The organism is Aquimarina sp. MMG015 (assembly GCF_018100855.1).
In the GTDB taxonomy this organism is placed as follows: domain Bacteria; phylum Bacteroidota; class Bacteroidia; order Flavobacteriales; family Flavobacteriaceae; genus Aquimarina; species Aquimarina latercula.
This window is the reverse complement of the sequence record NZ_JAGJEB010000002.1, coordinates 403,701-461,371: the sequence shown is the minus strand read 5'-3', so window position 1 is coordinate 461,371 and position 57,671 is coordinate 403,701. Positions and strand designations below refer to the sequence as shown.

General features: G+C 31.1%; 56 protein-coding genes (1 of these 56 only partly in view). 37 read left to right on the top strand and 19 right to left on the bottom strand.

Annotation, left to right across the window (positions count from 1 at the left end; genetic code table 11):
• Positions 1 to 100: 100 nt before the first annotated feature.
• From J8L88_RS05370 to J8L88_RS05355, 4 genes are all read right to left on the bottom strand, one after another.
• Positions 101 to 982: a GIN domain-containing protein gene (locus J8L88_RS05370; protein WP_211060166.1), complete on the bottom strand. Its 882-nt coding sequence runs from the start codon at positions 980 to 982 to the stop codon at positions 101 to 103.
• Between the two features lie 11 nt (positions 983 to 993).
• Positions 994 to 1,518 carry a DoxX family protein gene (locus tag J8L88_RS05365; RefSeq protein WP_211060165.1) on the bottom strand — a complete coding sequence of 175 codons (525 nt, stop codon included), beginning with the start codon at positions 1,516 to 1,518 and terminating at the stop codon, positions 994 to 996.
• Positions 1,519 to 1,653: 135 nt separating this feature from the next.
• Positions 1,654 to 3,357, bottom strand: coding sequence for an alpha-amylase family glycosyl hydrolase (locus J8L88_RS05360; protein WP_211060164.1), 1,704 nt, complete (start codon positions 3,355 to 3,357; stop codon positions 1,654 to 1,656).
• Positions 3,358 to 3,513: 156 nt separating this feature from the next.
• Complete coding sequence (locus J8L88_RS05355; protein WP_247666420.1) at positions 3,514 to 4,701, bottom strand: AraC family transcriptional regulator; 1,188 nt, start codon at positions 4,699 to 4,701, stop codon at positions 3,514 to 3,516.
• Between the two features lie 86 nt (positions 4,702 to 4,787).
• Here J8L88_RS05355 and menA point away from each other — a divergent pair, with 86 nt between their 5' ends.
• The 7 genes from menA (at position 4,788) to J8L88_RS05320 (ending at position 13,204) form a co-directional block, all read left to right on the top strand.
• A complete protein-coding gene (gene menA, locus J8L88_RS05350) occupies positions 4,788 to 5,684 on the top strand; it encodes a 1,4-dihydroxy-2-naphthoate octaprenyltransferase (protein WP_211060163.1) in 897 nt (298 codons plus the stop codon).
• Positions 5,685 to 5,714: 30 nt separating this feature from the next.
• Entirely contained in the window at positions 5,715 to 6,395 is a 681-nt protein-coding gene (locus J8L88_RS05345) for a metal-dependent hydrolase (protein ID WP_027391353.1), read from the top strand.
• On the top strand, positions 6,395 to 7,435 hold the full coding sequence (locus J8L88_RS05340; RefSeq protein ID WP_211060162.1) for an o-succinylbenzoate synthase: 1,041 nt from the start codon (positions 6,395 to 6,397) through the stop codon (positions 7,433 to 7,435). Before J8L88_RS05345 ends, J8L88_RS05340 begins: the two co-directional genes overlap by 1 nt.
• 11 nt (positions 7,436 to 7,446) lie before the next feature.
• On the top strand, positions 7,447 to 8,352 hold the full coding sequence (locus tag J8L88_RS05335; RefSeq protein ID WP_211060161.1) for a CPBP family intramembrane glutamic endopeptidase: 906 nt from the start codon (positions 7,447 to 7,449) through the stop codon (positions 8,350 to 8,352).
• A 66-nt stretch (positions 8,353 to 8,418) separates the two neighbouring features.
• On the top strand, positions 8,419 to 9,534 hold the full coding sequence (locus J8L88_RS05330) for an AMP-binding protein (protein WP_027391356.1): 1,116 nt from the start codon (positions 8,419 to 8,421) through the stop codon (positions 9,532 to 9,534).
• 105 nt (positions 9,535 to 9,639) lie between these two features.
• Complete coding sequence (locus J8L88_RS05325) at positions 9,640 to 11,784, top strand: VWA domain-containing protein (protein ID WP_211060160.1); 2,145 nt, start codon at positions 9,640 to 9,642, stop codon at positions 11,782 to 11,784.
• Positions 11,785 to 11,881: 97 nt separating this feature from the next.
• Positions 11,882 to 13,204 (top strand): M24 family metallopeptidase, encoded by a 1,323-nt coding sequence (locus J8L88_RS05320; protein WP_027391358.1) that lies wholly within the window; start codon positions 11,882 to 11,884, stop codon positions 13,202 to 13,204.
• 52 nt (positions 13,205 to 13,256) lie between these two features.
• On the opposite strand, the gene J8L88_RS05315 is transcribed toward J8L88_RS05320, so the two are convergent.
• From J8L88_RS05315 to J8L88_RS05285, 7 genes are all read right to left on the bottom strand, one after another.
• Positions 13,257 to 14,054, bottom strand: coding sequence for a hypothetical protein (locus tag J8L88_RS05315; protein WP_211060159.1), 798 nt, complete (start codon positions 14,052 to 14,054; stop codon positions 13,257 to 13,259).
• Positions 14,055 to 14,247: 193 nt separating this feature from the next.
• Positions 14,248 to 14,430, bottom strand: coding sequence for a hypothetical protein (locus J8L88_RS05310; protein WP_027391360.1), 183 nt, complete (start codon positions 14,428 to 14,430; stop codon positions 14,248 to 14,250).
• A gap of 130 nt (positions 14,431 to 14,560) precedes the next feature.
• Entirely contained in the window at positions 14,561 to 14,761 is a 201-nt protein-coding gene (locus J8L88_RS05305) for a hypothetical protein (protein WP_211060158.1), read from the bottom strand.
• Between the two features lie 196 nt (positions 14,762 to 14,957).
• Complete coding sequence (locus J8L88_RS05300) at positions 14,958 to 15,581, bottom strand: hypothetical protein (RefSeq protein WP_211060157.1); 624 nt, start codon at positions 15,579 to 15,581, stop codon at positions 14,958 to 14,960.
• 216 nt (positions 15,582 to 15,797) lie between these two features.
• Positions 15,798 to 16,952: a hypothetical protein gene (locus J8L88_RS05295; protein WP_211060156.1), complete on the bottom strand. Its 1,155-nt coding sequence runs from the start codon at positions 16,950 to 16,952 to the stop codon at positions 15,798 to 15,800.
• Between the two features lie 113 nt (positions 16,953 to 17,065).
• Entirely contained in the window at positions 17,066 to 18,808 is a 1,743-nt protein-coding gene (locus tag J8L88_RS05290; protein ID WP_211060155.1) for an AraC family transcriptional regulator, read from the bottom strand.
• Between the two features lie 135 nt (positions 18,809 to 18,943).
• The gene (locus tag J8L88_RS05285) at positions 18,944 to 20,572 is read right to left on the bottom strand and encodes an acyl-CoA carboxylase subunit beta (protein ID WP_211060154.1); all 1,629 of its coding nucleotides are present in this window, start codon (positions 20,570 to 20,572) and stop codon (positions 18,944 to 18,946) included.
• Between the two features lie 266 nt (positions 20,573 to 20,838).
• Between J8L88_RS05285 and J8L88_RS05280 the strand changes: the two genes are divergently transcribed.
• From J8L88_RS05280 to J8L88_RS05250, 7 genes are all read left to right on the top strand, one after another.
• Positions 20,839 to 22,245 carry a DNA/RNA non-specific endonuclease gene (locus J8L88_RS05280; protein WP_211060153.1) on the top strand — a complete coding sequence of 469 codons (1,407 nt, stop codon included), beginning with the start codon at positions 20,839 to 20,841 and terminating at the stop codon, positions 22,243 to 22,245.
• Between the two features lie 208 nt (positions 22,246 to 22,453).
• A complete protein-coding gene (locus J8L88_RS05275; protein WP_027391367.1) occupies positions 22,454 to 22,636 on the top strand; it encodes a CAL67264 family membrane protein in 183 nt (60 codons plus the stop codon).
• Between the two features lie 57 nt (positions 22,637 to 22,693).
• Positions 22,694 to 24,385, top strand: coding sequence for an energy-dependent translational throttle protein EttA (gene ettA, locus J8L88_RS05270; protein WP_027391368.1), 1,692 nt, complete (start codon positions 22,694 to 22,696; stop codon positions 24,383 to 24,385).
• 25 nt (positions 24,386 to 24,410) lie between these two features.
• Complete coding sequence (locus tag J8L88_RS05265) at positions 24,411 to 24,989, top strand: hypothetical protein (RefSeq protein WP_027391369.1); 579 nt, start codon at positions 24,411 to 24,413, stop codon at positions 24,987 to 24,989.
• Positions 24,983 to 25,672, top strand: a complete 690-nt coding sequence (locus J8L88_RS05260; RefSeq protein WP_027391370.1) for an HAD family hydrolase — start codon at positions 24,983 to 24,985, stop codon at positions 25,670 to 25,672. Before J8L88_RS05265 ends, J8L88_RS05260 begins: the two co-directional genes overlap by 7 nt.
• Entirely contained in the window at positions 25,672 to 26,307 is a 636-nt protein-coding gene (locus J8L88_RS05255; protein WP_118386288.1) for a chloramphenicol acetyltransferase, read from the top strand. Before J8L88_RS05260 ends, J8L88_RS05255 begins: the two co-directional genes overlap by 1 nt.
• 44 nt (positions 26,308 to 26,351) lie before the next feature.
• Positions 26,352 to 27,257, top strand: coding sequence for a DUF6268 family outer membrane beta-barrel protein (locus tag J8L88_RS05250; protein ID WP_211060152.1), 906 nt, complete (start codon positions 26,352 to 26,354; stop codon positions 27,255 to 27,257).
• Positions 27,258 to 27,341: 84 nt separating this feature from the next.
• Here J8L88_RS05250 and J8L88_RS05245 read toward each other — a convergent pair whose 3' ends face one another.
• Together J8L88_RS05245 and J8L88_RS05240 are read right to left on the bottom strand one after the other, a co-directional pair.
• Positions 27,342 to 27,932, bottom strand: coding sequence for a hypothetical protein (locus J8L88_RS05245; protein WP_118386286.1), 591 nt, complete (start codon positions 27,930 to 27,932; stop codon positions 27,342 to 27,344).
• Positions 27,933 to 28,106: 174 nt separating this feature from the next.
• Positions 28,107 to 28,700 carry a pseudouridine synthase gene (locus J8L88_RS05240; protein ID WP_211060151.1) on the bottom strand — a complete coding sequence of 198 codons (594 nt, stop codon included), beginning with the start codon at positions 28,698 to 28,700 and terminating at the stop codon, positions 28,107 to 28,109.
• A 156-nt stretch (positions 28,701 to 28,856) separates the two neighbouring features.
• Here J8L88_RS05240 and J8L88_RS05235 point away from each other — a divergent pair, with 156 nt between their 5' ends.
• Complete coding sequence (locus J8L88_RS05235; protein ID WP_211060150.1) at positions 28,857 to 29,648, top strand: hypothetical protein; 792 nt, start codon at positions 28,857 to 28,859, stop codon at positions 29,646 to 29,648.
• A gap of 237 nt (positions 29,649 to 29,885) precedes the next feature.
• A complete protein-coding gene (locus tag J8L88_RS05230) occupies positions 29,886 to 30,335 on the top strand; it encodes a cold-shock protein (RefSeq protein ID WP_211060149.1) in 450 nt (149 codons plus the stop codon).
• A gap of 79 nt (positions 30,336 to 30,414) precedes the next feature.
• Here the strand turns inward: J8L88_RS05230 and J8L88_RS05225 are convergent, their stop codons facing one another.
• Complete coding sequence (locus tag J8L88_RS05225; protein ID WP_027391377.1) at positions 30,415 to 31,209, bottom strand: MBL fold metallo-hydrolase; 795 nt, start codon at positions 31,207 to 31,209, stop codon at positions 30,415 to 30,417.
• A gap of 69 nt (positions 31,210 to 31,278) precedes the next feature.
• A complete protein-coding gene (locus J8L88_RS05220) occupies positions 31,279 to 32,034 on the bottom strand; it encodes a TSUP family transporter (protein ID WP_027391378.1) in 756 nt (251 codons plus the stop codon).
• Between the two features lie 130 nt (positions 32,035 to 32,164).
• Here J8L88_RS05220 and J8L88_RS05215 point away from each other — a divergent pair, with 130 nt between their 5' ends.
• Complete coding sequence (locus tag J8L88_RS05215) at positions 32,165 to 33,898, top strand: SulP family inorganic anion transporter (RefSeq protein WP_247666419.1); 1,734 nt, start codon at positions 32,165 to 32,167, stop codon at positions 33,896 to 33,898.
• 6 nt (positions 33,899 to 33,904) lie between these two features.
• Here the strand turns inward: J8L88_RS05215 and J8L88_RS05210 are convergent, their stop codons facing one another.
• Positions 33,905 to 34,867 (bottom strand): hypothetical protein, encoded by a 963-nt coding sequence (locus J8L88_RS05210; protein WP_118386283.1) that lies wholly within the window; start codon positions 34,865 to 34,867, stop codon positions 33,905 to 33,907.
• Between the two features lie 271 nt (positions 34,868 to 35,138).
• Between J8L88_RS05210 and J8L88_RS05205 the strand changes: the two genes are divergently transcribed.
• Complete coding sequence (locus J8L88_RS05205; protein ID WP_255420150.1) at positions 35,139 to 35,972, top strand: DMT family transporter; 834 nt, start codon at positions 35,139 to 35,141, stop codon at positions 35,970 to 35,972.
• A gap of 22 nt (positions 35,973 to 35,994) precedes the next feature.
• Here J8L88_RS05205 and J8L88_RS05200 read toward each other — a convergent pair whose 3' ends face one another.
• Entirely contained in the window at positions 35,995 to 37,608 is a 1,614-nt protein-coding gene (locus tag J8L88_RS05200; protein ID WP_211060148.1) for an FAD-binding protein, read from the bottom strand.
• 19 nt (positions 37,609 to 37,627) lie between these two features.
• Positions 37,628 to 37,951 carry a hypothetical protein gene (locus J8L88_RS05195; RefSeq protein ID WP_027391381.1) on the bottom strand — a complete coding sequence of 108 codons (324 nt, stop codon included), beginning with the start codon at positions 37,949 to 37,951 and terminating at the stop codon, positions 37,628 to 37,630.
• A 290-nt stretch (positions 37,952 to 38,241) separates the two neighbouring features.
• On the opposite strand from J8L88_RS05195, the gene J8L88_RS05190 reads away from it, so the two are divergent.
• From J8L88_RS05190 to J8L88_RS05140, 11 genes are all read left to right on the top strand, one after another.
• Complete coding sequence (locus J8L88_RS05190) at positions 38,242 to 38,571, top strand: helix-turn-helix transcriptional regulator (protein ID WP_027391382.1); 330 nt, start codon at positions 38,242 to 38,244, stop codon at positions 38,569 to 38,571.
• Entirely contained in the window at positions 38,565 to 39,851 is a 1,287-nt protein-coding gene (locus tag J8L88_RS05185) for a type II toxin-antitoxin system HipA family toxin (RefSeq protein WP_118386279.1), read from the top strand. The genes J8L88_RS05190 and J8L88_RS05185 overlap by 7 nt, the downstream gene beginning before the upstream one ends.
• Positions 39,852 to 40,448, top strand: a complete 597-nt coding sequence (locus tag J8L88_RS05180; protein WP_118386278.1) for a hypothetical protein — start codon at positions 39,852 to 39,854, stop codon at positions 40,446 to 40,448. It begins immediately after the preceding gene.
• Positions 40,449 to 41,048: 600 nt separating this feature from the next.
• The gene (locus J8L88_RS05175) at positions 41,049 to 41,717 is read left to right on the top strand and encodes a DUF2293 domain-containing protein (protein WP_118386277.1); all 669 of its coding nucleotides are present in this window, start codon (positions 41,049 to 41,051) and stop codon (positions 41,715 to 41,717) included.
• 43 nt (positions 41,718 to 41,760) lie between these two features.
• Positions 41,761 to 41,931, top strand: a complete 171-nt coding sequence (locus J8L88_RS05170) for a hypothetical protein (RefSeq protein ID WP_162897346.1) — start codon at positions 41,761 to 41,763, stop codon at positions 41,929 to 41,931.
• Positions 41,924 to 42,310 carry a YchJ family protein gene (locus tag J8L88_RS05165; protein WP_118386276.1) on the top strand — a complete coding sequence of 129 codons (387 nt, stop codon included), beginning with the start codon at positions 41,924 to 41,926 and terminating at the stop codon, positions 42,308 to 42,310. The genes J8L88_RS05170 and J8L88_RS05165 overlap by 8 nt, the downstream gene beginning before the upstream one ends.
• A gap of 357 nt (positions 42,311 to 42,667) precedes the next feature.
• Entirely contained in the window at positions 42,668 to 42,883 is a 216-nt protein-coding gene (locus J8L88_RS05160) for a hypothetical protein (RefSeq protein ID WP_118386275.1), read from the top strand.
• A 152-nt stretch (positions 42,884 to 43,035) separates the two neighbouring features.
• Positions 43,036 to 44,259, top strand: coding sequence for a radical SAM protein (locus J8L88_RS05155; protein ID WP_118386274.1), 1,224 nt, complete (start codon positions 43,036 to 43,038; stop codon positions 44,257 to 44,259).
• An 86-nt stretch (positions 44,260 to 44,345) separates the two neighbouring features.
• A complete protein-coding gene (locus J8L88_RS05150; protein WP_118386273.1) occupies positions 44,346 to 44,654 on the top strand; it encodes a hypothetical protein in 309 nt (102 codons plus the stop codon).
• A gap of 100 nt (positions 44,655 to 44,754) precedes the next feature.
• A complete protein-coding gene (locus J8L88_RS05145) occupies positions 44,755 to 45,558 on the top strand; it encodes an OmpA family protein (RefSeq protein ID WP_211060147.1) in 804 nt (267 codons plus the stop codon).
• A 77-nt stretch (positions 45,559 to 45,635) separates the two neighbouring features.
• Entirely contained in the window at positions 45,636 to 46,205 is a 570-nt protein-coding gene (locus J8L88_RS05140; RefSeq protein ID WP_118386271.1) for a hypothetical protein, read from the top strand.
• Between the two features lie 2 nt (positions 46,206 to 46,207).
• Here the strand turns inward: J8L88_RS05140 and J8L88_RS05135 are convergent, their stop codons facing one another.
• The gene (locus J8L88_RS05135) at positions 46,208 to 47,080 is read right to left on the bottom strand and encodes a pirin family protein (protein WP_027391393.1); all 873 of its coding nucleotides are present in this window, start codon (positions 47,078 to 47,080) and stop codon (positions 46,208 to 46,210) included.
• 161 nt (positions 47,081 to 47,241) lie between these two features.
• Between J8L88_RS05135 and J8L88_RS05130 the strand changes: the two genes are divergently transcribed.
• From J8L88_RS05130 to J8L88_RS05095, 8 genes are all read left to right on the top strand, one after another.
• Entirely contained in the window at positions 47,242 to 48,561 is a 1,320-nt protein-coding gene (locus J8L88_RS05130) for a cation:proton antiporter (RefSeq protein WP_027391394.1), read from the top strand.
• Between the two features lie 9 nt (positions 48,562 to 48,570).
• Positions 48,571 to 49,251, top strand: a complete 681-nt coding sequence (locus tag J8L88_RS05125; protein ID WP_118386270.1) for a YafY family protein — start codon at positions 48,571 to 48,573, stop codon at positions 49,249 to 49,251.
• 136 nt (positions 49,252 to 49,387) lie between these two features.
• The gene (locus tag J8L88_RS05120) at positions 49,388 to 49,702 is read left to right on the top strand and encodes a hypothetical protein (RefSeq protein ID WP_118386269.1); all 315 of its coding nucleotides are present in this window, start codon (positions 49,388 to 49,390) and stop codon (positions 49,700 to 49,702) included.
• Positions 49,703 to 49,725: 23 nt separating this feature from the next.
• Positions 49,726 to 50,565, top strand: a complete 840-nt coding sequence (locus tag J8L88_RS05115; RefSeq protein WP_240337545.1) for a DNA alkylation repair protein — start codon at positions 49,726 to 49,728, stop codon at positions 50,563 to 50,565.
• 219 nt (positions 50,566 to 50,784) lie between these two features.
• Complete coding sequence (locus J8L88_RS05110; RefSeq protein ID WP_118386268.1) at positions 50,785 to 52,206, top strand: glycogen synthase; 1,422 nt, start codon at positions 50,785 to 50,787, stop codon at positions 52,204 to 52,206.
• Positions 52,199 to 53,470, top strand: a complete 1,272-nt coding sequence (locus J8L88_RS05105; protein ID WP_027391398.1) for a glucose-1-phosphate adenylyltransferase — start codon at positions 52,199 to 52,201, stop codon at positions 53,468 to 53,470. Before J8L88_RS05110 ends, J8L88_RS05105 begins: the two co-directional genes overlap by 8 nt.
• A gap of 86 nt (positions 53,471 to 53,556) precedes the next feature.
• Positions 53,557 to 55,467, top strand: a complete 1,911-nt coding sequence (gene glgB, locus J8L88_RS05100; protein WP_118386267.1) for a 1,4-alpha-glucan branching protein GlgB — start codon at positions 53,557 to 53,559, stop codon at positions 55,465 to 55,467.
• Between the two features lie 201 nt (positions 55,468 to 55,668).
• Positions 55,669 to 57,671 carry the 5' portion of a glycoside hydrolase family 31 protein gene (locus tag J8L88_RS05095; protein ID WP_027391400.1) on the top strand. Its footprint extends 403 nt past the window's final position, so only the first 2,003 of its 2,406 coding nucleotides appear in the window; it begins with the start codon at positions 55,669 to 55,671; the stop codon falls past the right edge of the window.

Genomic DNA, 57,671 nt, shown 5'->3' with positions numbered 1-57,671 from the left:
AAAAGTATTCCAATTACAATTTTTCCCTTACTTTTTTTGTTTTCCCCAACACTTACCTCCTTGAATACAGGAGGTAAGTTCTTCTTGGGGTATTTCGTAATTAAAACAGTGTTACAATTTTATCTTTATCTTCTTTTTTTATTGTTATTAATAATTTTCTTTTTCCAAGCTTATTCACCTTATATACTTTAGTTCCAGTTGTCCAATTTTCTTTTCTTATTGCTTGCGGCATCATGGGAAATCCATAACTAAATTTAGATCCATCAGGTTTCGGTCCTATTACTAAAAAATGATTTCTGCTTAGAGAGTTGTTTTTGATTTTGAACTTAATATATTCCGTAAGATTGTTTTTTGTTTTATTATTTCTATTTCTAGTTTTTTTCGCGTCTCCTTTAACCTTTTTGGGTGTATTCAGGATTTTTAGTTTAGCATCTTTAGATAGTTTGGCATCGATTTCATTGAGTACCCGAACATTTGCAGAACCCCAACTCCATATATCTATTCTAGCATTTTCTGCAGTTAAATTTGACGCATCTATCGAAGCAACTTCTGCTGCAATACGTAATTCCTTTGTTTTTCCTTCTAAAACTATTTTACCTATGGGCGCAACAACCTGAATATAATCATTGTCTAGGTTAATAATTTTTGTAGAATCGTGAGTTCCACTTTCTACTTTTTTTATGTTAGGTGCTCCAATGATAATCTTTACATTTTTAGAGGGTTGTATCCATTCTTTTTGATCTAAGTATAAGGTTCCACCTACTACTTCTTTATCAATGTATTCGAAAAGGTTCGTATCGGTGGTGATAATAAGGGTCTCTTTTTTAGAATTGTCTATGATTACTTGTGCGTAAAAATTAATTTTTACAGACTCTATATTTTTTACATTAAAGGTTTTGGTTTCTATTTTTTTGCTTCCTTTTATTTGTCCAATCGTTGTTAAACTGAATAATAATAGTATAGTATTTATAAATGCTTTCATGGTTTTGTGTTTTAAATTGATTTTGGAATTACATTTTCGTTTGATATTAAATGTTTCGTTTTTGATAATAAATAATCAATTCCGAACCTTCCTGAACCTAGTAGTAGATTATAGATGGAAATCCATAAGAAACCCATCGCTGGTAACATACCCCAAATCCCATTATCCCATTTTTGAAAAAATATTGCGACCAACATTGTGCACATTATGAATAAGGAAGCAATTCTAGTTTTTAAACCCAATGCAAGAAATACTCCACCAATGGCCTCGCTTGCTGCTCCCATCCAAGCAAAGAAAACTGGAAACAAAGCAAAAACGCCCCCGTATTCTGCAATATCTTTGGGGAACCAATCTACTACTTCTAGAAAACCTAAATCTGGTGAGCCTTTAGGACTCCAGGGTACTCCAAATTTACTCCCACCAAAATTTACTGCTAGAAAGTATCCACATAATATTCTCGGAAGAGCAAATAGTAAATCAAAAAACCAATACGCCATTGTTATTGGAGTTATTATCATTTTAATTACATTTTTCATGATTGAATTTGTTTTAGATGTTTGATAATCCAAATGTCTAATTTCAATACGATTCTGGCGCCCCAAAACGAAATAGGACTGCTCAAATCATAATTTGAGCCGTCCTATTTAACGTGAGTCGATATGTAATTTCGATTATTTTTTCGCCTCTAGTAATACAATTTCATAATCAGATTTTATGGTAACATTTCCATCTTTTACAGTAGCTTCTATTCCTGAATACGTATCCGTTAAAGCTGTACCATCTTTAAAAATTGAATTAACTTTTATTGTTTTTGTTCCTTTTCGTTGATTTAATCCTATTACAACTCCATCAACGTTGCCATCTTTAGTATATTTTCTCGAAAAAACATAAGGCGTTTCTTGTATCATTTTATGTTTTCCTGCACCAATAGACGGATGATCTTTTCTGAACTTACCAAGTTTTTGCCAGTGTAGTAATAATGATTTTGTTTCTTCTTTTTCCAAATCTTCCCAATTCATATTTGATCTTAAAGTAGCATCACCTTCGGTTCCTTCTATGATTAAAGATCTACCAGTTTCATCACCGTAGTAAACTTGAGAGATTCCTGGAGTTAATAATAACTTAGTAGCAGACTCAAAAGTTTTCTTTCTTTCTTTATCAAATGGGTCTCCGTCATCGTGAGAACTGATATAGTTCATAACACTTTTTCCTATAAGACCTGTTTGTAGTGCAGTACTATATTTACTATACAGTTTCTCATAATTTAGTCGTTTAGCATCGTATTTAAATTGAAAATTGATAAGATTATCAAAGCCATTTGCAAAATAATCTACTTTACGATCTCCGAAATCATAAAATCGTTTTCCATCGATACCATAGCCATATAACTCTCCTAAAACAAAAAATTCATTATTGTCAAGTACTTTGCTAGGATGATTTTTCTTCCATTCTGCAAATGCTATTTTGGCTTGTTCTGCTAGTACTCCCCAAACACCTTCTTCTACATGTTTAACTGTATCTACGCGATATCCGTCAATTCCAAGTTCCCTAACATAATCAGTTAACCATTTAATGATATAGTTTTTGGGAGATTTTTTTAAACCAGTTTTAGCAAAAAAGATTTCTAATTCATCCATTTCTGCTTCTAATCTTCCTTCTTCTTTCCATTTGTTAATTAACGCTTCGGGTAGTTTTACCTCATCATTATTTTCGGTTTTTACATCAGGAAGATTTTTTACCAATGTACATTTTACTGCTGTTTCATAATCTTTATAGGAACATTGCGGTCCTGTACGAACCCAATCATCTGACCATTTAGGGTCTTTATCTGTTACAGGACCTGTATGGTTTATAACCACATCCATCAAGATTCTAATTCCATTTTGATGTGCTACATCTACTAATTTCTTAAGATCATCATAAGTCCCAAAATTTGGATCTATAGAGGTCCAATCTTTTGCCCAGTATCCATGAAAAGCATAAGTGTTACCTGTTCCTTCATCTACACTGTCATGAATTTGCTCTACTAAAGGGTTTACCCAAAGAGCATTAATTCCAAGTTTTTCGAAGTAGCCGTCTTCAATTTTCTGAATTATTCCTTTTATATCACCACCTTCAAAACCACGAAGAACACCTGTTTCTTTTGATCGATCTAAAACCTTGTCATTAGAAACATCTCCATTTTTAAACCTGTCCGCTAATAAAAAATATACATTGGCGCCTTCCCAAACAAAGGGTATATTATCCGCTGTAACTGTTGTTGCTGTTTTCGATTCTAAATTTGCTTTTTCTTCTGAATTTGGTTTAGTTTCATTTTTGCAAGAGATAAAAATGCTAAATAAAAGTAAAATGCTAGTTGTTAATAAATGTTTCATGCGTTTGTTTTTGTGCTTCAAAACAATAATTTTCTCAATAAAGAGTACTAATTAAGTATCGAAACGGTAATAAATACTGGTTGAAGTTGCTAATCTATAAAATTGTGTATAAAAAATGCAGTTTGATTAATTGTGAAATTCATAAAAATGATATACTTATGTTTTATTTTGGGAAGCAGAATATTGTGAAGGAGATGTATTCGTTAATTTCTTGAATACTCTATTAAAGGTAGCTTTACTGTTAAATCCGCATTCGTAAGCGATTCCTAATAAGGATAATTGTTGTTGTTTACCTTCTTTAAGCATTGCTTGTACTTCTTTTACTCGATAAGAATTTACAAAATCATTAAAATTCTTATCAAAACCAGAATTAACAGTCTCAGAAACAACAGACGCTGGTATTTTTAGCATTTGTGATAACTGAGTGAGGTTAAGATCTGGATTAAGAAACGGTTTTTCCTCTTCCATAAATTCCATTATTTTTTTCTTATTTCTAATAACATCACTACTTAATTCAGATGGTGGAGTAGAAGTTGTTTCTTTTACCGATACAGAAAAATTTAAATTATTTAACTTACTAGTATCTGTAAAATATCCTTTTATACCAATATATATAATTGCTACAGCTGTAAAAAAATGATACCACCAACGTTGCGTCCAATGAAGTTCAGTAATAACGGATCCGATAACTCCCTGAAATAAACTATATAAAAAAAGAAAGGAGTAAATAAAAAGAAAGTTCCTAATCCAGTTCAATTCTAGACTATACGTGTTAGAAAAAAAATGTTGAATTTTTTTTCGGTATACATAATATAACTGAATAGTAAATGCTAGATACAGAAGCATCTGAAGGTTTTCTACAACCCCAATAAGGGGTCCAACATATTTTTCGTCCAAAAAAACTTTGAGATAACCATTCTGTGTATCCTCAAAACCTGGTTGCGCAGCATCATAAATGAAAATAGATATTTTGTATACTATATATAAACAAACAGGAATGAAATGTAAGAAGTCTTTTTTTCTAAATTTGAAATTAGAAGTAGTAATTGATTTTATGTAAAAGTATAGTAAAGGACCAATTGCCAATGATAATGCTATGAGCCAATAATTAATCTTGGTATTTCGAAATGTGTCATACCAGTCCATAAAACCAATAGTATAAGAAGTTCTATGATAGCCAGTAATAAAAATTAATAAAGAAAGTATTAAAGCGGATATATGTTTTTTTTTGAAATATCTTACCAATAAAAGAAAAGCAAAAATAAATGCTTGCAGAACCAATAGTAGCAAAGGTGTACTATATAGATTAAATGAAGGGAATTCTAACGGCAACGGAATTGACATAATGCTAATTTAAATAATTCACAGAATTATTTTTTATTTTTTATTTAATTAAAATACTGTTCCTTTGACTATCAATTAAGATTATAATGACGAAATTTAAAGCTTGGATCTCTGCCGCAAGGCTTCGTACATTACCATTGTCAGTATCAGGAATTATTGTTGGATCAGCATTAGCTGGTGGTTTTGGGGTTTCTATTATTTTTTGGTTAGCGATTGCGACTACCTTAGGATTACAAGTCCTTTCTAATTTTGCAAATGATTATGGTGATGGTGTAAAAGGTACTGATAATGAGGATAGAGTAGGACCTCAGCGAGCGCTACAAAGTGGAGCTATATCAGATAAAGAGATGTTTGTAGGTATCGTTCTCACTTCGATTATAACCTTATTTCTAGCTATATTTCTTATTTACGTGTCTTTTGGAAAGGAATATTTCTTTTATTCGATATTCTTTTTTCTTTTAGGCGTTGCAGCTATAGCGGCAGCAATAAAATATACCATGGGTGATTCTGCATATGGATATCGCGGATTGGGGGATGTTTTTGTATTTATTTTTTTTGGATTAGTTAGTGTTGTAGGGTGTTATTTCTTATTTACTAAAGACTTAAATGGATTAATTTTTCTTCCAGCTACCGCAATCGGATTATTAAGTTCAGCAGTGCTAAATCTCAATAATATGAGAGATCATGATAGTGATAAAAAATCTAAAAAGAATACTCTAGTGGTTAAATTAGGTATTGCCAAAGCTAAAATGTATCATTACTTTTTAATTCTGGGAGCGATTTTCAGTATGTTAGTTTATCTTATTTATACCTATAAGAATTATTTTAACTTACTGTTTCTAATAGTTTTGATACCCTTATTAATTCATTTGAATAAAGTTATAAAAACAAAGGATACCAAAAACTTAGATCCAGAATTAAAAAAAGTGGCACTATCCACATTTTTTCTGGCTATATTATTTAGTTTAGGGCAGATTTTATAACTTTCCATTACCATTTTAAAACCTTACACAATGAAAATTACTTTTTTTGGGCAGAATACGTTATTGCTGGAAATCAATGAAGTTAAAGTTTTAGTTGACCCCTTTATTTCTGGTAATCCTATGGCTAAAGACAAAATAAAAATTACAGATTTTAAAGTTGATTATATATTACTAACACATGCACATCAAGATCATACATTAGATGCAGAAGCCATTGCAAAGCATAGTAATGCGATTATAGTATCTAATTATGAAATTGCAATGTATTATCAGGATAAAGGTATAGAAGTACATCCGATGAATCACGGAGGTAACTGGGAATTTAGTTTTGGAAAAGTAAAATATGTAAATGCAATACATACGAGTAGTTTTCCTGATGGAACTTATGGTGGTCAACCTGGAGGTTTTGTAATACAAGCAGAGTCTGCGAATGTTTACATCGCTGGAGATACTGCTTTAACCATGGATATGAAGTTAATTCCGCTAACAACAAAATTAGATTTAGCTATTTTACCTATAGGTGATAATTTTACTATGGGAATTGATGATGCTATTATTGCTAGTGATTTTGTAGAATGTGATAAGGTTCTTGGAGTTCATTATGATACTTTTGGATATATAGAAATTGATCATGAGGATGCTAAAAGAAAGTTTAGAGCCAAAGACAAGGATCTTATTTTATTAGATGTAGGACAGCGTATAGAATTATAATGAAAGCAATCTATCATAAGCATATTTTAGAATTTAAAAGACCAAGTGGAACTTCCAGAGGAGTTCTTAAGACTAAAGAAACTTGGTATATCGTAATTACTTCTAATGGTAAACAAGGTATTGGTGAGTGTGGTATTCTAAGAACGTTAAGTATTGATGATCGACCTGATTATGAAGAAAAACTTAAATGGACTTGTAATAATATTCATTTAGGTGTTGAGCAACTTTGGGAAGAACTCAAAGAATTTCCTAGTATTCAATTTGGTGTAGAAATGGCTTTTAAATCTTTACATAGTGAGTCACCATTTTTGTTATTTCCATCAGAATTTACGAAAGGAATAGATTCGATCCCAATTAATGGATTGATATGGATGGGAGAGAAGGAGTTTATGAAAAATCAGATAATAGATAAGCTAAATCAAGGTTTTGATTGTATTAAAATGAAGATAGGTGCTATTGATTTTGAAGCAGAATTGGAGTTGTTATCATATATAAGATCACAGTTTTCTGAAGAAATTATTGAGTTAAGAGTTGATGCTAATGGAGCGTTTAGCCCAAATGAAGCTTTAGATAAGTTAATAAAGTTGCATAGTTTTGGATTGCACAGTATAGAGCAACCGATAAGGCAAGGGCAATTCGATTATATGATGAATTTGTGCAAAAGATCACCTTTGCCCATAGCTCTAGATGAAGAATTAATTGGTGTTTTTAGTGTAACGGAAAAGAGAAAATTACTACTAACAATAAGACCTCAATACATTATTTTAAAACCAAGTTTAATAGGAGGTTTTAAAGGAACTCAGGAGTGGATCGATATTGCCGAAGAATTAGGAATAAGATGGTGGATTACGAGTGCTTTGGAAAGTAATATAGGATTAAGTGCTATAGCACAATATACCTATACATTACAAAGTAAGATGCCGCAGGGATTAGGAACAGGAAGTTTGTATACCAATAATATAGAAGCTCCCTTGTTAGTAGATACAGGTAGTTTAAAATATCAACAAAATAAGAAATGGGTAGTTTCTTATTTAAATTAAATAATTTATAGATGTATATAGAGCAAGGAAGAAAAGGGAAATTAGGAATGTGGAAATATTTGCCTGTTCCAATCGGTTTTCTCGGTTTAATTCTTTTTAATTTGATGTTTACTCAGGGAGTTGATATTGATGCACTTATGGCTGAGCAGATAGAAACTTTAGGGAAACCACTATTTTTTCTTATTTCTGTAGGACCTTTTGTTATTTTTTTAGCGGGATTACTTTTTTGGGTAAAGGTAGTGCATCAACAAGGTATAACGTCTTTAACTACATCTAGAAAAAAGATAGATTGGAAACGAGTTCTTTTTATGTTTACACTGGTAACACTCTATATTTTAGTTACTACTGGAGTTTTATATTATTTATATCCAGAAGATTTTCAGCTTAATTTTGAATTAGATGCTTTTATTACTTTGGCTATAATGGCAATTATTATTGTTCCGATGCAAACGAGTTTCGAAGAATATTTGTTTAGGGGTCATATGATGCAGGGATTAGGTTTAGCTACAAAAACTAGATGGATTCCACTGATTGTTACCTCTGTAATATTTGGTGCAATGCATTTTGGTAATCCAGAAGTAGCTAAGATTGGTCCTCATATTATGGTTTACTATATAGGGACAGGTCTATTTTTAGGTATTATTACTTTAATGGATGAAGGTTTAGAGCTAGCATTAGGTTTTCATGCAGCGAATAATTTAATAACGGCACTTTTAGTAACATCTTCTTGGACAGCTTTTCAAACAGATTCTATTTTATTGTATACAGGAGAACCCGAGACAGGATTGGAAATATTGATTCCGGTTTTCGTAGTGTTTCCAATTTATATTTTAATTCTTTGGAAAAAATATAAATGGTCAGGATGGAGAGATAAACTATTTGGAAAAGTTAAACCAGAAATTCAAATGGAAAAATAACAAATTATTAATATATAATTTACGTAATCATAACCAACGAATATGTAATAAAATTGAAATTTGGGTATGCAAACAGAAGATACATTTTCTACACCTAAAATACATGACAATTTTAGTATTAATAAGCGATCTTTAGATAATTCTGGTCTGCAACGTATCGCCTATAGTTTTAAAAAAGACGGAGAGTTTTATGAACAAGAAGTGGGTAACTTTCTTCTGGATTGGTTAAATGATAAAGATTATATTGTAGTCAAAACTTCAGGTTCTACCGGAAAACCAAAGAAAATTAAAATTTACAAGCAGCATATGATAAATAGCGCCTTAGCTACGGGTGCTTTTTTTAAGGTAAAAGAAGATACAACTGCCTTGTTATGTTTACCGGCTACCTATATTGCTGGAAAAATGATGTTGGTTCGCGCTATGGTTTTGGGATGGAAAATTGATTTGGTTCCACCTAAAACAAATCCCTTGGATACTGTATATAAACAATATGATTTTTGTGCTATGGTTCCATTGCAATTAGATAATTCTATTAATAGATTACATCTGATAAAAAAATTAATTGTTGGTGGAGGAACCGTACCGGAAAATCTTAAAGAATTAGTGCAAGGGGTCAAAACTAAAATTTTCGAAACTTATGGAATGACCGAAACCATCACTCATGTTGCTGCAAGAAGAATTAACCCAAAAAAGAAAGATAAAAAAGATGCTAAATACTTTAAAGCATTACCAAATATAACACTTAGTACAGACGAAAGAAATTGTTTGATAATCAAAGCACCCCAGTTAAATGATAAAACAATCATCACAAATGATGTTGTAGAGCTTAAAACATACAAGAAGTTTAATTGGAAGGGACGTTATGATAATGTAATAAATAGTGGAGGAGTTAAATTATATCCAGAAGAGATAGAAACTAAACTTCAGTTATTAATTGGGCATCGATTTTTTATAGCAGCTGTTCCAGATGATGCTTTGGGTGATAAAGCAATTTTGATAGTGGAAAGGGATTATGATATTGTGGTAAAAGAAAATTTAGAAGATGCGATATCTAATTTAAAAGTTTTAAGTAAATATGAAGTCCCTAAAGAGATTCATTTCTTAGCTCAATTTATAGAAACGGATAATGGTAAAGTACAACGAACTAAGACGTTGGAACTTGTTCATAATAATCTATCCTAAATATATTACCAATTTCCCTAAGCTAAATCACCTTTTTACTCAATGTAGATTTTAATTAAGAATCTGTAGGAGTAGTTTTATTTCATAATTAAAACAATAATTATTATGAAACAACTACACTATTTTATGCTTTTGTTATTTACTGTTGGAATAACAATGGGCCAAGAACTAACAATTACAGGAACTGTTACGGATGCCAGCAATAATGATCCAATTCCTGGAGTAAATATAACTATTAAAGGAACGAATAAAGGAGCTCAAACTGATTTTGACGGGAGGTATTCAATTCAAACAAATATTGGAAATATTTTAACTTTTTCTTTTATCGGCTATGAAACTGAAGAAGTAAAAATAAAACAAGATAGTTCTATTGTCAATGTAGCTATGAGTATATCTCCCGCACAACTAGAAGAAGTTGTAGTAACTGCACAAGGAATACAAAGAAAACGAAGTGTTTTAGGGTATGCAGTCTCTGCTGTTAGTAGTGAATCTATTAGTATGTCTAGAGCAGATAGAAGGAAAGCTAGAAGAGCAAGAAAACAATCAAAAGCTAATAAGTTAAATGGGAGAGTTTCTGGATTATCAATAACTAATAATGCGGGAAATACGAACTCTAATAATTCTATAAGAATAAGAGGAGCTAACAGTATTTCTAATACAAATCAACCTTTATATATTGTAGATGGTATACCTATAGATAAAAAAAATATAGGAAAGATTCAGAGTATAGATCCTAAAAACATTTCTAATGTAGAAGTTTTGAAAGATAAAACTGCAGCTTCATTATACGGTATAAGAGCGACTCATGGATGTGTTATAATTACTACGCACAAAGGGAATTATAAAATAGATAATAATGAATCATATGAAGAAATAGTAGAAAATAGTTTTGAAAAGGTAAATATGTCTCCGTTATCTACATTTTCTATAGATGTTGACAAAGCATCATACAGTAACGTTCGAAGAATGATTAATAGTGGTCAACAAATACCTGTAGATGCTGTTAAGATCGAAGAGATGATTAATTATTTTGAATATGACTATAAACAACCAACCAATGATCATCCATTCGCAATTCATACAGAATATGATAAAACTCCTTGGAATACCAAAACTCAATTGGTAAAAATAGGATTAAAAGGAAAAGAAATTCCGCAAGATGAAATTCCAGCCTCGAACTTGGTTTTTCTGCTTGATGTATCTGGTTCTATGAATCAAGCTAATAAATTACCATTACTAAAGAGAGCTTTTAAATTATTAGTAAATCAATTAAGAGAGAAAGATAAAGTGTCGATAGTGGTTTATGCTGGAGCCGCTGGAATGGTATTGAAACCGACATCTGGAGCTCATAAAAACGAAATCAATCGAGCATTAGATAATTTGAGTGCGGGAGGTTCTACAGCTGGAGGAGCAGGTATAGAACTTGCGTATAAAATTGCACAAGAAAATTTCATGAAGAATGGAAACAATCGCGTGATTCTTGCAACCGATGGAGATTTTAATGTAGGAATGAGTAGCGATGTGGATATGAAATCATTGATTGAAGAAAAGCGTAAATCTGGTGTATTCTTAACCTGTTTAGGTTTTGGTATGCATAATTATAAAGATAGTAAGTTAGAAACTCTGGCGGATAAAGGTAACGGGAACCATGCATATATTGATACTATGCAAGAAGCTCAAAGAGTATTAGGTAAAGAATTTGGAGGAACATTATATACCATTGCCAAAGATGTAAAGATACAAGTAGAGTTTAACCCTGGAAAAGTACAAGCATACCGCTTAATAGGTTATGAAAATAGATTATTAGCTGATGAAGATTTTGTGGATGATACAAAAGATGCAGGAGAATTAGGCAGTGGTCATACAGTTACTGCGTTATATGAAATCATACCAACAGGAGTTAAGAGTAACTATATTAAACATACACCAGATTTAAAGTATACAGATACTAAAATCACTAAAAATTATGGAGATGAATTGTTAACAGTAAAATTTAGATATAAAAAACCACAAGGAAACAAAAGTATTGAAATGGTTCACGTACTAAAAACAAATAAAAAACAAGTTTCTAAAGATTTTAATTTTGCAGTATCTGTTGCTTGGTTTGGTATGAAAATTAGAAAGTCAAGATATATAACGAATAAAAATATCAACGATATTATAACAATGGCAGAAGAAAACAGATCTTTAGATCGTCAAGGTTACAGAGCAGAGTTTATTAGATTAATGAATAGTTATCAGACGCTTTAAAATTAGTTTTATTGTAATAGAAAAAGAGACATCCACAAAGCATTGCAGGTGTCTCTTTTTTGTAATACTTTTATTCGATATTAATGAACCCACACAAATGAAAAGATTTTTTATACTCCTATTACTAATTTTTACTACGATTTCTCAAGCACAAATTCTTCCAGAAAGAGATAGAGCAGAGGTAATTGATCAAATATTAGCAGATCGTTTTAATAAACTATTACCACAGTTAATGGATCAAACTGATTTTGATATGTGGATATTGATTTCGCGTGAGTATAATGAGGATCCAGTATTAAAGACCATGTTACCAGCAAAATGGCTTAATGCAAGAAGAAGAACCATATTGGTTTTTTATAGGGATAAAGAAAAAAACACAATTGAACACCTTGCTGTTGCTAGATATAATGTTGGTAAGTATATTGATTCTGCTTGGGATAAGGAAAAACAACCGGATCAGTGGAAGGCCCTTACAGATATTATTGCAAAAAGGGATCCCAAAAAGATTGGAATTAATTATTCTGAACATTTTGGAATTGTAGATGGTATAGTTAAAACAGATTATGAAGAATTTATAAAAGAGTTACCAGATACTTACAAGTCTAGAGTAACATCTGCAGAGAAATTAGCTATAGCATGGATAGAAACTAGGACTGAACAAGAAATGGAAATCTATAAAGAGTTAGTACAAATCACACATGATATTATCGGTGAAGCATTTAGTACTAAGGTTGTGAAACCAGGTAGCACAACAACCGATGACGTGGTTTGGTGGTTAAGACAAAAAGTAACAGATATGGGACTTAAAACGTGGTTTCATCCAACTGTAGATATCCAACGGGATAATGAAAAGTTAGAAGATCACATAGTTTCGTTCTCCAATAGACCAAATGATAAAATTATCAAACAAGGGGATCTGATTCATTGTGATTTTGGAATTACATATTTAAGGTTAAATACAGATTGTCAGCAACATGCATATATCTTAAAAAATGGAGAAATGGCTCCACCTGAATTCTTGATTAAAGCATTTGCGGATGGTAATAGAGTTCAGGATATTTTTACTTCAAATTTTGAGACAGGGAAAACCGGAAATGAGATACTATTAAAATCTTTAGAAGAAGGTAGAGCAGAAGGATTAAAACCTGCCATTTATACACATCCTTTAGGATTGTATGGACATTCATCGGGTACAACTATTGGAATGTGGGATTCACAAGGCGGTGTTCCTTTTACTGGAGATTATCAGTTACACGAAAATACGGTATATGCTATAGAACTTAATACTACAGTAACATTATCGGAATGGAATAAAGATATTAGAATTATGTTAGAAGAAGCTGGCTTTTGGGGTAAAAATGGATTTAGGTATGTCAATAAAAGACAAGAAGAATTGATTACTATTCCGAAAAGGAAATAAAAAAAGGGAGTTCCATTATGAACTCCCTTTTCTTTTTATTTTGATTTATATTCTATAATTCAATCTCTTCAGTAGTTCCATCAGAATAGGTTACAAGTGCTTTGTCGTCGCAAGTTCCATCTCCATAATTAATAGAAGCGCTCAACGAATTTTTAGTCATTATTAGAGTACCTGTGGTAATATATCCACAACTAAAAGTACCTTCTAATGTAGGATCCGTTACTAGTGAATAGCTGTCAGGACCTAAGGTTACTATCCAACTACCACCAATAGAATAACTAGCATTTGCTGTCCCAAGACCACTGATTGTATACGTTTTTGTTCCTTGTTCAGAAGCAGTAGTTCCATCAGCCAATGTAACAGATAGGTCAGAGGTAACACTATATACAAAGTTACCACCATTAGTATCTAAGGAATAGGTAGTACTTTTGCTGCCATTAACAGAGTTTCCTGCAAAGGTTAAATTATCAAAAGTAATCGTTGTAGTAACGGTATTGTTTTCTATTACTACCATTACATTAATTGCTCCACTAATTGTTTCTCCATCCTCTGTAGTACAGTCGGCAAATGTCAGCGTGTATCCAGTATCAGTAATACTGAAATCTGCACATCCAGGTCTACTGAATTTTGAAGATAACTGCGCATTGGATCTATTCGTTGAGATATTATCCAAAGTCATGTTATCAATAAAGTTGGATATTTTTTCAACTTCTAAACTCTTCGTTACATCTTCTTGGGTAATATCAATAGATGCGGTGCTACTGTTGTCATCATCACTACAACTTATGATAAATAAACAGGCAAGTATAGCGATACTTAATACTTTAATTTTTAAAAATGATTTGTTCATTATTTTTGCTTTTGTTTATAAATATTCAACTTAATAATATAGGTTTTAGTATATCCTAAACAATATTTTAAGTATGATATAAACCTTATGTTAGCAAAATCAGATCTTAATTAAGGTGTCAAAATTTAGTTTATCGGATATTTAAAAGGCGATACCATTTGGTATCGCCTTAAGAATTTCTAAACAGAAAAAATTATGCTATTTGACACATACCCCAAAAACAAAAGAATTCTTCATGTTCAAATCCAGGAATAGAATTTAAAACATTACAATCAGCGCTGCTATAACAGCGCATTCCTGTATTTCCTCCGTTTACAGATTTTTGTTCTTGTTTGTTTAAAATTTGAGCGCCTTTTAGTTGCATTATTTTTTTCATCTTTTTATAATTTATTGATTTGTGTTTCAGTAAACGTTTTAAGACAGTTACTGTTTCTGTCCGTTACTTTTTATAAGCTTATAAATCTTTCCTGCTTAAGTATTATAAGTTCAAAAATGAATGTTATTATCTAAGAAAATGAACAGATAGCAAGCGTTATGGTATTTCCATTGATTATTTTTTCTACTCCACATTTTCCAGAACAACAATCACTATCATCTATGCATCTTCTAGCTACATTTTGACATTCATGAGTACCTCCTTTAAATGATATTTGATCTTCCTTTTTAATAGGAATGACCCCGTTTAGGTTTAAAATTTTATGAATCACGATGTAGTATTTAAAATTTGAATACGTTTAGAAAACATTTCCTTAATAAGAAACCTCTTAGTAATTGTAATTAGTCTAATTGCCCAAAATAACGTTTGAAAGAACAACTTACCCTTCATTTTATTTACCTATTCTTTCGATGGCTTTTTGGTTTTCGCTTCGATAAATCGATTATATAAATTGTATTAATTACAATTTATGGGCAATTTGGATTGCAAGGTGGATCTATTGGGTTTCCGTCTCCACTAGTATATGGTCTACGAACAGTTCTGCCATCAGCCCATTTTCCAGGATCTGGATTTACTACCCAAATACGTAATCCGTTACTGGCAAATTGACTTCGTTCATAAGCGGATGATAAACGCAGTGTAATGACTTGTTGTCCTTGAGCATTTGTTGTTAGTGTGCGGTTAGAACCTCTATAAGTTCCTATAATAGTAGAGCCTGTAGTAGTTCTAATATCTACATAAGAATTGTTATCAAAATTGGAACCCTTAATCCAAATACAATAATTATCATTACAACCAGCTCCTGCACTAATTATATTTGGAGTACCATTTCGTCTTACGATAGCACCATTATAACCTCCTGGGAATAAATTGGTAAAAGGGCAATTATTATTGTAGATGTATTCCTCTACAAAGTATCCGTTCGGGATACCATCTACAGAACATATAAAAAGATATTCTGGATTACTTTTATCACTAATTTCATTCTCTAAAAGCTCCTGTTCTTCTATAAAAGAATTATCTTCTTTCTCACAACTTTGAATTCCTATTAATAGAAATAGTACTGTTATTATTCTTAAATAATTTTTCATGTTTTTAATCTGTTTTTTAAAATGATTTATGATTTGCCGGCCAGCTTATATTTGTAAAACTAGAGGTAAATCATTGATTGTGAAAAAGAAGAAAAGTCAGTTTTATAAAATTGATGTTGTTTGTAAATAGTATAGCGGTCAGGGTTTATCTATTAATAAAAAAGCGATTTCTATTATTTAAGAAATCGCTTTTTAAATTTGGATGTTTTATTAAAACTATTCTTTTTTTATTATTGTCCCATAATATCTAATATCTCCAGTACTTTTATGTATAAATAAAGAATAATGGTAATTGCCAGAAGGTATTTTATTCTCATCCAGAAAAGAAATTTCAAGATGATCTGCTTGCGCTGGAAATATATACCCTTTTTGATAAACTATATTACCTTTATTATCATAAATTTGAATAGAAACAGTACTGGTATAAGTTGAGTTTAAATAAAATCCAAAAGTAACTTTATCTCTAAACGGGTTTGGGTATACCTTTAGATTATTAGAGTTTACTTCGATAGATGGAATTTCATACCTGATTCTATTATTACTATCACCATCACTATATTCTAGAATATCTTTATCCTCATCTACAACAATGTTGATTTTACGTCCCACAATATCGTCATATGTGTTGGAATTTATAAATAATAGCGAATTTGTACTTTCATTGCCTTCAAGCGGCCTAATATTTGTTTTGCCTAGTAAAATTGACTTTTCATTTTCTGTATAATAATATCTAACTTCTGTAGATTCGTTGATATCATAATTTCTTGAATTTAATATTTGACTTTTTATATAGTATCCATCCATTATATATTGATTTAAAGGATTAATAACTTCTGCATGGGTAATTATGTAATCACCAAGCTCATCATATTTATAGATAGAAAATGGAACATTAATCTTATCAACTAAACCAATATAGTTCTCTGTTAGTTTTACATGAAATAGATAATCACCCGAGTTTACATAGTATTTATCAAGATATATCGATCTACTATCTAATAAAACCCTTTCTTTTCCAATTTGATTAGATATTACCCTAGTATCAGGATCGGGTCTTGTAGGTGGAATAATTATTGGATTAAGAGTTGTATTGATAAAATTAGGAGATACAGAAAAATGTATTTCTTTTTGCCCAGGTGGTCTGTAAAAACTGGAAGGATAAATGCCAAATATGTTAATAATTATTTTCCCACCATATCTATGAAGTTTTAGTTCTTCTAAATCGTCTTGGTTGATGAGTATTTTTCCTGAATTAATATCTATATCTATATCTAAAATTATTTCTTGGAAATCAAAATGACTTTGCGCAAAAGAATATGTTGAATAAATGATCAAAAAAAATACAACAGGTATTAGAGTTTTATAGTTCATTTTTATCTCTTTAATTGGTTCATTGTAAAAATAAAGTTTGGGTATGTAGAACTAACTATAATATACTTTTATAAACGTCAATTTTATAAAATTGATCGAATTTCATCTACAATTTAAGACTTTATTCCCTTCTTTTCGCTGTTGTTAGTAATCTCAGTACTTACTTTTTTGATATAATAAGAATGACTAAGTCCTGTTTGTTTTTTAAAGGCGGATGCAAATGTATTTACGCTTCCATATCCTAGTTCCCCAGCAATAGCTTTAATGGTATATGACCTAAATTTAGGATCATTATTTAATCGATTTCTAAAATATTTAATCCTTAGCTCATTTACATATTCATTGAATGATTGTTTTCTATATTCATTAATTATTTTAGATAAATAGGACGTATTGGTATCAATTTTCTTTGCTGTGTTATATAAATTACAATCAATCGTTAAGTAAAACTCTGTTTTTTCTAAAGCAGATAATTTATGTAATAAATTTTCTATTTTTTTATCAGTTATAAATTCGTTTTTAGTAACTACTGGAATATCTTTTTCTGGAATAGATTCTTGTATTCTTTCTTTTTGTAATTCTTCGTAGAGGAGTTTGTTTTTTCGTTTGGTTTTGATATTATATATTAATGCCGCGATAGCCAAGGTAAGTGCAAAAAGAAAACTAATTATATAAATAGTATTTTGTGATATTAGATCTTGGTTTTGTTCTTCTAAATTTTTTATATCGTAGTCATATAGTTTCTCTTGTGCACTATTTTCATTCTCATACAAAGATTGAATGATTTTATTGTATTCATTACTATACTTATATTGAAGATCTGTATCATTGAGCTTTTCTCCACATTTTTTTGCTAAATCAGAGGCTTCTCTTATTTTTTCAATTTCTAAGTTCTTTTTAAGGTGTTCAAAATTTTCAAGCAGTAATTCTCTCGTTTTTTTATATTTTTCTTGTCCAAAAAAACAGGTTGCTATATGTAGATTCGCTGTAAAAAGATCCGGATCATTTTTTTTATTTTCTTTTAATATATCGGATTTGGCTATTGCTAAATAGGAAAGCGCTTTTTCATATTTTTTCTTTCCTATATATACTTCTCCAATATTAAGATTAAAGCTGATAATATATGTTTTTAGATCACGTTCTTCGGCATATTGTAATCCTTTATAATCATAATTTAACGCTTTATCATAATTACCCATTTTATAATAACACACTCCAATACCTTGGATAGCAGATAAGTACCTAGCGTTATGATTAGTGTTAGATTTATATGTTGGTTTTTGAAGTAATTCTAAACCTTTTTGTAAAGATACTAATGCCTTTTCATTTTGATTTAATCGTATTCGTATTTGACCAATACTCACTAAATTATCAATTTCATATTGCTTTAGGTTATATTTTGTTATAACCTTTTTCATCAATAAGTATTGTTTAAGTGCATTTTCACGATCTCTTTTCTCTTGGTAACATGCCCCTAGAAGAGATAAACCACTTACGATATAATTTCCTTGATCTAATTTTTCTGCAGAATACACGGCTTTATTACCATACTGAATAGCTAAATTATAATCTTTTTTTGAATGACTTATATTGCCTAAATAGAAGTTGCCCCAAAACTGAATTGTATCATTTTTTTCTTTGAGTCCTCTATCTAAGTAAATTTTATACCCTAATTCTGCTAGATCTAAATCTTTATTTAAAAGTTGAAATAGATATGACTCTATGGTATCCCTATTTTTTTCATTTAGAATAAATTCGGAATCATTGTTGGATATACTCTTTTCCTGAAAAGCAAATCCATCATAGAATATTAATAAGAGTATGGTGAATACTATAGGCGTGGTAAGAACTCTCATAGACTAAAAGATAATATACCTAAAAAGGAATTAAGATGTATTAAATTATTACTTTACAGTAATTGAGTTTTATTCAATTACTGTAAAGTAATTAGGACGTAATCAATATTGCAGTACAAATAAATTGTAGGTTTATTATACTTGTATCACTCCAAGATTAAAAGGTTTTTCGATAGGAGCGTGGTCAGCTGCTTCAATACCCATAGAAATCCATTTTCTAGTATCTAATGGATTAATAATTCCGTCTGTCCAGATTCTTGCTGCGGCATAATACGGAGAAATCTGCTTATCATAACGAGCTTTAATTTCATCAAATAAAGCCTTTTCATCTTCTTTAGAGAGTTCTTCTCCTTTTTTCTTTAAGGAGGCAGTCTCAATTTGCAATAATACTTTTGCCGCTTGAGCACCACCCATTACAGCAAGTTCGGCACTTGGCCAAGCACAGATTAAACGAGGATCATATGCTTTACCGCACATTGCATAATTACCAGCACCGTAAGAGTTACCAATAACTACCGTAAATTTTGGGACTACACTATTGCTAACAGCATTTACCATTTTAGCGCCATCCTTTATAATACCACCGTGTTCACTTTTACTTCCTACCATAAATCCAGTAACGTCTTGTAAAAAAACCAAAGGAATTTTCTTTTGATTACAATTGGCAATAAACCGGGTAGCTTTATCTGCAGAGTCAGAGTAAATAACTCCTCCAAACTGCATTTCTCCTTTTTTATTTTTGACAATTTTACGTTGATTAGCAACAATACCTACAGCCCAACCATCAATACGCGCATAACCTGTAATTATTGTTTGACCATAACCAGATTTATATTCTTCAAAATCAGAATCATCCACTAATCTATGAATGATTTCCATCATGTCATACTGTTCATTTCTAGCTTTAGGTAATATACCATAAATATCATTCGGGTCCTTTTTTGGTTTTATAGATTTAACTCTATTGTATCCAGCTTTGTCAAAATCACCGATCTTAGAAACAATATTTTTTATAGTGTCAAGAGCATCTTTATCATCTTTAGATTTATAATCTGTAACTCCCGAAATTTCACAATGTGTAGTAGCTCCGCCTAATGTTTCATTATCGATACTTTCTCCAATAGCCGCTTTTACAAGGTAGCTACCAGCTAAGAAAATACTTCCTGTTTTATCCACAATTAAAGCTTCATCACTCATAATAGGCAAATATGCACCTCCTGCAACACAGCTTCCCATTACAGCCGAGATTTGAGTAATTCCCATACTACTCATTACTGCATTATTTCTGAAAATTCTACCAAAATGTTCTTTGTCAGGAAAAATTTCATCCTGCATAGGAAGATAAACTCCAGCACTATCTACTAAATAGATAATAGGTAATTTATTTTCAATAGCTATTTCTTGTGCTCTTAGATTCTTTTTACCAGTTATAGGAAACCAAGCACCGGCTTTTACTGTAGCATCATTAGCAACAACGATACATTGCTTACCACTTATATGGCCTATTTTAATTACAACTCCTCCACTTGGACATCCACCATGTTCTTCATACATTTCATCTCCTGCAAAAGCACCAATTTCTATGGCTTTGTCATCATCGTCTAGTAAATATTCGATTCTTTCTCTTGCAGTCATTTTACCCTTGGCGTGTAACTTTTCTATTCTCTTTTCTCCACCGCCTAATTTTACTTTTGCTAGTTTTTGACGTAACGCGGAGACCAGTAGTTTATTATGATCTTCGTTTTTATTGAAGTTTATATCCATTTGTGTGTATTGTATCTATTGTTTGCACGAAAATACAAAAAACAAGTAGTTTTTAAATCATTAAAATTTTCACCCAATTCATCAATTTCTTTTTTAGTGAAATGTTTAATAAATGTTAACAGATTTATGTAAAAGATTAAATTCTATAACATTTCTATAACATTTTGCTAACTTTTGATTATCAGATATTTAACACTGTAAAGCTAGTTTTATGGATACATTAAATCCAACTATAAAAAATTACTAATCTATAATCAAATGCTACTATGAAACTATTGAAATTAAATTCGATTTTATACCTACTGTCTTTTGCTGTTTTTATAACAAGTTGTAATGTAGATGATGATAATCTTCATTCGGAAATAGAAACTAATCCTGTTTCTATAAGTGGAGAACTAAAAACTGAAACCTTTTTATATGATAATGAAGGACCACATGATTATAATCCAAATGGGAAAAGGCAAGATGGTTTTATAGAAACTTATGAGTCAGGTTCTAAATCAAGTTATGCAGGAGCAAGTGTTACTTTATCGTCAGGAGATTGGTATTTAAGTGATGCTTTATTAGGTGGTTTGTCAAATGACCGGAAATATGGATCTAAATCTGTGAGAATTAGAAATACAGGCTATGCAATCATGTCTTTTAATATGGATAATGGTGCCGAAACGATTAGAATTCGTCATGCAAAATATGGCAACGATGGTACATCTACATGGAGATTAATAGCTTCTTATGATAATGGTGCTTCTTGGTATTATATAGGTTCTACGGTAACAACAAATTCTACAACGCTAAACACTGTGGCCTTTGATGTGAATGAAACCGTAAGTGTTCGGTATGGAATTCAAAAAATTTCTGGAGGATCTAATAGAATAAATATTGATAATGTTGAAGTAGTGACTAGCTCTACTGGCGGTAATGCTGGAATAGATAGTAATATTACCTTCGGCAACCCTTCTAATGCTGGTACAAGTTCTACTAATTATTACCTTTCTAAACCCGATTTTTCTTTATCTTATAATAATAATACTGGAACTGCTAATTGGGTAAGTTGGCATCTAAGCAGTGCTTGGACCGGGAATACTCCAAGATGTAATTGTTTTAAAAGAGATAATGATTTACCAAGTAATTTTTTCAGAGCTACATCTAGTGATTATACAAACTCAGGTTTTGATAGAGGACATTTATGTCCATCTGCAGATCGCAATGGGTCAGAAGATTCTAATGAAAACACATATTACATGACTAATATTGCTCCTCAAGCTCCGGATAATAACCAGAGAAGTTGGGCCAATTTTGAAAATTATCTCCGGTCATTAACCTTAGAAGGTAATGAGGTTCATATTATTGCTGGTGTAGCAGGAAGTGGAGGAACGGGAAGAAATGGTTTTGCCTCTTCTATCGATGGGGGAAATATTACTGTTCCTGATTCTTTTTGGAAAGTTGCTTTGATTTTACCAAATGGTTCTAATGATATTAATAGAGTAACAACTTCTACTCGAGTTATTGCTATCAATGTGCCTAATGATCAAGGTATAAGTACTGATTGGACTCAGTTTAGAACATCGGTTAATTCTATCGAAAGTTTAACGGGATATGATCTCTTTGAGAATATTGACAATGCTATTGAGTCAGTAATTGAGTCGGTTGTAGATAATGGCCATTCAAATTAAGTAATAAATAGATTTATATTTAAAACAGGGACTTAATATTTTAGGTCCCTGTTTTTATAAAATCATTTCATAACTTATTGTTTAACAAATAGTAAAGTGTTTTTATCATCTAAGATCACTCCAAAATGTTATTTTTTGACGATAAAATACCGATATTTGTATGCTGTTTTTGATTTTTCATTAAGAACAGTTAACTAAATAACTTGCTATGGGAATGAATAAAAATACAGTATTAGCGTGGGCCACATTTATAATGATTTTGGTAGGACTTGGTTTAATAGCACTTGGAGCATTTAGATATAGAGATGTCTCTGGTTGGGGTTTTGCTGCTGTTGGAGTTGGTTTTTTAGCTAATGCTTGGGTATTTAATGCTTTAAAAGGTAGAGTATAATTATCCAAAATTCATTTGGATTACTAACAATATTATTAAAATAATTTATAGGGGCTTATGTCAGATGATAAAAAGATTATCTTTTCTATGTCTGGAGTTACAAAAACGTTTAAAAGCGCTAACACTCCAGTTTTAAAGAATATATATTTAAGTTTTTTCTACGGTGCAAAGATTGGGATTCTTGGTCTTAATGGATCTGGTAAATCAACATTATTAAAAATTATTGCGGGAGTTGATAAAAATTATCAAGGGGATGTAGTATTTTCTTCAGATTATTCTGTGGGATATTTAGAACAAGAACCACAGTTAGATCCCGAAAAAACGGTTTTGGAAGTTGTTAAAGAAGGTGCTGCAGAAATGGTAGCTGTTCTTGATGAGTATAACAAAATCAATGATATGTTTGGTTTAGAAGAAGTCTATAGTGACGCAGATAAAATGCAGAAACTAATGGATAAGCAAGCATTATTACAGGATCAAATTGATGCAGGTAATGGTTGGGAGCTGGATACCAAACTAGAAATTGCAATGGATGCGTTAAGAACTCCTGATTCTGATAAAAAAATTGGAGTTCTATCTGGAGGAGAGCGTAGAAGAGTTGCGCTATGTCGTTTATTGCTTAAGGAGCCTGATGTTTTATTATTAGATGAACCTACAAACCACTTGGATGCAGAATCAGTTCATTGGTTAGAGCACCATTTGGCGCAATATAAAGGAACCGTAATAGCAGTAACTCACGATAGATATTTCTTAGATAATGTTGCTGGTTGGATTTTAGAATTAGATAGAGGAGAAGGTATCCCTTGGAAAGGGAATTATTCTTCTTGGTTAGATCAAAAATCTAAACGATTAGCACAAGAAAGTAAATCAGCTTCTAAACGTCAAAAAACTTTAGAGCGAGAATTAGAATGGGTTCGTCAAGGTGCGAAGGGAAGACAAACTAAGCAAAAAGCTCGTCTTAAGAATTATGATAAATTAATGAGTCAAGATCAAAAACAACTTGACGAAAAATTAGAAATATATATACCGAATGGGCCACGATTAGGAACCAATGTGATCGAAGCTACAGGTATAAGTAAAGCATATGGAGATAAGCTTTTATATGAAGACCTAAATTTTAAACTTCCTCAAGCTGGTATTGTTGGAATTATTGGGCCTAATGGAGCTGGAAAAACTACAATTTTTAGAATGATCATGGGAGAAGAAACTCCGGATAAAGGAAGTTTCTCAGTAGGTGAGACTGCAAAATTAGCGTATGTTGATCAATCTCATTCTAATATAGATCCTGATAAATCTATTTGGCAGAATTTTAGTGATGAACAAGATTTGGTCATGATGGGTGGCAAAGAAGTTAATTCTAGAGCATATTTGAGCAGGTTTAATTTTGGTGGAAGTGAGCAAAATAAGAAAGTTTCCACACTTTCTGGAGGTGAGCGTAATAGGTTACATTTAGCGATGACGTTAAAAGAAGAAGGTAATGTATTGCTTTTAGATGAGCCGACTAACGATCTTGATGTCAATACATTGAGGGCTTTGGAAGAAGGTTTGGAAAATTTTGCAGGATGTGCCGTTGTAATATCTCACGACCGTTGGTTCTTAGATAGAATTTGTACGCATATATTAGCTTTTGAAGGGGATTCTCAAGTATACTTTTTCGAAGGTAGTTTTTCTGATTATGAGGAAAATAAGAAGAAACGTCTTGGAGGTGATTTAATGCCTAAACGAATTAAGTACAAAAAATTAGTACGTTAATATAGTTGCTCAATCAAAATTAAATATGAATCTAACCTTTAAGATATGTGTTTTTCTATTGTTTTCAATAGGGGTATACGCACAATCTGAATTTCCACATGTATTAGTTTTTAAAGACGGTACAGAAATAAGAGGGAAAGTAGTTATATGGGATCGTAATAAATTGGTTTTTAGGAAAGCCGATACTAATGAAAAAGAAGATTATAAGTATAAAACGCTTAAATCGATAGTTGCGTTTGATACGGGTAAAGAATACGAAGGACTATTTGTGTTACGACAATTAAAAGGTACTGATAAAACTTTGCGATTAAAAAAAGCTATTTCTGGAAAAGTAGAATGCTTTTATATTCCAAGAGAAATTTCCTCTGCAGCGTTTGGGTCTGATGCAGTGACGGTTACATCAATGTATTATTTGTCTAAAGAAGAAGATGGTAATGAAGTCATAAAAATTAGATCCGGACTACAATTTAAGAAAACCAAAAAACTGTTGATAGAATATTTTAAAGATTGTCCTGATTTAATTTCTAAAATTAACGAAGGTTATTTTGATGGTAATATAGAGTCTTTAGAACCAATAGTTAAATATTACAATACCAAATGTTAGGTAAAATAAAAGTAATAGCATTCGATGCAGATGATACCTTGTGGGTAAACGAAACTTTTTTTAGAAAAGCTGAAGAAGATTTTTGTGAACTTGTCTCTAGTTATCTCTCTAAAGAAGAAGCAAATAAATTACTTTTTGAAGTTGAGATGCAAAACCTCGATTTATATGGGTATGGAATAAAACCGTTTACGCTTTCTTTAATCGAAGCAGCGTTACGAATAACGAACGGAAATTTGGATGCTAAGCTTATAGAAACTTTAATAGCTAATGGGAAACAGATGCTGCAGGAGCCTGTTGAGTTAATCGATGGGATTGAAGAAACGTTGCAATACTTATCTAAAAAATATCGTTTGGTCATGGCTACTAAAGGAGATTTGTTAGATCAAGAACGAAAATTGATTAAATCTGGATTAGAGAAATACTTCCATCATATCGAAATTGTTTCTAATAAAACTGAGAAACAGTACAAGAAATTAGTGGATCATTTAGATATTGATGAATCCGAATTCTTGATGATCGGAAATTCTCTAAAATCAGATATCATACCAGTGTTAAATATTGGAGCTCACGCGTATCATATTCCTTTTCATACTACTTGGGCTCATGAAGTGCATAATGGAACTATTGATAACCCTAATTTTAAAAGCTTAGATAGTTCTAAAGAATTGTTAGAATTTTTATAATGAAAACAGCGTTAGATCTCACAAATTGGAATAGAAAAGAACATTATGATTTCTTTGGTTCTTTTGATGAACCTTTTTTTGGGATCGTGTCTAACATTAATTTTACAAAGGGATATCAAAAGATTCAAGAAAACGGATATTCCTATTTCCTCTATTATTTGCATAAAGCAGTAAAAGCAGCAAATACTATAGAACCATTTCGATATAGAATCGAGGAAAACAAGGTTTATGTGTATGATCAAGTACACGTTTCTGCCACTATAGGAAGAGATGATCATACTTTTGGTTTTTCATTTATAGAGTATGATGAAAACTTTAAAGTGTTCGAACAAAATGCTCAAAAGGAAATAGAGGCGGTTAAAAGCTCTACAGGATTACGACATAATGATAATGCTAAACGAATGGATAGCTTACATGTTTCATCAATTCCTTGGTATAATTTTACGAGTATTTCACATGCTAGACATTTTCAATATAAGGATAGTGTTCCAAAAATATCCTTCGGTAAGTATGCTAAAATAGAAGATGAAATCCTTCTCCCAATCTCTGTGCATGTTCATCATGGCTTAATGGATGGATACCATGTTGGTGAATATCTAGAAGAATTTCAACGATTGTTAAATGAGGATGAATAATTAATGTGTATTTTAATTATTTTTCAAAGTATTAAATATTCTTTATGAAAAAATGGGTTTTATTTTCCTTCTTTATTATATGTTCTTTTTTTACAAATGGACAGGATTATACAGATATTGTTCGATTAAATGTTTCTAGAGCCAATTTTGAAGATAAAGGAAAGACCTTTGATACTGATGTAACAAATGTCAATTTTGAAGTTATATACCCTAAAATTATAAATGATGATTTAATTTTGTTAACAGGGTTAACCGTAGAGCATACGAGTCTAGATTTTTCAAGTGTATCATCCAATCAAAATCTCATAATGACTCGATTAAATGCTGGAGTAAAAATTAACCATTCAGAAAAATGGTCTGGTACCTATGTAGTGCTTCCTAAATTGGCTTCTAATTTCGAAAATATAGGTTCTAGGGATTTTCAAATTGGTGGAATTGCACTTTTGGATTTTCAGTATAATGATAACGTAAGAGGAAAATTTGGACTATACTCTTCCTCAGAGAATTTTGGAACAATTATAACACCTCTTTTAGGTTTCTTTTATAGGTCAGCAAATAAAAAGTTTCATATGGATGCTGTTCTTCCAATTCGTTTAGAAGTAAACTATAAATTATACAATCATTTTAGTTTAGGTTTGGATCTAAGAACCTCTGTTAAATCATATAATTTAGTAGATCAAGATGTTGAGTTTTATGCGCAAGAAGAATCTGTAAGAGTTGGTTTTTACGGTTCCTATGAATTATTTGACGATTCTTTATTAATAAGAGCCAAGTTTGGTTTAGATACTACAGATTATGGTGTTTATGCATCAGATGATACATCAGGTGTTCAGTTGTTAACATTTACACTTAATAACGATGAAAGAATACGACTGAATAGTGAATTCGATAGTGCTTTATTTTTGGGATTGGATTTTATATATAGATTCGATATATCATCAAAAAAATAAAATAATTTCGTAAAATTATTTGGTGTTATAAAGGGGTATCTATAATTAGATACCCCTTTTGTATATATGATCAAAGTGGTTTATTTAGCGATGTACATATCCTATTACACCTTCATATGAATATCCAGCACTAACACCTTCATTGTAGTTTGTAGTATATAAATGATCTGTATTTGAAGATCCATAAAATCTATAAAGTTTTACTCTTCCGCTTCCTGCGCTGCTATGAATGTATGAAGCTTTCTTAATGTTTCCGTATAGGGTTCTAACACTATAATCTTTCCACCCTTTCCTTAATAAACTAAATTGTTCTGATCCACTCGTGGTCATAACGAAATCTTTATTTCCAGGAGCTAATAGAAAAAAGACCTGTTTAGTTCCGGATGGTGCCGATTGATTATAATCATAGGTACCTAGTTTAAATGGTCTGCCTTCATAAGTTCCAATTCCAACACCAAGGTTTAAAACTCTATACGTGTGTACCGTATTTGATCCTCCAGAATAATAACGGCTAACAGGAGATATCGCAGTTGCTTTGCCATTGATTTCAGAAGTAGTTTCAAGGTCTTCTAATACTATGCTTTCTGATTGAATTTCTTCTTTTTCACAAGAGATAAAGGTCAGTACAGTAAAAATCGCTGTAGATAAGATTGATAATTTTAATTTGCTTTTCATAATTTAAGAATGATTTATTGTTATATACCTCAAAGATGTAGTTTACTAGGTTTTCTTAAATTATTTTGTGGGTTTTTAATGGGGAAATTGTGGACTAATGTAGATGTTTAGGTGATGCGTGTTTAAAAGATAGTTTTTTAATGACAAATCTATTAAAACGTAACCGTAAACTACTTACTGTATTACTGTTTGCAGCTCTATTACTTCTCCTGGCTCCATGTTTTTTAGTAGAATATTTCCAATTCTCACTCGTATTAATCGTAAAGTAGGAAAGCCTACAGCCGAAGTCATTTTTCGTACCTGTCTAAATTTACCTTCTGTTAATGTGATAGAAACCCAAGTAGTTGGTCCATGTCTATCATCTCTTATTTTTTTTGATCTTTCCGGAAAATCAGGAATTCCTTTAATCTTAAAAGCTTTACAGGGATTGGTCATATATTTTTTGCCATTAAAACCAATTTCTACTCCATTCATTAATTTAGATATTGCATCATCCGTAATATCACCATCCACTTGAGCGTAATATTCTTTTTCTATTTTTCTACTACATATATAGTTACTTGTTTTACCGTCTGTGGTTAATAGTAATAAACCTTCCGATTTTTCATCTAATCTGCCAATTGCCATCGTACCATTTGGAAAATCAAAGAGATCTCCTAGCAATTTTTTAGAGTTTTGTTTTTGTCCGTTGTTTAAAAACTGACTTAAATACCCATAAGGTTTATAGATCATAAAATGTCTATGATCTTTGTTATTCTTTTTTAGCATTACCGAATGGATATTTATACTAGATACTTTAATTAAAGCATCAAATGTAATGATTGAATAATTGCTTTGGAAAACTTTTATCTTTTTCAGGTTAACTTTTATGTTTTGTTTTTCACTAAATACTAATCAATTTAACTAATTAAAATAATTATTACTATGGCAATTCATATGATTGGACAGTCGTACCATCAAGATATTATTATCGGTGGTTATGGCTCAGGAAGAAGAAGGAGCAGTGAGCCTAATTATTTTGCACCAAATCCTTTAGATTCATGGCAACATGATCGTATAAGAGGTTTTTATCAAGAGGTAGAGAATGAGAATTTAATTGATATACATTATTATAGATCTAATGAGAATGTTTCAATTAATATATATCAGGTAATACGTTCGGAAGTATTATTGTTAGAAAGAACATTAGATTTAATACCTTCCGGACATTTAAGATGGTTAAAAGATCGTAAACCAGCAGGGATTATATTTGCTGATTCTGCGGGTAGAGGTAGATCAGAGCGATATACAGGTGGTCTAAATCCTGGATATGATGATGCAAATACTTCGTTTTTTGATGAAAGTGAAGGCATAATAATTACATACGGAGCGTTATGGCGATATCAAAATATTGGAATTATTCCAACATTAATTCACGAAATTGGGCATGTAATGACACATGCCGGTAAGATTAGTTATCGATTTTTTTCTGAATCTGATAGAGAAACACTTTCTAACACTAGAGTTTCTAGAAACCCCGGAAGTCTAGAAGCTTTATGTAATGCGTATATGTATTTTATCTGTTATGCCAGTGCTATACCAGCAATAAGATTGTTTGGAAGTAGACCAATAATATTAGAAAGAAGTCCACAGACTCGGACTGCATTAAGAAGATGTAGGGCGTTTACTTCGCGAATGTTATCCCCTTATGAGATGTTACGTTTTAGTGAAAGATAGTATTCCTCACGTATTTATATGATAACTTGTGGATTAAATTAGTACTTAATTACTAAGAAATTAAAAAGTATAATTTATCTTTGCAGTAAATAATTACATATTCAATGTAATTAGTCGTTGTAACCGCTGGGTCAATTATTCGGTAAGTCAATAAAGTGATATTGTGATTTTCCAATTGTTTGTTTAGTATTTCGATGACGATTCATTACTTAACAAATAAATTCATATTTATAATACATGGCAAAATCGCAGCAGACTTTTAGCAAAATTGAAAAGGAAAAAAAGAAACAGAAAAAACGCGAGGAGAAGCAAAAAAAGAAAGAAGAGCGTAGAGCTAATTCTAAAAAAGGAAGTGGTTTTGATAACATGATTGCATATGTTGATGAAAATGGACATCTTACGGATACCCCTCCAGATCCATCAAAAAAGAAAAAGATAAAAGCCGAAAATATTGAAATCGGTATTCCTAAAAAAGAACATGTTGAAGAAGATCCTATTAAAAAAGGTAGAGTAGCATTTTTTAATGACTCTAAGGGATACGGTTTTATTACAGAACAAGAATCACAAGAAAAGTTTTTTGTTCATGTAAATGGCTTAATGCAAGAAGTTAAAGAAGGAGATAAAGTACAATTCGAATTGGAGATGGGAATGAAAGGATTGAATGCAGTTCGTGTAAAAAAGATTTGATAAGTATCTAGCTAAATAAAAAACAAAAAGCATTTACAGTTAATTTCTGTAAATGCTTTTTGTTTTTTCAGCACTTTTTTTATTTAGAATACCAGTTTAATTGTACTACTGCTATTTCTGAATTACCCTTAGTTACAATTTCTTTAAACTTAACTACATCACTAAATCCATCTGTTCCTCTATAGTGATAAGGGTATATTTCTTTTGGTTTGAATTCTAATACAGCATCAGCAGCACTCTCTACGGTCATAGTGTAGGGTAGGTTCATGCAAACAAATGCTTTATCTATATCTTTTAGTGCTCTCATTTCAGGAATATCTTCTGTATCTCCTGAGAAATATAATCGCTCTTCACCCAATGTAATAACATATCCGTTCCCACGACCTTTATTATGAAATTTTAGCGCTTCTTCTCTTAAATTATACATAGGTATTGCTTCAATGGAGATTCCATTTACTTCCTTTACTTCTCCATTGTTTATGATTACTAATTGTTTGGTATAATTAGCAGGTAGTTTTTCAGCAACCGCTTGTGGAACAACAATTTTTGATTTTGAGATGTCCAAACTATTAAGTGTTTCGATATTCATATGATCTCCATGAATATCCGTAATCAGAATTATACTGGGTGTTTTTTGATTTTCAAACGCTTTTATCCCTCCAGTGGGATCTATATATATAATATTGTCTTTATATTCTAATACTGCTGTTGCATGTGAGATTGGGATAATTTTTAAGTCGGAAATTGGTTTTTTTATAGATTCTTCTTTTGCATTAGCTTCATCGGTATTTGCTGTTTTTTCTTCTTTTACATTTGATTTACAACTGATTAAAAATATGCTAAGAGCAAAAATGCCAAGGGTATATGTTTTCATTATATGTGATTTTAGTTTCCTTAACAAGGTATAAAATGGTGATAAAACAGGAAATATTTTAATGTAAGATTAACTATCTATCCATAGCTTAATAGCCATAGCTATTACCATTATTACCAAAAATATTTTAACAATTCCATCTCCTTTTTTTACAGACCATCTACTGGCGATCCAACCACCACTGGCATTACCAAAAGCTAACACAAATCCATATAAATAATTGATTTGATTATTGTATGCAAAAATAATCAATGCACCAATGGTGTATATAAAAACCACTAAAGCTTTTACAGCATTTGAAGAAACTAGGCTCATTTTATTAATGGTACTTAATGCCAAAAGAATAAAAATGCCAACTCCTGCCTGTATGAAACCACCGTATATTCCAATTATAAAAAAGGTAATGATAGAAAACACACGATACTTTCCTTGTATTCGTTCTGTAAAATCTTTCAAATTAATTTTAGGTTTAAAAACCATAAAAAGAACCACAATCAACATTACAATTGCGAGTATCTTATTAAAGGTTTCACCTTTTATGTTGATTGCTATTTTTGCTCCGATTAGCGACCCTATCAATGCAGATAGGCCTAAGTATACACTAAAAATTGATGGTTTTATACCTTTGCTTTTAAATCCAGCAACCGATGTAATACTCTGAATAAAAATCCCGATTCGGTTTGTGCCATTTGCTATTGCTGGTGGCAATCCCATAAAGATAAGCATCGGTAATGTTAACAAAGATCCTCCTCCAGCTATAGTATTTATGACTCCTGCTATAAAACCAACTATTGCTAAAAGAATAAGAAGTAGTGTTTCGTTCATTTAAGTATGTTTCATCCCAAAAATAGGTAAAACCAAAAAATACAAGCGCTTTTTTAAAATCAATTGGTATAAATTATTAAACTGTCGTAGATTTACCATTACGAATAAAAAATCAACTAGCAATAATTCTTTGAATAAAATAATTCCCATTTTAGAGGCTTTAAAGGGCTATGGCAAAATAACTTTTGCTTCTGATGCTATTGCGGGTATAACTGTAGGGGTAGTACTTATTCCTCAGGCGATTGCATATGCTTTGCTTATGGGAACCCCACCAATATATGGACTGTATGCTTGTTTAATTCCGTTGATTATATATGCTTTTTTTGGAACATCAAGACAATTAAGTATTGGTCCTGTAGCAGTAACTGCAATTTTAGTAATGAGTGGAGTAAGTCAGCTTGCGACTCCTTTTACTGAAGAGTTTACTAATTTGGTGATTTTTTCTGGTTTATTAATAGGAATATTACAGATTGTACTTAGTCTGCTAAGGATGGGATTTTTGGTTAATTTGATCTCACAACCTGTAATTTCGGGCTTTATTTCTGCTGCAGCTATTATTATTATCGTTTCTCAACTTAGTGAATCATTAGGAATTAAAATTCCGAATTTTGATTACCCACATGAATCAATATGGTATGCTATAAAAAACATTTCTTCGATTCATGTAATCACATTAAGTATGTGTTTGGGATCAATAGTAGTTATGCTTATTCTTAAAAAAATTAAAAAATCATTTCCGGGGGCACTTTTTGTTTTAATAATAACAACGGTAATTACAATTATTTTTGATTTAAAAAAATTAGGTCTTTCAGTAATAGAAGATGTTCCAAAAGGTTTACCATCTTTTAGTATTCCTGATATGAGTTATGATTCTATGATTGCATTAATTCCTTCCGTGTTAACAGTTACTTTTATTGGTTATGTTGGTAGTATAGGTATAGCTAAATCCTTAGAGATTAAAAATAGAGATCATATAGTTCGGCCTAATCAAGAATTATTGGCTTTAGGTCTAGCAAAAGTTGTTGGTGCATTTTTTCAGGCAATCCCTTCTTCAGGAAGCTATAGTAGATCGGCTATTAATGATGAGGCGGGAGGAAAGACTACAATTTCATCTATCATCACTGTTATTATGGTGATTATATCTTTATTGTTCTTGACTTCGTTCTTTTATTATATTCCAAATGCTGTTTTAGCGGCTATTATATTAGTTTCAGTTTTTGGATTGATCAATATCAGTGAGGCAAGATATCTTCTCGCATTAAGACGAAGGGAGTTTATCGTAATGTTCATAACATTTATTGGGACATTAGTTTTTGGTGTAGAAAAAGGGATTTTTATTGGAGTCATATTATCGTACATTTTTTTACAATATTATAGCTCGAGACCACATGTTGCAGAATTGGTAAATATTCCGAATACGAACTATTATCGTAATATCAAAAGATTTCCGGATGCTACGAGGTCATCTAGATATCTGATTATTCGATTTGATGATCAATTATATTTTGCTAATACTAGTTACTTTAAGGACGCTATATTAAATCAAATAGATAAAAGAGAGGTGTTACCAGAGTTTTTGATTTTAGATAGTACCAATATCAATGATATTGATAGTACGGGTTTACATATTTTAGAGGATGTTCATAGGTATTTAGAAGATTTAGGAGTGCAATTATTAATCACTGGTACAATTGGTCCTGTTCGGGATTTTCTTAAAAGATCTGGGTTTACGGATAATTTAGGTAGTCAACATAATTTTTTAAACATAGAAGATGCTGTTAATTATACAGATAATAAAACTGTTCAGCAAAATTCTCTAGAGGTAGCAGTTCAGTATAATAAGAAACGTTCTTTTCTTGATTAGAAGATATTATTTTTCATAAACATGCATTTTTATTCCCATACCATAATTCATAAAACCTTTTTGGATTAATGTATTATTTTCGCTGTATTCTTTGTCGAAGCGTTGCCAGGTTCTGTTTTTGAAAAAGATTCTTCTTGTAAACGTAATATTGTTGTCTATTTTGTCGGTAAAAGGAAGCAGTGGTCTAAATGTAGTAGAGACTTTTACGATTCCTTTACGTGTTTCTACTTCGTGGTATTTTTTGGTATGCTGCAGTTTTCCTTGCTTATCTGTATAACCTAATACTTGAACAGAAATAAATATACCATTTTTAGGAACAAATATTTTGTATTCAGAAATATCAAGTTCGAAATTTGTTTTGTCTTTATTTGTTATTCTAAAAATGATGTCATCACCAGCCAATCTCTTTCCTGGAATACCATTTGTGCTTTCATAGAATTGCATTTTAAACAAAGTAGAAAAAGATTGTTTTCTACTAGAAGATCTTTTGGAGCTTTCCATCATCACAGGTAAAAAAACAGAAGCAATTTTAGTTGATTTTATATAATGCCTAGGGAAAAAGACAGCTATTTCTGATTCTACAGTAGGTAGCCAACATCTAAAGTAATCATCATGTATTTTAGAACCTTTTTTCTTTGTCTTGTATTTACCTAAATTTTCTGCTTTTAAAACTACTTCTTGAAGTTCGGCAATATCAGGTGTTAATAAAATACTCTTTGGGATATTATTTGTGCTAAGACCTTTTTCTTTATATCCAAGTGCCGATATATATAATGAATCGATGTCGCTATATCTTTTTTTTGAAAATTTAAAGATTCCACCTTCGTCAGCAAACAATCCATTGCCATTGCCAAATGAAATTGTAGCATACGATATAGGGAATTTTTGTACAGAATCTTTGATGGTGTACACTTGACTATATATACCATTGGATATCAGTAATAGAAGTATATAGAGGACTTTTTTCATAGTAGGTTAGGGGACTAAATAGGCTGTTAAAATAGTGAAAATATTTTAAAACATTCTTTATGTTTCATTAGTTACAGAAGTAATAGCTCTTTAATTTCTTTACTTTTTATATTTTGATATAAGCAAAAAAGAAGCCAAAAAATAAGTGAATTATTATTTTAACCATTGTTTTTTAATAATAACATACTCGTTAATGATTAAATAATATTGGTACATACTCTATCTTTGTAAGATTAATAATGTTCCATATTTGGTTTAAAACAAAGAGTATTTGAAAAAAGCAATTTATTTTATGTTACTGAGCACCGTTTCTTTTACGGTGATGAATTTACTGGTTAAATATTTAGTTGGTTTTAGTGCATATCAGTTAGTTTTTTTTAGATCAATCGGAACTTTGTTTTTCACTATGCCATTTTTAATTCACCATAAAATATCAATTCTAGGAAATCAAAAGAAGTTACTAGTACTTCGTGGTTTAGCAGGTGTAACCTCTATGGGATTGTTTTTTATGTCGGTAGAATATCTTAAAATAGGTTCTGCAGTATCTCTACGGTATCTTTCTCCTATTTTTGCTACTATATTAGCAGTTATATTTCTAAGAGAAAAAGTTAAAAATATCCAGTGGTTATTTTTTTTGTTAGCGTTTACAGGTGTTTTAATTATTAAAGGATTTGATGCAGAGATTAATTCTTTAGGATTATTATTAATTGTTTTTTCTGCATTATTTAGTGGGTTTGTATATGTTTTAATTAATAAAATAGGGTTAGGAGACCATCCCGTAGTTATTGTGAACTATTTCATGTGGATTGCTACTGTTTTAGGTGGAATTTTATCTATTTTTAATTGGGAGAAAACTCCGCAAGGTATGGAGTGGGTATTATTATTAAGCTTAGGGATCTTCGGCTATTTTGGCCAACTATTTATGACAAAAGCTTTTCAATCACAAGTTACTAATAAGGTAGTTTCTTTAAAATACATGGAGGTAATATTTACCATGATAGCTGGTATTTTCTTATTCGGAGACCAATATCCTTTGCTTAGCGTTTTAGGTACTATAATGGTAATTACTGGATTGATTCTTAATATGTTTTATAAATCTAAATAGGCAGTGATTATCGTATTTATGATTAAACAATTATCCCAGATTTTTTATTCAATCCACATTGTTCCAAAAACTTATTGGTAAATACTTCTCGCGTATTATTATCAAGAAGCTCGTTACGTGAATCTATCCAATGCTGGACAATAGCAGCGCCATACATTTTTTGTATCCTATTATAGTTAAGATTGAAATTTATTTTACCCCAATGTAGTGTATATGCAATGTTTTTTGCTTCTAATCTATTCCATATTTTGTCATAAAACTCTCTGGTTAATTTAGAGTCAACACCATCTAATTCTAAAACACATGTTTTAGTGAATTTTGTAAAACCTAATAATGCTTTTGTGCCTTTTACATATCGCAAAGAAATTCCTCCAGGAAAAGGATTGCCATTATCAATAATATCCATTATTTCTTGTACTACTTGTACGCTATCTTTAATATCGATTCCGAGGGCCGCACTTGCTACTTTTCCTCTAAATTTAGTATTGTTATATGTTTCTCCAATAGTGCCTTCTAAAGCAGGAGTTTCTTTATAAGCTAAAGGAAATAATAGATTAACTAAGCTTGGTACTAATTTTACAGATAAAGTACCTAGACTGTCCATCATAGTTTGTATTAAACCTAATAAATCATCTCCATATGTTAATCCATTTTGATCTCTTTCTCTTCGTATGTAATCGTCACGATATTTTCTCTTGTATGCAACCTTAATAAAAACACCTTTGTCGATATTATTAGGTTTAAAATCATATGGATTTATAAGTATTTCAAAATGGTATAATTCTCGATCTGGAGAAACTTCAGGAAAAGGCATTAAATCTTTAATACCAGAAAAGTTTTGTGTAGTCATTGTATTTTTTAAAGCATCATTATATGCTACTTTATCAATACGATGTTCTTCTAATAAAAATTTGGGTTCTGTTTCTATTAATACACCATGAATGAAACCAAAACTTCCAAAACTTACGATTGCAGCATTAAACATAATATCATCCTGAATTCTTTCTGCTCCTAACCAATTAACAAACTTATCAGACATAATAGGAGTAGACGCTCGCTCTAACCAAACATGCCTATCCTTGCCTACTATTAAGTGTAATCCAACTACAAAATCTTGTAATGCACCAACGTTATAAGCAGCACCGTGTGTTCCTGTAGATAATGCTCCTGCAATAGTTTGACCATTGCTGGCACCAGATGCTTTAATGGATCTGCTTGGTCTTTTTTCTTTTTCAAGTTTGGCATTTAGTTGTAAAATTGACATTCCACATTGCGAAAAAAATAAGTTTTCTGGGATACCTCCATCGTTTAAATAATCTTTTGCTACATATGATTTAGAGATAGAAAAGGAAAGCCTAAGTGATTTAGTATCAATAATACCTCCTTCAGAAACGGCTACTTTAGAAAAAGACCAACCGCTACCCATTGCTCGCAATCGGATTTTATTTTTAATAGCATGTCTTATTAACCATTGGATGTTTTTAGTAGTAGCCTTATATTTCTCAGAACTTTTAGATAAGAAATGGTTATTTCTTATTTTAAAAGAAGCATTTTTAGTTAATTTTTGAGTAAAATTTTGATGTCTGTTTTCCCAAGAAGTTATTGGTAGTATTTCTATGCCTTTTGGTAATGCCATTTTTGAAGTTTTTAGATAGTTATAAATCTTCGATAGGAGTTTCTACAGGTGCGCATTCCCATTCTATTGTTTGTGGGACTACTATACCAAGAGTAATTGCTGAAATTAAAATATACCCAAGATTGGTTTTGCTAGTAACAGCATTCATTTTTTTAGATTCACATTCTGGGTTGATATCTTTAGGAGTTACTAAACCCCAAGCATAACTCCAAGATGTTTTATGATGTTTTATTATAGAATCATTATCATACTCGCTGACAACTCGTGTTGATATACAACTCTGACAAAGGATTAAAAGCAATAATAATATACTAATTGTGCGTAATTGGATATAATTTTTCATACCTCAGATATTTTATGAGGCAATAAGACGATTGAAGGGTAACTATATTCTTAGTAAAATTATGAATATATATAGTGTGCTAAAAGGGGTTTTTAACTGTATTTTCTTATAAATAAATCAGTTATTTTTAAAGTATATCAAAATATACTTTATATACTTTTTAATATGATTGTGTATATTTTAATATACTTTATTATATTTGTATATATTTTTTTTAAAGTATATTTAGCTATACTTTGGAGATATTATTACTTATAAAGTATAATTTTGTATACCTTAATTTATAGATTATGGATTTAAGTAGATTTTCGGATAATGATGTTTTGTTAGAGCTTACGCAACGCGTAAAAAAGAGAAGGCTTAATCTTAATATAACACAAGAAGAGCTTTCTAAAAGAGCAGGAGTACATGTGCAAACGATAAAAAATTTCGAGTCTGGTAAAGCGACAACCTTACTTACATTTATTCAAATATTGCGAGCTTTTGGAGAACTTGATGCTTTAAGTTCTTTTTTGCCGGATCCTGGTATTAGTCCTGTTGAATTATTGAAATTAAAAGGAAAAGAAAGAGAAAGAGCTTCTGGAAATTCAAAAGATAAACCAAACAAATCATCATGGTAGATGTAATAAAAATAACACTCTGGGGAAAAGAATTAGGAGCTTTAAGTTGGGATACTGATAAGAAGTACGCATCTTTTGAGTATTTCTCTGAATTTTTAAATAATAATTGGGAGGTTTCTCCTATACATATGCCTTTAGGCACATCAGAGAGAAGAATATATAGTTTTCCTCGTCTTAACGAAGATACTTACAAAGGACTTCCTGGAATGTTATCAGATGTATTGCCTGATGATTTTGGAAATAGATTGATAGACCAATGGTTGTTACTTAATAATATACCAAAAGCACAGTTTACACCTTTAGATCGTCTATGTTATATAGGATCTCGAGGTATGGGAGCCTTAGAGTTTCAACCTGCGAGAAATTTAGGGAATAAAGTAGCAAGTAATGTGGTAATAGATAAATTAGTTATACTCGCTCAGAAAGTTCTAGATTCTAGAGAACAAATTGAACTTAATATTGATGAAACTGAACATTTAAATGAATTAATAAAAGTAGGTACTTCTGCTGGTGGACAAAGAGCAAAGGCAATTATAGCATATAATTCTAAAACAGGTGAAATTAAATCCGGTCAAACGGATGTTCCTGAGGGTTTTGAGCATTATCTGTTTAAATTCGATGGAGTAAATGATGTGTCTTTAGGAGATCCACAAGGTTATGGGAAAATAGAATATGCATATTATTTAATGGCATTAGATTGTGGAATTGAAATGGAACATTCTCAATTGTTTCAAGAATATAATAGAGCACATTTTATGACCAAGCGATTTGATCGTTTACCTAATAATAAGAAGTTACATATGCAAACATTATGTTCTTTAGCACATTTTGATTATAAATCTCCAGGAGCATATTCTTATGAGAATGCATTTGATATTATGCGACAGCTTAGATTACCGCATCGAGATGCTATTCAGTTATATAAAAGAATGTTGTTAAATGTTATTGCAAGAAATCAAGATGATCATACTAAAAATATTTCATTTCTAATGGATGAACAAGGAGTGTGGAAATTAGCTCCTGCATATGATATTACATATTCTTACAATCCAACAGGGATATGGACTAGCATGCACCAAATGTCAATTAATGGAAAGAGAAACGATTTTACTATCAGCGATTTATTAACTGTAGGGAGTAAAATAAGCTATAAAAATAGCAAAACAGAAATACAACAAGTATTAGATGTTGTAGCTAATTGGAGTTACTATGCTAATGAAGCAGGAATACCGTCTAAACAAGCTAATAAGTTACAACAAGCATTTAGGATAAATTTATAAATGAGTACGAAAAAGAAATCCAGATTAAATTATATAACTACTAAAGGCGTATTTTATATTACGTTATTGGTCATATTTATCACAATATTTCAGGTTTGGCAATTTGGATTAGAAAAGGAAAGAACTATTATCGAAAATTCTATGCTATCCACTACGATACTATCTGTGATATTTTTTCTCTTTATTACAATCGGTCTATATTATGGTGTAAAACTAAAAGATAATTTAGGCAAAATGACGGATCGATTGGATTATGATAGGGAAGGTGTATCTGATTTTTTTAATATAGATACTGATATACCAGATGTTGGTGATGGATGCGAGGGTACAGTATTAAGTATATTATTATGGATTCTAATAACTATTTTAATAGGAGTATTTTTATGGTTGTTTGGAGGAGTGCTATGGAGTGTTTTAATTACATTTTTAGCGATGCTTTATTGGATTTTCTTTAGGGCATTACGTTTGGTTTTTAAAAAATCTCCAGTTTGCAAAGGTAATCTTCCCAAAAGTATTAGGTATGGGATTAGTTATACAGTATTATACAATTTTTGGATTTATATAATAATTTTGATAGCTGAATTTATAAAACAATAATTATCGAGCATATAAGTACCGAGAAATTTGGTGAATTATTTAGGGCAAAAAATTCAAATTTGTTCACGATAAGTGGGGTAAAATGTTTCAATTTAGAAACTAATTTAAGACGCATTGTACTTATATACTCAAATAATAATAAGGTGCTGTTCTAGTTAAAATCTTCTCTGAGATAATACATTAACTTAGATTTGTCTGTAAAACTTTTTATTGCAATAATTTCACCGTTTAATTTATTATAAATTATTTCGGCGAATAAAAAGTCTATGTAGAATATACTATAGTAAAAGTCTCTATTAGCATCGTTTATAGAAAAAAGGTGTATCCCTTTGTTCCAAATGTTACGATATTTCTCTGCTAAATTTTGCGAATTAAACCGCTTCTCTAGGGTAGTTTTTTGCATAAGCATTATGATTTTAAGATTTAAGGCACCACTAAACTACGGAAAAACCGTAACAAAACAAACATTAAAACGGAAAAATTTGAATTTTCCCCATTTATTACTTGTAAATTATTAAAAAGAACTATTTAAACGTTATTGTTAATTAATGATGTAAATAGAATAAAATATTATTTTCGTAGCTTAAAAGTAAAATTATATTGGCTACAGTTTCTCAAAATATATTTCTAACTAGAAAAGAAAAACAACGTTGTGTTTGTTGTGGTAAAAAAATTCCTTTTGGTAAATCGTTTGTTGCAGAAACCGAAGATCATAAAGGTACTTGTTTTGCTTGTTCACCATTTTTGGGATACTCCTTATTACCGGCAGGAAATGCTGCGATGACTAGAAGGTCTAAAAAACACTCAAAACTTTGTGGAGTCGTTTTAAAATGGAATCAACGTAGAAAGCGTTACGAGCGTAAAGGGCAGTTTGTAGAAGAAATAGCAATTGAAAAAGCACGGTTAGAGTGCGAAAATGATAGAGAAGCTAGAGAGCTTAAAAATAAAAAGGCAGCTATTGTAAGAGAACAGAAAGATAAAGTGTATATCTTAAATTTTGCAAATGCAATAAGAAATAAATATCCTAATTGTCCTCAAAAGCGAGAGTTTAAGATAGCATCACATGCTTGCAAGAAACATAGTGGAAGGGTAGGACGTACTGCAGACGCCAAAGAATTTGACCCACAAATGATTGACTTGGCCGTACAAGCACATATACGGCATACAGAGACTAATTATGACGAACAATTTGGTAAAGGAAAAAGAAAGACAGAAATTAGATCAGATGTGCAGTCAAAAATTGAGAGTGTTTTGAATAAATGGAAATAGTAAGTCCTATATTCTAAGTGTAAAATCATTTAAGTTTTTAGAGATGGCAAAAAAAGGTAGAGAGAAAAATACATTAAATAAAGCAAAACATTCAAAGCTTATGAATCGCAAAAAGAATAAGCTTAAAAAAGAAAAAGAACAAAGGGCAGAACGATTAAAAGCGATAGTTCGAAAAGCTAATCAATCTAAAGAAAAAGGCTCTGAAAATGAATAAATGTTATTGTGGTAAAGACAAGTCCTATAATAATTGTTGTGGTACGGTTCATAAAGATATACTAAAAGCTTCGACTGCCGAAGATTTAATGAGATCTCGCTACAGTGCTTTTGTTTTAACTAATGGTGATTACTTAATGAAAAGTCACCACAGTACTACACGTCCTTTAAAAGAAAAGAAATCTATTGTTACCTGGGCTAAATCTGTTAACTGGGTTAAGTTAGAGGTTTTAAATACTACAGATGGATTAGAATACGATATGAAGGGAACTGTGGAGTTTAAAGCTTTTTACTTTGAAAAAAATAAGATAGAATGTATTCACGAAAACTCTGCGTTTATTAAAGAAAACGGGTATTGGGTATATCTAGGCGAAGCTTAAAGATTATACATCTTATAATTGGTGCTTAAAAACATTTGATCTTTCCAATTCACGAATTTTTAAAGATATTCTTTTCAATAGGATAGTTTAGTAATTGTAATGTTTGTTTTTTCCGGTTTAATGACCGATAAATGGCAGGTAATATCTCTCTTCAGTTTAAAAACAACCTACTCTTTTATTTCTCAAAATATATCTATTTATATCCATTAATATATAAACTTTTTGAAGAAAGGAGGGTAACAAAATAATTTCCCTTTTTATATAAGTATGTAAAATCAAAACGCGCGCTTGATAGATACACTTTTTTTGAGGTCGCCGAAAATCATATAGAGTAGGCAAAATCTAAACATACAAATAATGAAAAAGGTATTCTTATTACCCAAAGGCTTAGACAAATTTTCTACAAAAGAGCTTAAAAATATGGAGGCTATTTTAGGAGGAACTGTAGATGTACCAGATATTATATATTACCCAACTAGTGGTGGTAGAAGATGTGCAGAAGGCCAGGTTTGGTCAGAAACATTACAGAGATGTATTGTTGTTACTGTGGGAAATCCAGTTCAACACAGATAAATGATTTGGTTTTATATCCAAACATATATTGATAAATAGGTTGTTTAATCAACTTATAAAATGCTAAGCGGAGTGGAGTAAACTTGTACAATTTTTATTCTCCAAACTTCGCTTAGTAAGTTTAATATTCTTAACTTTTTAATTCCTTATTCATGCAATTCGATGCCTTAATACTCAAAGTAGCTAGCAGATGTAATCTTAATTGTTCTTATTGTTTTATGTATAATCTTGGTGATACTACATATAAAGAGCAACCAAAATTTATGTCATATGAAATGATTGATTCCATTTTAGAAAAAACGAAACGATATATTCAGAAATATAGTAAAAAGGAGTTCTCTTTTATTTTCCATGGTGGAGAACCTTTATTAGTAGATAAGAAGTTTTACAGAACTTTTGTAGCTAAAGCTAATGATATCAAAAAAATACTCCCTAATGTAATTTTTAAGTATGACATACAAACCAATGGAGTTTTAATAGACAAAGATTGGTGTGCATTGTTTAGAGAATTAAATATTTATCCTAGTACGAGCGTAGATGGCACAAAAGAAGCACACGATATGTTTAGAGTAGATCATCGTGGAAATGGTAGTTATGATCAAGTGTGTAAAGGAGTTAAATTATTAAAAGAACAAATAGGATATGCAGATACAGTTTGTGTAATAAATATCAAAGAAGATGCAGGTACTATGTATGAAAGTTTTAAGAAAATGAATGTAAATTCAGTAAATTTCTTAATTCCAGATTATACACATGATAATTTTCCGTTTGATAAAAATAAAACAGAAATGGCTGATTGGTTAATTAAATTGTTTGATGTTTGGATACAGGATTCTGAACGATATAAGATTCCTATGTTTATAGGATTAGTAAATAGGTTGTTAGGTATTACCGAACAAATAAATAATGAATCTGCCGTTTTGGTCATCGAAACAAATGGAGAAATAGAAGCGATAGATTCTTTAAAAGCTTGTGGACACGGATTTACAAAATCAGGAATTAATGTATTGCACAATGATTTTTCTGATATTAACAAATCTCCTTTAGGGAAATTATATTTTGAAGAAAGTACAACAAAGTTGTGCGCTCAATGTCTTAGTTGCCCTATAAAAGAAGTCTGTCAGGGAGGTAGGTTGGTTCATAGATATAAAAAAGAAAATGGTTTTAATAATACATCAGTATATTGTAATGATCTTATAAAATTTATAGCACATATTCAGAATAGTTTAATGGCTATTTTTCCTGAATTATATAGTCAGAAAAATATAGATCGTATAAAAAGTGAAGAAATTATTCAATATTTGAGTAAGGAAAAAGGAAATTTACCTACAAACTCTATGTTTACTAAAGAGTTAGAGTATTTTGCTACGAGCTAGAATTGAGATTTTATATGATCTGATTATAAAGAACTATTTGTATTCACTTTACTACTAATAGGAAATAATAAATTAATAGTTTCATTATGAAAGAAAATCTTCAAAATAATGATTATTCAATGGGTGAATTTGCTACTGTTGATCAGTGTTCATTAAGAGGACATTTACGTTGTGTATATACTACTGGTAAAGAAGTATATCGAGATGGTCGTAATGGTCGTAAAACAATTCATTGGTGGAGAATGTCTTATATTGGAAGAGCTTGTACCAGAAAGTGGGGTAGACGAGCAGGTGTTTTTTACGAAGCATTGTTTGTAGTCCCTCATTACATTGGAATATTCTTTGGAAACCTTCTTGGATATTGTATGTTTTTAGTTTTAGGAAGTAAGAAATGATTCATCTAATTCATTATTTGGATTAGAATTATTTTGTAAATATTACCACAATAATTGGCCAGTTATTGTGTTTAAGTAATGTTAATTTTATGAAATAATTATGAAAAATTGGCTAATTATATTTTCATTCATTTTTTTTTGTTCTTCTATTATTGCTCAAAAGGAAATTAAATTTTCTACTTATTTTAAAACCAATAAGGCGAACTTACGACTTAGTGATTTCTCAAGACTTACTAGATATATTGATTCAATTTCGAAATTAAAAAACGTTGGTAAAATAAAAGTTTTTGGTTATTGCGACGATGTAGGAGAAGAAGCTAATAATCTTATGTTATCTCAAAAAAGATCGGAATTTGTTTCTGAACAAATTAAGATTAAAGCAAATAAGCAGACCGTACTATTTTCCCCTGTAGGCAAAGGAGAATTGCCAATTAATGATGAGAGTAATTTTTCTATTTCAGAACAAAGAACGAAAAACAGAAGGGTTGATATTATTGTTTATTTCAATGATAAGAATCAGATTATTGATGATTATCACGAGAAGGGTGATAGAATTATTTTAGACAATGTTTTATTTCAAGGTGGTAAAACTGTATTCTTACCAAGAACGGATTTTGTATTGCATAAATTGGTGGACGAATTAAAGGAAAAAAAGAAATTACACATACAACTTCAAGGCCATATAAATCAGTTAAAACCTCAGCAGATGGCTGACTCTACATTATATAGACCCGAAGATAATTTGTCTACACGAAGAGCAAAAAAGGTATATGATTTTTTAATTTCTAATGGTATTGATAAAGAACGATTATCTTACGTAGGTTTCGAAGGTAAATTTCCTTTAGGTACATATCCGCAATATAATAGAAGAGTAGAAATAGAAATAACGGATATCAAAGAATAATATAATTCTGTTAAAAACTTGTTTTCTTTTTCTCCTAAAAAAACAAGTTATTTGTTCCCGGAAAAAAAAAGTTGTCATTGGAAGAACAAATTATTACAACAAAGAAGTTTACTCGAAATAATTTCTTTAAGAATACTTATTGCGTATTTAAGGGAGTACGTCTAAGAGAAATTTCTAGGAGAAAACCCCACTACCGAAGTGAATCTGGTAGCACCTATTATTATACAACTAATGGAGTATATCGCCTATCTAATCATTGGGGTAGAGCTGCTAAGTGTAACTGGAGATTGGTCTCAGAAATTCCTGTAGAGATTGATGATCTTCGTTTAGGGTATGCAGATTGGACTGATTTTAGAGAAAATCTAGATCAAGATGTAGATGCATATTATATTGCTGTAGATTTCGAAACCAAAACTGTTAGTTATAAGCATAAGGACAATCCTGCTTATGATCAGATTGCTGTGATACGTCCAGTTGATGCTACTCGTAAATTAATTAAACAGATAAAAACTCTTTTAGAAGATCATAAATGGGCAAAGTACTATGATTACGAGGATTTAGATGAGTTCCGAAAAGAAGTAGTATTGGAGTTAGTAAACACGACAAAAACATTGCACGATATTAGAAGAGAATTAGCATCAGGTTAAAACTATTCGGGCATCATTACATAACTGTTATCGTGAGATACTTTCGGAAATTGTTTGTTTCTCCATTTTTCTTTGGCTTCTTCTAGTTTAGTTGTGCTAGAGGAAACAAAATTCCAATAAATATGACGTTCTTCAGGGAATGGTTGCCCTCCAAAAAGTAATAGATGTGTGTTTGGCTCTAAAATTATGGTACATGTATCTTCTATTTTAGAAACTAGCATATTTCTTTTAGAAATATTGTTTTCACAGGCTTGTATTTCGCCATCTACGATACAGATGCCTATTTCTCCTTTTAGCTCTCCTTTGATTTGTAATTCATATCGTTCTTTACTTTTTACTTCTACCATAAAAAGTTCGGAATGCACAGGCAACGATGATATTCTACCATATCCTTTTCCGGCAACTAACTTAAATTCAGTTGTTCCATCATTCCAAGAAGGGATTTCAGTTTTATCTAAATGATGAAATTCGGGTTCTATATTTTCCAAATGTTTTGGTAGTGCTACCCAAATTTGATATCCGTGTGTTATAAATTCTGTACCGTCTCTCATGTCCTTAGGAGTACGTTCGGTATGTGTAACTCCTTTTCCGGCAACCATCCAGTTCACAGAACCTGGAGAAATACGTTGATTAGTGCCGATACTATCCTGATGCATAATTTCACCATCTAATAAATAAGTTAAAGTAGATAATCCGATATGTGGGTGTTGATCTACATCCATATATTTTCCTTTTTTAATGATGGTTGGACCCATATGATCAATAAAAATGAAGGGACCTACCATTCTTTTTTTTCGAAAAGGAATAAATCTCCCTACAAGAAAATCACCAATATCTCTACTTCGTTCTTCGATTATCAAACCTTGATTAGACATAAAAACAGTTTTTTGTTCATTTTAAGTTTCTAAAATACACTTTTTAACTACAGTATTTCGTTAAATAAGTATTAACGAATGATTGCGATTAAGAGGTTGTTCATACCTTAAAATAATTTACTATCTTTTCCCTTGCAATATTAAACAACCACAACTAACCAATGGAAATATTCTCCTCGTATAATTTAATAATCGAAGTTTCTTTAGTCCTTATTTTATCTTTTATTTTTAATGGAATAGCAAAGAAAACTAATATTCCAGCTGTATTAATGTTGATTATATTGGGTATTATTATTCAGTATGCGATTAAAGCATTTGGAGCGGGATCTTTTGATTTTTTCCCGATGCTAGAGATTCTTGGAATTGTTGGGCTGATAATGATTGTATTAGAGGCTGCGCTAGAATTAAAATTGAAAAAAGAAAAATTAGTTCCTATCTTAAAATCTCTTGGGATTGCTTTAATAGGGCTTGTTGCATCTGCATATATTGCTGCGGTAATTTTAAAGGCACTGATTGATGGAATGACGTGGCAATCTGCTTTGTTATATGCTACTCCATTATCTATTCTGTCAAGTGCTATAATTATTCCAAGTGTAGCCGGGTTGTCAGAAGCAAAAAAAGAATTTCATGTGTATGAAAGTACATTCTCTGATATTTTAGGAATTATGATGTTTTATTTCCTTACAGGAAAACTTAATCCCGCAGAAGATGCTGGAGTTTCGGGATTTGCATTTAACTTAATCATTACAATTATTATATCACTAATTGCCAGTTATGGTATTATTTTAATTTTTCAAAAGATAAAAAGCCAAGTAAAACTATTTCTATTAATAGCTGTTTTATTATTGTTATATGGAGTTGGAAAAAAAATGCATTTATCGTCTTTGATTATCATTTTGATTTTTGGTCTAGTAATCGCTAATATGAAATTGTTTTTTCAGTGGAAACTAGAAGGTTTATTGGATTTTGAAAAGGCAAAAACAATTTACCATGAATTACATGTAATTACTGCGGAAACTGCATTTGTAGTACGAACATTGTTTTTTGTGATTTTTGGTATTACAATTACCTTATCTTCTTTATTAAATTTAAAAGTAGCATTGATAAGTATTCTAATTATCATTTCGATTTATTTGATTCGATATGTATTGTTACGATTATTTGTAGGAAAAGATATTTCTCCTCAATTATTTATAGCTCCTAGAGGGTTAATTACAGTATTATTATTTTATGCAATACCAGCAGAGGCCATGATCCCAGGTTTTGAACCAGGAATTTTATTGTTTGTAATAATTGGAACTAGCCTTATAATGACTGGTGGTATGATACGTGATAATAGGGTAAAAGCGGTAGCATTAACTCCTGAAGAGATTGAAGAGGCAGCTGATGCAGAAGTAGCTTATATCATGAATACTACGACCGATCTTAGTGAAATTGAGGATTCCTCTGAAGAGGAAGACGATGATGAAATTTATGAATAATTAGTAGAAATGAAACGATTACATCGGTTAACAGCTATTTTAGTTAAGTTACAATCTAAAAAAATAGTTCAAGCTTCAGATTTAGCAGAGAAATTTGATGTAAGCATTCGTACTATTTATAGAGATATGCTTGCATTATCTGATGCTGGTGTTCCTATAGGAGCCGAGGCAGGTACAGGTTATTTTTTGGTAGATGGGTATTCTCTTCCCCCAATTATGTTTTCAGAAAAGGAAGCCAATGCATTAATAACTGCTGCTAAAATTATCCACACCAATAATGATGAATCACTTATTTCTGACTATAATACTGCTATAGAAAAAGTTAAAGCGATTCTTAATACAACACAAAAAGAAAAGTTAGAACTTTTAGAAAAAAGAATTGTTAGTCCTCCTTATAAAAAATCTCCAGCTAGCACTTATTTATCAACAATCCAAAAAGCTATTACAGATTTGAGAGTACTAGAAATAGAATATACAGCTGCTTCTAAAGAATACACCAAACGATCGATTGAACCTTTAGGTGTATATTTTACAAATACTATATGGGTGTTAATAGCCTATTGTAGATTACGTAAAGATTATAGGGAGTTTAGGACAGATCGAATTATCAATTTAATAGAAACTTCAGAGTTATTCCCTCCAAAATTTTTTACGTTAGAAGAGTATTTTAAAAAATATATGGAACATTAAAAATACTACTGACATAAGGTTGTCACACTCCACTTGTAGTTTTGGTGAAAATTAGAATATGTATCACTTAATCCACACAATTATGCTTAGTATGTTTTTATGCTGCGCAACTACATTTAGTCAAAACCACAACCTTATGAAAGACAAACCTTATTCAATTGAAATCGTATTATTCGAAGTAGTACCAGGGTACTCTGTAGAACAAGCTAAGAAGGCTATAACTTCTTTAAATGATATTGTTAAATTATATGATGGATTTATAGATAGAACAACCGCAAGTAATATCGACGGTAAGTTTATTGATCTACTGTATTGGACAGATATTAAATCGGCTAAGCTAGCTGGAGAAGATATTATGAAAAATCCAAAGGCATTAGAAATTTTTGAAATTATAAAACCGGAATCAATGCAAATGTTTCATATGGATGTTTTTAACCAATTCGAAGAATAATCATATATTTAAAAGAATGTATTATGTTATCAGATTTAAAACCTATTATGCAAACAAATAAAAAGATTCCGGAGCACATAATAAATCGAAAAGGTCCAAGAAGTGCTAAAGATTTAGATTCGGAAGTATTAGAATATTTAAATAAAGGTCTAATTGAAACAGCTAACCTTATGGAATGGTTAGCTGTAGATCAATTAAAATTACTAAAATGTATACTAGATGATTTAAACAAATCTAATTGGTATGATAGTTTTTATGAAGCCGTGTCTAATCAAAAAAAGCCAAGTGCCAATAGCAATACCAAAGTTATAGGCGCAACTTTTGCTCAATTAACCAATGATAATAAAGTCATTGATTATTTGTCTAATCATCCTTCTGATGTATGTAGATGTTGGGCTACTCAGTATTATAGTGGATTAGACATGTCAATCACAGAAAGACTTCACACTAATAAACCATTTGCTGCAGATCCACATTTTGGGGTTAGAGAAGTTGCGATTTTTGCAACAAAGGATTATATAATTCAAGATTTAGATCAATCTATTATGATATTATCTAACTGGACAAAAGATACTAATGAGAATGTAAGACGTTATGCTGTAGAAACGATTAGACCAATAGGAGTTTGGACAAAAAAAATAGATGAACTCAAAGAAACTCCCGAAAAAGCAATTGGTATTTTGGAAGCGTTGAAATCTGATACATCAAAATATGTAAAGGATGCTGTTGGTAACTGGTTAAATGATGCAAGTAAGACAAGACCTGATTGGGTTCTTAATGTTTGTAAAGAATGGGGAGAAAATAGCTCATCAAAAGATACCAAATATATTATAAAAAAGGCTCTAAGGACTATCAATAAGTAGCTTATAGCTAGTTGTTAACCGTTGTCTATTTTTCGACAATTATCATATTATTATCAAATCGAAAATAATGCTGCTAAATAATTATTAAATAATCATTAAATCTTATTCTTTTTAAAATTTATATAGGTAAATGTTTTCAGCTTTTTTATAGCTTTAAACTCCTGTTGGAAGTTATTAACAACAGGTTCATTTGATAAATTTTGCACTAAAGAATAAATAATGAGAGTACTTCATACGAGTTTAGAATGTTATCCTTTAGCAAAAGTTGGCGGCCTTGGAGATGTCGTCGGTTCATTACCAAAATATCTAACGGAACTAGGTTGTATTACAGAGGTTATTATGCCTTTTTTTGATAATTCAAAAATTAATGAGCTTTCTTGTGAAGACATTTATACTGATTCATTGGTTTTGGGATCTAATTCCTTTGATTTTACGATTAAAAAAGTAATATCCTCCGAGTTTGGGTTTCAAATATATCTAGTAGATATAAAGGAATTATTATATAGATCAAATGTCTATAGCTATGAAGATGATACAGAACGATTTGTAGCGTTTCAAATAGCGATTTTAAATTGGCTTTTATCTATAGATATAAAACCTGATATTATACATTGCCATGATCACCATACGGGTCTTATACCTTTTTTAGTATCCCAAGTGGGTGTTTATCAAAGTTTAATTGATATTCCTACCGTACTCACAATTCATAATGCGCAATATCAAGGTCAGTTTTCTTATGATAAATTAGATTATATACCACAATTTGATTTACATAATATTGGATTACTAGATTGGGATCAATGTATAAATCCTTTAGCTACTGCAATAAAGTGTGCTTGGAAAGTAACTACAGTTTCACCAAGTTACATGGAAGAGTTGCAAGGTCAAGCTAATGGTTTAGAAGGGCTTTTATCACACGAAAAAAATAAATGTATTGGAATACTGAACGGAATTGATCATCAGACATGGAATCCCAAAACGGATCCAATGATTATTAGTAATTACGGAAATAAAAATATCGTTTCTGGAAGAAAGGAAAATAAAAATTGGTTATGTAAAGAGTTTGGGTTTGATATAGATAAACCATTATTTGCATTTATAGGTCGACTTGTATATGAAAAAGGAGCAGACCTTCTTCCGAATATTGTTTCTGAGGCATTACAGCATTTAGATATTAATATACTCATTTTAGGATCTGGTGATCCGGCTATAGAGTCAAAATTAAGGGAATTAAAGGAACGTTTTCCAGGTACATATAATACATATATAGGATATGATGAAAAACTATCGCATATTATATATGCAGGCGCTGATTTTTTATTAATGCCTTCTAGAGTGGAACCTTGTGGGCTTAACCAACTATATTCTTTACGATATGGTCTCGTACCTATAGTTAGAAAAATAGGCGGATTAAAAGACACTGTTATAGATATTGGTGATGGTGGTTTTGGGATCTGTCATGATCAGGTAAACGTTCAGGATGTATATAATTCAATTAAAAGGGGAATTGAATTTTATAACGACCAAAATAGATATAGGAAAACACAAAAAGAAATTTTAAAAATTGATCATTCTTGGAATAATTCAGCTAATAAATACATTGAATTATATAAATCTTTAAAACAATCGCACAATGATTAACAAAAAAGTCCTTGCAATTATCCTTGGAGGTGGACAAGGAACCAGATTATCTCCTTTAACCGAAAGTAGATCAAAACCAGCAGTATCTATCGCTGGAAAATACAGATTGGTAGACATTCCTATTACTAATTGTATACATTCGGATATTAAAAGAATGTTTGTGCTTACGCAGTTCAATTCAGCTTCTCTAAATAGTCACATTAAAAACACTTATGTTTTTAGCTCTTTTAGTCAAGCTTTTGTAGATGTTCTTGCTGCAGAACAAACACCTGGTAATAAAACTTGGTTTCAAGGTACTGCAGATGCTGTAAGACAATCGATGCATCATTTTCTTAATCATGATTTTGAGTACGCACTTATTTTATCAGGTGATCAATTATATCAAATGGATTTTAATGATATGATTGAAGCGCATATAGAGAAAGGAGCTGATATCTCTATAGCTACATTGCCTGTTAACCCAAAAGACGCAACCGATTTTGGGATTTTAAAAACTGACGAAAATAGTTTTATCAGTTCATTTACTGAAAAGCCAAATTCTGATAAACTTCCAGGTTGGGAATCTGAAGTAAGTGAAGAAATGAAAAGTGAGAATCGTCACTATTTGGCTTCAATGGGGATTTATATATTTAATAGACAATTGTTAGTTGATTTGCTTTCTGATCCTTCAAGAATAGATTTTGGAAAAGAAATCATTCCTCAGTCGATTGAAGATCATAAAGTATTAGCATATCAATATGAAGGCTATTGGACAGATATAGGAACAATTCCTTCCTTTTTTGAAGCTAATATCGAGTTAGCCAATGATATTCCAAAATTTGATTTATTTGATAATGATAGAAATATACTTACCAGACCTAGAATACTTCCTCCATCAAAAATATCTGGAACACTACTAAATAAATCAATGATTGCTGAAGGTTGCTTAATACAAGCCAAGGAAGTAGAACAATCTGTTATTGGTATTAGATCCAGAATTGGAAAAGATACTATCATAAAAAACACATATATGATAGGTAGTGATAGATATCAAGACATAGAAGAATTGCAAACTGATGATAAGGAGAATAGACCTTATATAGGTGTCGGAGAAAGATGTAATATTAATAACGTTATTATTGATAAGGATTGTAGAATTGGTAATGATGTTGTTATTAATGGAGGGCCGCATCTAGAAGATATTGATAATGAAAAGTATGTGATAAAAGATGGTATTGTAGTGTTTAGAAAAGGTGCTATAATACCAGATAATTTTAAGATCTAAGTATCTATAATTTCTAAATTAAATAATTATAAATAGAATATTCTATTTAGTTAAAATGATATTAATAATATCATGACCATTCTTATATGAGTAAAGTAATAGTACATAGTTTATTTTCTGAATTTGATATTAATCTTTTTAAAGCTGGTAAGCACTATCGATTATATGAAAAATTTGGTTCACATATTATTATGGTAGATGGAGTTCGAGGAACATATTTCGCAGTTTGGGCACCATCTGCTAAATCTGTTTCTGTGATTGGAGATTTTAATTTTTGGGTAGAAGGAGAACATCAATTACACGTTCGCTGGGATAAATCTGGTATATGGGAAGGTTTTATACCTGAAGTAGGAAAAGGTAATATCTATAAATATAAAATTCATTCTCATAATAATAGTATTGTAACTGAAAAAGCGGATCCATATGCACGTAGATGTGAACACCCTCCAAAAACGGCTTCGGTAGTTTGGGAAGATTTATATGATTGGAATGATAATGAATGGATGGCAAATAGAAAAAAACATAATACAATCGATGCTCCTTTTTCGGTTTATGAAGTTCATTTAGGCTCTTGGAAAAGAAAAATAGAAGAAGATCGATCTTTGTCATATACCGAACTGGCAGACGAATTGGTTTCCTATGTAAAGGAAATGAATTTTACTCATGTGGAACTAATGCCTGTTATGGAATATCCTTATGATCCATCTTGGGGATATCAAATAACTGGTTATTTTGCACCAACATCTCGTTTTGGTTATCCAGAGGAATTTAAATTACTAGTAGATAAACTTCATCAGAATGATATTGGGATTCTATTGGATTGGGTACCATCGCATTTTCCAGAAGATAATCATGGTTTAGGCTTTTTTGATGGATCTTGTTTATATGAGCATCCTGATAAAAGAAAAGGATATCACCCTGATTGGAAGAGTTTAATATTTAACTATGAAAGAAATGAAGTTAAAAGTTTTCTGATTAGTAATGCAATTTTTTGGTTGGATCAATTCCATGCAGATGGATTAAGAGTTGACGCAGTTGCTTCCATGTTATTTTTAGATTATTCTAGAGAAGATGGGGAATGGGAAGCAAACCAATATGGAGGTAGAGAAAACCTTGCAGCGATTGAATTCATGAAGGAACTAAATAAAGAGATTTATATTAGTTACCCGGATGTACAAACAATTGCAGAAGAGTCTACCTCTTTTCCTATGGTTTCTAAACCAACATTTCTTGGAGGGCTTGGTTTTGGTATGAAATGGATGATGGGGTGGATGCATGATACGTTACAGTATTTTTCAAAAGAGCCTATCTATAGAAAACATCATCAAAATGATTTAACTTTTAGTATGACTTATGCATTTACGGAAAACTTTATGTTACCGTTATCTCATGATGAAGTGGTATATGGAAAAAGAAGTATTATAGGCAGAATGCCTGGCGATGAGTGGCAACAGTTTGCTAATTTACGATTGCTATATAGCTATATGTTTACACATCCTGGTAGTAATTTACTCTTTATGGGTGCCGAGTTCGGTCAACGAGAAGAATGGAACTTCCAGAGTAGTTTGGATTGGCATTTATTGCAGTACGATTATCATTCTGGAATTAAAAAGTTGATTACAGATCTTAATTCGTTGTACAGAAATCACCCAGCTTTGTATGAAAAACAATTTGAGTCAGATGGTTTCGAATGGATAAGCTATGATGATCATGAAAATTCTGTAGTTGCCTATATTAGAAAAGGAAACAAGACTGAGGATACGTTAGTTGTAGCTTGCAATTTTACGCCGGTACCACGTTCCAATTATCGTATAGGATTATCAGCAAAAGGAACACTAATTCCATTATTTAATACTGATGAAAAAACGTATGGAGGAACAGGGGATTTTATATCTGAAAAGATTTTGATAGAAGATAAAGAATGGCATTATAGAGAATATTCGGCGGAGATTGATATTCCTCCATTAGGAACACTTGTTTTTAAAATCAAGAGTTAATTTATATAACCTAAATTATTTCATGTTTACAATACTATAAGGCACTTTATTAGTTGTAGTTTAAACAATTGTTAATTGATTATAGTTTCAAACGTTTTCGTTGAATGTTTTTAATAAATACTAATTAAAAGAGTTCATTTATTGCAATAGATATCGTTTTTTTACATAACACAATAGTATAAGAAAAGAAACCAACCAACTATGATTACTAATACTGAGTTAGAGATAAAAGGGAACTTATTTCCCGGAAAGATCATTTCCTTTTCACAAAATGTAGATAAGATTAATTTCACTACAGAGAATGGTGTAATTCTTCAAGTAACTATTATAAGAGGAAGTGTAGTGCGTTTTAGATACGCAACGGACAGTAATTTTGAGAAAGACTTTTCTTATGCAATTAGCGAAAAAGGTGTAAGAGGATACAGTGAGTTAGAGGTTAAAGAGTTAGAAGATAAATATGAGATCATCACCAAGAAAATAGTAATTTCTATTGCTAAGGCTAATATTAGTGTTTCCATTAGTGATAAAGAAGGAAATGTTATTTGTAAAGATGATTGGGGATTTCATTGGGAGCAAAGTTATGAGTACGGAGGAAACATCGTAAAGATGAGTAAATCCGCTCCGCAAGGTGAGTGTTATTATGGCTTGGGTGATAAACCGATGCATTTAAACTTAAAGGGTAAACGTATAGAGAATTGGGCTACTGATCAATATGCTTTTGGAAAAGATCAAGATCCATTATATAAAAGTGTTCCGTTTTATATTGGAATGTATGAAGAAAGAGCTTATGGTATTTTCTTTGACAATTCTTTCAAAACATTTTTTGATTTTTGTAACGAACGTCGTAATGTAACTAGTTTTTGGGCGCATGGCGGAGAAATGAATTATTATTTCTTTTATGGACCTAATATGCAGGATGTGGTTACTAGATATACAGATCTTACAGGTAAACCCGAATTACCACCTTTATGGGCATTGGGATATCATCAATGTAAATGGAGTTATTATCCAGAAAGTAAAGTAAAGGAAATTACTACGAAATTTAGAGACTTAAGAATACCTTGTGATGCTATATATTTAGATATAGATTATATGGATGGATTTAGATGTTTTACTTGGAATAAGGAGTATTTCCCAGATCCAAAACGAATGGTAGAGGAATTAGCAGAAGATGGGTATAAAACTATTGTAATTATTGATCCAGGAATTAAGATTGATGATCAGTATTCTGTATATCAGGAGGCAATGGAAAACGATTATTTCTGTAAACGCGCCGATGGACCTTATATGAGAGGAAAAGTATGGCCGGGAGAATGTTTCTTTCCTGATTTTACAAATCCTGAAGTTAGAGAATGGTGGGCAGGATTATTTAAAGAGCTTATTGATGAAATTGGTGTAAAAGGGGTTTGGAATGATATGAATGAACCAGCAGTAATGGAGGTTCCTGGAAAAACATTCCCTGATGATGTACGTCATAATTATGATGGGAATCCTTGTAGTCACAGAAAAGCACACAATATTTATGGTACGCAAATGGCGCGTGCGACTTATGAAGGGATAAAACGATTTGCTTATCCAAAAAGACCATTTGTAATTACAAGATCAGCATATTCAGGAGCACAACGATATACTTCTTCTTGGACTGGTGACAATGTAGCCACTTGGGAGCATCTTTGGATAGCAAATATTCAGGCTCAACGTATGAGTATGAGTGGTATGTCTTTTACAGGAAGTGATATCGGAGGATTTGCAGAACATCCTACAGGAGAACTTTATGCTCGATGGATACAGTTAGGTGTTTTTCATCCTTTTTGCAGAACTCATTCATCAGGAGATCACGGTAATCAAGAACCTTGGACCTTTGGTGAAGAGGTAATTGATGTAACACGAAAATATGTAGAATTGCGCTACCAATTGCTACCATATTTATACACCATGTTTTGGGAATATGCAGAAGAAGGAATACCAATGTTAAAATCATTGGTCCTATATGATCAATTGGATCCACAAACACATTATAGAACCGATGAATTTGTTTTTGGAAATCAAATTTTAGTATGTCCTGTTCAAGAACCTAATGCCAAAGGAAGAAGATTATATATACCTCGAGGTAATTGGTATAATTACTGGACACGTGAATATGTGAAAGGAGGAATGGAACAATGGGTAGACGCAGATTTAGACACGATTCCGTTATTTGTAAA

Coding starts and splice junctions, on each gene's coding strand:
- J8L88_RS05370 (WP_211060166.1), bottom strand. CDS start 982: ATGAAAGCATTTATAAATACTATACTATTATTATTCAGTTTAACAACG.
- J8L88_RS05365 (WP_211060165.1), bottom strand. CDS start 1,518: ATGAAAAATGTAATTAAAATGATAATAACTCCAATAACAATGGCGTAT.
- J8L88_RS05360 (WP_211060164.1), bottom strand. CDS start 3,357: ATGAAACATTTATTAACAACTAGCATTTTACTTTTATTTAGCATTTTT.
- J8L88_RS05355 (WP_247666420.1), bottom strand. CDS start 4,701: ATGTCAATTCCGTTGCCGTTAGAATTCCCTTCATTTAATCTATATAGT.
- menA (WP_211060163.1), top strand. CDS start 4,788: ATGACGAAATTTAAAGCTTGGATCTCTGCCGCAAGGCTTCGTACATTA.
- J8L88_RS05345 (WP_027391353.1), top strand. CDS start 5,715: ATGAAAATTACTTTTTTTGGGCAGAATACGTTATTGCTGGAAATCAAT.
- J8L88_RS05340 (WP_211060162.1), top strand. CDS start 6,395: ATGAAAGCAATCTATCATAAGCATATTTTAGAATTTAAAAGACCAAGT.
- J8L88_RS05335 (WP_211060161.1), top strand. CDS start 7,447: ATGTATATAGAGCAAGGAAGAAAAGGGAAATTAGGAATGTGGAAATAT.
- J8L88_RS05330 (WP_027391356.1), top strand. CDS start 8,419: ATGCAAACAGAAGATACATTTTCTACACCTAAAATACATGACAATTTT.
- J8L88_RS05325 (WP_211060160.1), top strand. CDS start 9,640: ATGAAACAACTACACTATTTTATGCTTTTGTTATTTACTGTTGGAATA.
- J8L88_RS05320 (WP_027391358.1), top strand. CDS start 11,882: ATGAAAAGATTTTTTATACTCCTATTACTAATTTTTACTACGATTTCT.
- J8L88_RS05315 (WP_211060159.1), bottom strand. CDS start 14,054: ATGAACAAATCATTTTTAAAAATTAAAGTATTAAGTATCGCTATACTT.
- J8L88_RS05310 (WP_027391360.1), bottom strand. CDS start 14,430: ATGAAAAAAATAATGCAACTAAAAGGCGCTCAAATTTTAAACAAACAA.
- J8L88_RS05300 (WP_211060157.1), bottom strand. CDS start 15,581: ATGAAAAATTATTTAAGAATAATAACAGTACTATTTCTATTAATAGGA.
- J8L88_RS05295 (WP_211060156.1), bottom strand. CDS start 16,952: ATGAACTATAAAACTCTAATACCTGTTGTATTTTTTTTGATCATTTAT.
- J8L88_RS05290 (WP_211060155.1), bottom strand. CDS start 18,808: ATGAGAGTTCTTACCACGCCTATAGTATTCACCATACTCTTATTAATA.
- J8L88_RS05285 (WP_211060154.1), bottom strand. CDS start 20,572: ATGGATATAAACTTCAATAAAAACGAAGATCATAATAAACTACTGGTC.
- J8L88_RS05280 (WP_211060153.1), top strand. CDS start 20,839: ATGAAACTATTGAAATTAAATTCGATTTTATACCTACTGTCTTTTGCT.
- J8L88_RS05275 (WP_027391367.1), top strand. CDS start 22,454: ATGGGAATGAATAAAAATACAGTATTAGCGTGGGCCACATTTATAATG.
- ettA (WP_027391368.1), top strand. CDS start 22,694: ATGTCAGATGATAAAAAGATTATCTTTTCTATGTCTGGAGTTACAAAA.
- J8L88_RS05265 (WP_027391369.1), top strand. CDS start 24,411: ATGAATCTAACCTTTAAGATATGTGTTTTTCTATTGTTTTCAATAGGG.
- J8L88_RS05260 (WP_027391370.1), top strand. CDS start 24,983: ATGTTAGGTAAAATAAAAGTAATAGCATTCGATGCAGATGATACCTTG.
- J8L88_RS05255 (WP_118386288.1), top strand. CDS start 25,672: ATGAAAACAGCGTTAGATCTCACAAATTGGAATAGAAAAGAACATTAT.
- J8L88_RS05250 (WP_211060152.1), top strand. CDS start 26,352: ATGAAAAAATGGGTTTTATTTTCCTTCTTTATTATATGTTCTTTTTTT.
- J8L88_RS05245 (WP_118386286.1), bottom strand. CDS start 27,932: ATGAAAAGCAAATTAAAATTATCAATCTTATCTACAGCGATTTTTACT.
- J8L88_RS05240 (WP_211060151.1), bottom strand. CDS start 28,700: ATGCTAAAAAAGAATAACAAAGATCATAGACATTTTATGATCTATAAA.
- J8L88_RS05235 (WP_211060150.1), top strand. CDS start 28,857: ATGGCAATTCATATGATTGGACAGTCGTACCATCAAGATATTATTATC.
- J8L88_RS05230 (WP_211060149.1), top strand. CDS start 29,886: ATGGCAAAATCGCAGCAGACTTTTAGCAAAATTGAAAAGGAAAAAAAG.
- J8L88_RS05225 (WP_027391377.1), bottom strand. CDS start 31,209: ATGAAAACATATACCCTTGGCATTTTTGCTCTTAGCATATTTTTAATC.
- J8L88_RS05220 (WP_027391378.1), bottom strand. CDS start 32,034: ATGAACGAAACACTACTTCTTATTCTTTTAGCAATAGTTGGTTTTATA.
- J8L88_RS05210 (WP_118386283.1), bottom strand. CDS start 34,867: ATGAAAAAAGTCCTCTATATACTTCTATTACTGATATCCAATGGTATA.
- J8L88_RS05200 (WP_211060148.1), bottom strand. CDS start 37,608: ATGGCATTACCAAAAGGCATAGAAATACTACCAATAACTTCTTGGGAA.
- J8L88_RS05195 (WP_027391381.1), bottom strand. CDS start 37,951: ATGAAAAATTATATCCAATTACGCACAATTAGTATATTATTATTGCTT.
- J8L88_RS05190 (WP_027391382.1), top strand. CDS start 38,242: ATGGATTTAAGTAGATTTTCGGATAATGATGTTTTGTTAGAGCTTACG.
- J8L88_RS05185 (WP_118386279.1), top strand. CDS start 38,565: ATGGTAGATGTAATAAAAATAACACTCTGGGGAAAAGAATTAGGAGCT.
- J8L88_RS05180 (WP_118386278.1), top strand. CDS start 39,852: ATGAGTACGAAAAAGAAATCCAGATTAAATTATATAACTACTAAAGGC.
- J8L88_RS05170 (WP_162897346.1), top strand. CDS start 41,761: ATGGCAAAAAAAGGTAGAGAGAAAAATACATTAAATAAAGCAAAACAT.
- J8L88_RS05165 (WP_118386276.1), top strand. CDS start 41,924: ATGAATAAATGTTATTGTGGTAAAGACAAGTCCTATAATAATTGTTGT.
- J8L88_RS05160 (WP_118386275.1), top strand. CDS start 42,668: ATGAAAAAGGTATTCTTATTACCCAAAGGCTTAGACAAATTTTCTACA.
- J8L88_RS05155 (WP_118386274.1), top strand. CDS start 43,036: ATGCAATTCGATGCCTTAATACTCAAAGTAGCTAGCAGATGTAATCTT.
- J8L88_RS05150 (WP_118386273.1), top strand. CDS start 44,346: ATGAAAGAAAATCTTCAAAATAATGATTATTCAATGGGTGAATTTGCT.
- J8L88_RS05145 (WP_211060147.1), top strand. CDS start 44,755: ATGAAAAATTGGCTAATTATATTTTCATTCATTTTTTTTTGTTCTTCT.
- J8L88_RS05135 (WP_027391393.1), bottom strand. CDS start 47,080: ATGTCTAATCAAGGTTTGATAATCGAAGAACGAAGTAGAGATATTGGT.
- J8L88_RS05130 (WP_027391394.1), top strand. CDS start 47,242: ATGGAAATATTCTCCTCGTATAATTTAATAATCGAAGTTTCTTTAGTC.
- J8L88_RS05125 (WP_118386270.1), top strand. CDS start 48,571: ATGAAACGATTACATCGGTTAACAGCTATTTTAGTTAAGTTACAATCT.
- J8L88_RS05120 (WP_118386269.1), top strand. CDS start 49,388: ATGAAAGACAAACCTTATTCAATTGAAATCGTATTATTCGAAGTAGTA.
- J8L88_RS05115 (WP_240337545.1), top strand. CDS start 49,726: ATGTTATCAGATTTAAAACCTATTATGCAAACAAATAAAAAGATTCCG.
- J8L88_RS05110 (WP_118386268.1), top strand. CDS start 50,785: ATGAGAGTACTTCATACGAGTTTAGAATGTTATCCTTTAGCAAAAGTT.
- J8L88_RS05105 (WP_027391398.1), top strand. CDS start 52,199: ATGATTAACAAAAAAGTCCTTGCAATTATCCTTGGAGGTGGACAAGGA.
- glgB (WP_118386267.1), top strand. CDS start 53,557: ATGAGTAAAGTAATAGTACATAGTTTATTTTCTGAATTTGATATTAAT.